51 protein-coding genes (1 of these 51 running past the window's edge) are annotated in these 57,671 nt (G+C 57.9%); 18 read left to right on the top strand and 33 right to left on the bottom strand.

Annotated elements, in window-relative coordinates:
* The 3 genes from iscS to trmJ all read right to left on the bottom strand — a co-directional run.
* On the bottom strand, window positions 1-34 hold the beginning of the coding sequence (iscS, locus tag EDF75_RS24395) for a cysteine desulfurase (RefSeq protein WP_045856338.1). The gene continues 1,181 nt to the left of window position 1, outside the view; only the first 34 of its 1,215 coding nucleotides appear in the window; its start codon is at window positions 32-34; the stop codon falls past the left edge of the window.
* 173 nt (window positions 35-207) lie between these two features.
* Window positions 208-699, bottom strand: a complete 492-nt coding sequence (gene iscR, locus EDF75_RS24390) for a Fe-S cluster assembly transcriptional regulator IscR (protein ID WP_041146727.1) — start codon at window positions 697-699, stop codon at window positions 208-210.
* A gap of 249 nt (window positions 700-948) precedes the next feature.
* Complete coding sequence (gene trmJ / locus EDF75_RS24385; protein ID WP_133601171.1) at window positions 949-1,683, bottom strand: tRNA (cytosine(32)/uridine(32)-2'-O)-methyltransferase TrmJ; 735 nt, start codon at window positions 1,681-1,683, stop codon at window positions 949-951.
* A 120-nt stretch (window positions 1,684-1,803) separates the two neighbouring features.
* Between trmJ and suhB the strand changes: the two genes are divergently transcribed.
* On the top strand, window positions 1,804-2,607 hold the full coding sequence (gene suhB / locus EDF75_RS24380; RefSeq protein WP_045856343.1) for an inositol-1-monophosphatase: 804 nt from the start codon (window positions 1,804-1,806) through the stop codon (window positions 2,605-2,607).
* A gap of 43 nt (window positions 2,608-2,650) precedes the next feature.
* Here suhB and EDF75_RS24375 read toward each other — a convergent pair whose 3' ends face one another.
* Together EDF75_RS24375 and EDF75_RS24370 are read right to left on the bottom strand one after the other, a co-directional pair.
* Window positions 2,651-3,631 carry a nickel/cobalt transporter gene (locus EDF75_RS24375; RefSeq protein WP_133601170.1) on the bottom strand — a complete coding sequence of 327 codons (981 nt, stop codon included), beginning with the start codon at window positions 3,629-3,631 and terminating at the stop codon, window positions 2,651-2,653.
* Window positions 3,622-4,260, bottom strand: coding sequence for a DUF1007 family protein (locus tag EDF75_RS24370; protein ID WP_133601169.1), 639 nt, complete (start codon window positions 4,258-4,260; stop codon window positions 3,622-3,624). The genes EDF75_RS24375 and EDF75_RS24370 overlap by 10 nt, the downstream gene beginning before the upstream one ends.
* Before the next feature lie 124 nt (window positions 4,261-4,384).
* Between EDF75_RS24370 and csiE the strand changes: the two genes are divergently transcribed.
* Window positions 4,385-5,662, top strand: coding sequence for a stationary phase inducible protein CsiE (gene csiE, locus EDF75_RS24365; protein ID WP_133601168.1), 1,278 nt, complete (start codon window positions 4,385-4,387; stop codon window positions 5,660-5,662).
* Here the strand turns inward: csiE and EDF75_RS24360 are convergent.
* From EDF75_RS24360 to EDF75_RS24345, 4 genes are all read right to left on the bottom strand, one after another.
* Window positions 5,659-6,792, bottom strand: a complete 1,134-nt coding sequence (locus EDF75_RS24360; protein WP_133601167.1) for a 3-phenylpropionate MFS transporter — start codon at window positions 6,790-6,792, stop codon at window positions 5,659-5,661. The genes csiE and EDF75_RS24360 overlap by 4 nt on opposite strands.
* 87 nt (window positions 6,793-6,879) lie before the next feature.
* The gene (locus EDF75_RS24355) at window positions 6,880-7,707 is read right to left on the bottom strand and encodes an aldose 1-epimerase (protein ID WP_133601166.1); all 828 of its coding nucleotides are present in this window, start codon (window positions 7,705-7,707) and stop codon (window positions 6,880-6,882) included.
* Complete coding sequence (locus tag EDF75_RS24350; RefSeq protein ID WP_133601165.1) at window positions 7,707-9,143, bottom strand: sugar porter family MFS transporter; 1,437 nt, start codon at window positions 9,141-9,143, stop codon at window positions 7,707-7,709. The genes EDF75_RS24355 and EDF75_RS24350 overlap by 1 nt, the downstream gene beginning before the upstream one ends.
* Before the next feature lie 68 nt (window positions 9,144-9,211).
* Window positions 9,212-12,487, bottom strand: coding sequence for a DUF5107 domain-containing protein (locus EDF75_RS24345; protein WP_133601164.1), 3,276 nt, complete (start codon window positions 12,485-12,487; stop codon window positions 9,212-9,214).
* Between the two features lie 113 nt (window positions 12,488-12,600).
* Here EDF75_RS24345 and EDF75_RS24340 point away from each other — a divergent pair, with 113 nt between their 5' ends.
* A complete protein-coding gene (locus tag EDF75_RS24340; RefSeq protein WP_133601163.1) occupies window positions 12,601-13,794 on the top strand; it encodes an ROK family transcriptional regulator in 1,194 nt (397 codons plus the stop codon).
* Window positions 13,795-13,826: 32 nt separating this feature from the next.
* Window positions 13,827-14,294, top strand: a complete 468-nt coding sequence (locus EDF75_RS24335) for a DoxX family protein (protein ID WP_133601162.1) — start codon at window positions 13,827-13,829, stop codon at window positions 14,292-14,294.
* A 66-nt stretch (window positions 14,295-14,360) separates the two neighbouring features.
* On the opposite strand, the gene glyA is transcribed toward EDF75_RS24335, so the two are convergent.
* Window positions 14,361-15,614 carry a serine hydroxymethyltransferase gene (glyA, locus tag EDF75_RS24330; RefSeq protein ID WP_045856360.1) on the bottom strand — a complete coding sequence of 418 codons (1,254 nt, stop codon included), beginning with the start codon at window positions 15,612-15,614 and terminating at the stop codon, window positions 14,361-14,363.
* A gap of 322 nt (window positions 15,615-15,936) precedes the next feature.
* Here glyA and hmpA point away from each other — a divergent pair, with 322 nt between their 5' ends.
* Window positions 15,937-17,127, top strand: a complete 1,191-nt coding sequence (gene hmpA, locus EDF75_RS24325; protein WP_133601161.1) for an NO-inducible flavohemoprotein — start codon at window positions 15,937-15,939, stop codon at window positions 17,125-17,127.
* A gap of 37 nt (window positions 17,128-17,164) precedes the next feature.
* Here the strand turns inward: hmpA and glnB are convergent, their stop codons facing one another.
* From glnB to purL, 5 genes are all read right to left on the bottom strand, one after another.
* The gene (glnB, locus tag EDF75_RS24320) at window positions 17,165-17,503 is read right to left on the bottom strand and encodes a nitrogen regulatory protein P-II (RefSeq protein ID WP_041146740.1); all 339 of its coding nucleotides are present in this window, start codon (window positions 17,501-17,503) and stop codon (window positions 17,165-17,167) included.
* Between the two features lie 65 nt (window positions 17,504-17,568).
* On the bottom strand, window positions 17,569-18,906 hold the full coding sequence (gene glrR / locus EDF75_RS24315) for a two-component system response regulator GlrR (protein ID WP_133601160.1): 1,338 nt from the start codon (window positions 18,904-18,906) through the stop codon (window positions 17,569-17,571).
* Window positions 18,893-19,597: a two-component system QseEF-associated lipoprotein QseG gene (gene qseG / locus EDF75_RS24310; protein WP_166646239.1), complete on the bottom strand. Its 705-nt coding sequence runs from the start codon at window positions 19,595-19,597 to the stop codon at window positions 18,893-18,895. Before qseG ends, glrR begins: the two co-directional genes overlap by 14 nt.
* Window positions 19,598-19,614: 17 nt before the next feature.
* The gene (locus EDF75_RS24305; RefSeq protein WP_133601158.1) at window positions 19,615-21,051 is read right to left on the bottom strand and encodes a sensor histidine kinase; all 1,437 of its coding nucleotides are present in this window, start codon (window positions 21,049-21,051) and stop codon (window positions 19,615-19,617) included.
* A 662-nt stretch (window positions 21,052-21,713) separates the two neighbouring features.
* Window positions 21,714-25,601: a phosphoribosylformylglycinamidine synthase gene (gene purL / locus EDF75_RS24300; protein ID WP_133601157.1), complete on the bottom strand. Its 3,888-nt coding sequence runs from the start codon at window positions 25,599-25,601 to the stop codon at window positions 21,714-21,716.
* A gap of 174 nt (window positions 25,602-25,775) precedes the next feature.
* Here purL and mltF point away from each other — a divergent pair, with 174 nt between their 5' ends.
* Window positions 25,776-27,392, top strand: coding sequence for a membrane-bound lytic murein transglycosylase MltF (mltF, locus tag EDF75_RS24295; protein ID WP_133601156.1), 1,617 nt, complete (start codon window positions 25,776-25,778; stop codon window positions 27,390-27,392).
* On the opposite strand, the gene tadA is transcribed toward mltF, so the two are convergent.
* The gene (gene tadA, locus EDF75_RS24290) at window positions 27,389-27,895 is read right to left on the bottom strand and encodes a tRNA adenosine(34) deaminase TadA (RefSeq protein ID WP_133601155.1); all 507 of its coding nucleotides are present in this window, start codon (window positions 27,893-27,895) and stop codon (window positions 27,389-27,391) included. The two genes, mltF and tadA, sit on opposite strands and share 4 nt — an antisense overlap.
* A 60-nt stretch (window positions 27,896-27,955) precedes the next feature.
* On the bottom strand, window positions 27,956-28,579 hold the full coding sequence (gene yfhb / locus EDF75_RS24285) for a phosphatidylglycerophosphatase C (protein ID WP_166646238.1): 624 nt from the start codon (window positions 28,577-28,579) through the stop codon (window positions 27,956-27,958).
* Between the two features lie 220 nt (window positions 28,580-28,799).
* On the opposite strand from yfhb, the gene EDF75_RS24280 reads away from it, so the two are divergent.
* Both EDF75_RS24280 and EDF75_RS24275 read left to right on the top strand, forming a co-directional pair.
* A complete protein-coding gene (locus EDF75_RS24280) occupies window positions 28,800-29,648 on the top strand; it encodes a MurR/RpiR family transcriptional regulator (protein WP_133601153.1) in 849 nt (282 codons plus the stop codon).
* 56 nt (window positions 29,649-29,704) lie between these two features.
* Window positions 29,705-29,965 (top strand): YfhL family 4Fe-4S dicluster ferredoxin, encoded by a 261-nt coding sequence (locus EDF75_RS24275; protein ID WP_045856379.1) that lies wholly within the window; start codon window positions 29,705-29,707, stop codon window positions 29,963-29,965.
* On the opposite strand, the gene acpS is transcribed toward EDF75_RS24275, so the two are convergent.
* From acpS to rpoE, 11 genes are all read right to left on the bottom strand, one after another.
* Window positions 29,962-30,342: a holo-ACP synthase gene (gene acpS, locus EDF75_RS24270; RefSeq protein WP_133601152.1), complete on the bottom strand. Its 381-nt coding sequence runs from the start codon at window positions 30,340-30,342 to the stop codon at window positions 29,962-29,964. The genes EDF75_RS24275 and acpS overlap by 4 nt on opposite strands.
* Window positions 30,342-31,073: a pyridoxine 5'-phosphate synthase gene (pdxJ, locus tag EDF75_RS24265; RefSeq protein ID WP_045856382.1), complete on the bottom strand. Its 732-nt coding sequence runs from the start codon at window positions 31,071-31,073 to the stop codon at window positions 30,342-30,344. The genes acpS and pdxJ overlap by 1 nt, the downstream gene beginning before the upstream one ends.
* A gap of 8 nt (window positions 31,074-31,081) precedes the next feature.
* On the bottom strand, window positions 31,082-31,822 hold the full coding sequence (gene recO, locus EDF75_RS24260; protein ID WP_041147718.1) for a DNA repair protein RecO: 741 nt from the start codon (window positions 31,820-31,822) through the stop codon (window positions 31,082-31,084).
* Window positions 31,823-31,953: 131 nt separating this feature from the next.
* Window positions 31,954-32,859: a GTPase Era gene (gene era / locus EDF75_RS24255; protein ID WP_095100195.1), complete on the bottom strand. Its 906-nt coding sequence runs from the start codon at window positions 32,857-32,859 to the stop codon at window positions 31,954-31,956.
* On the bottom strand, window positions 32,856-33,536 hold the full coding sequence (gene rnc / locus EDF75_RS24250; RefSeq protein ID WP_041146753.1) for a ribonuclease III: 681 nt from the start codon (window positions 33,534-33,536) through the stop codon (window positions 32,856-32,858). Before rnc ends, era begins: the two co-directional genes overlap by 4 nt.
* Window positions 33,537-33,830: 294 nt before the next feature.
* Window positions 33,831-34,805, bottom strand: coding sequence for a signal peptidase I (gene lepB / locus EDF75_RS24245; protein WP_045856384.1), 975 nt, complete (start codon window positions 34,803-34,805; stop codon window positions 33,831-33,833).
* Between the two features lie 16 nt (window positions 34,806-34,821).
* Window positions 34,822-36,621: a translation elongation factor 4 gene (gene lepA / locus EDF75_RS24240; protein ID WP_045856386.1), complete on the bottom strand. Its 1,800-nt coding sequence runs from the start codon at window positions 36,619-36,621 to the stop codon at window positions 34,822-34,824.
* A gap of 186 nt (window positions 36,622-36,807) precedes the next feature.
* Window positions 36,808-37,287, bottom strand: coding sequence for a SoxR-reducing system protein RseC (gene rseC / locus EDF75_RS24235; RefSeq protein WP_133601151.1), 480 nt, complete (start codon window positions 37,285-37,287; stop codon window positions 36,808-36,810).
* Window positions 37,284-38,240: a sigma-E factor regulatory protein RseB gene (rseB, locus tag EDF75_RS24230; RefSeq protein ID WP_133601150.1), complete on the bottom strand. Its 957-nt coding sequence runs from the start codon at window positions 38,238-38,240 to the stop codon at window positions 37,284-37,286. Before rseB ends, rseC begins: the two co-directional genes overlap by 4 nt.
* Window positions 38,240-38,890: an anti-sigma-E factor RseA gene (rseA, locus tag EDF75_RS24225; protein WP_041146759.1), complete on the bottom strand. Its 651-nt coding sequence runs from the start codon at window positions 38,888-38,890 to the stop codon at window positions 38,240-38,242. Before rseA ends, rseB begins: the two co-directional genes overlap by 1 nt.
* A 31-nt stretch (window positions 38,891-38,921) precedes the next feature.
* Entirely contained in the window at window positions 38,922-39,497 is a 576-nt protein-coding gene (rpoE, locus tag EDF75_RS24220; protein ID WP_041146760.1) for an RNA polymerase sigma factor RpoE, read from the bottom strand.
* 419 nt (window positions 39,498-39,916) lie between these two features.
* Here rpoE and nadB point away from each other — a divergent pair, with 419 nt between their 5' ends.
* On the top strand, window positions 39,917-41,536 hold the full coding sequence (nadB, locus tag EDF75_RS24215; RefSeq protein WP_133601149.1) for an L-aspartate oxidase: 1,620 nt from the start codon (window positions 39,917-39,919) through the stop codon (window positions 41,534-41,536).
* On the opposite strand, the gene trmN is transcribed toward nadB, so the two are convergent.
* A complete protein-coding gene (trmN, locus tag EDF75_RS24210; protein ID WP_123551844.1) occupies window positions 41,521-42,258 on the bottom strand; it encodes a tRNA(1)(Val) (adenine(37)-N(6))-methyltransferase TrmN in 738 nt (245 codons plus the stop codon). The genes nadB and trmN overlap by 16 nt on opposite strands.
* A 130-nt stretch (window positions 42,259-42,388) precedes the next feature.
* On the opposite strand from trmN, the gene srmB reads away from it, so the two are divergent.
* Entirely contained in the window at window positions 42,389-43,714 is a 1,326-nt protein-coding gene (gene srmB, locus EDF75_RS24205; protein WP_133601148.1) for an ATP-dependent RNA helicase SrmB, read from the top strand.
* A 118-nt stretch (window positions 43,715-43,832) separates the two neighbouring features.
* The gene (locus EDF75_RS24200) at window positions 43,833-44,552 is read left to right on the top strand and encodes a GntR family transcriptional regulator (RefSeq protein ID WP_133601147.1); all 720 of its coding nucleotides are present in this window, start codon (window positions 43,833-43,835) and stop codon (window positions 44,550-44,552) included.
* Here the strand turns inward: EDF75_RS24200 and EDF75_RS24195 are convergent, their stop codons facing one another.
* Window positions 44,553-45,752, bottom strand: a complete 1,200-nt coding sequence (locus tag EDF75_RS24195; RefSeq protein ID WP_133601146.1) for an enolase C-terminal domain-like protein — start codon at window positions 45,750-45,752, stop codon at window positions 44,553-44,555.
* 273 nt (window positions 45,753-46,025) lie between these two features.
* Here EDF75_RS24195 and EDF75_RS24190 point away from each other — a divergent pair, with 273 nt between their 5' ends.
* Complete coding sequence (locus tag EDF75_RS24190) at window positions 46,026-47,390, top strand: PTS transporter subunit EIIC (RefSeq protein ID WP_133601145.1); 1,365 nt, start codon at window positions 46,026-46,028, stop codon at window positions 47,388-47,390.
* Window positions 47,391-47,444: 54 nt separating this feature from the next.
* Here the strand turns inward: EDF75_RS24190 and grcA are convergent, their stop codons facing one another.
* Entirely contained in the window at window positions 47,445-47,828 is a 384-nt protein-coding gene (gene grcA / locus EDF75_RS24185; RefSeq protein WP_076947771.1) for an autonomous glycyl radical cofactor GrcA, read from the bottom strand.
* 316 nt (window positions 47,829-48,144) lie between these two features.
* On the opposite strand from grcA, the gene ung reads away from it, so the two are divergent.
* Complete coding sequence (gene ung / locus EDF75_RS24180; RefSeq protein WP_041146768.1) at window positions 48,145-48,834, top strand: uracil-DNA glycosylase; 690 nt, start codon at window positions 48,145-48,147, stop codon at window positions 48,832-48,834.
* An 81-nt stretch (window positions 48,835-48,915) separates the two neighbouring features.
* Here the strand turns inward: ung and EDF75_RS24175 are convergent, their stop codons facing one another.
* Window positions 48,916-49,986, bottom strand: a complete 1,071-nt coding sequence (locus tag EDF75_RS24175; protein ID WP_133601144.1) for a tRNA/rRNA methyltransferase — start codon at window positions 49,984-49,986, stop codon at window positions 48,916-48,918.
* A gap of 203 nt (window positions 49,987-50,189) precedes the next feature.
* On the opposite strand from EDF75_RS24175, the gene trxC reads away from it, so the two are divergent.
* The 5 genes from trxC (at window position 50,190) to EDF75_RS24150 (ending at window position 55,911) form a co-directional block, all read left to right on the top strand.
* Window positions 50,190-50,615, top strand: a complete 426-nt coding sequence (gene trxC / locus EDF75_RS24170; protein WP_041146770.1) for a thioredoxin TrxC — start codon at window positions 50,190-50,192, stop codon at window positions 50,613-50,615.
* A 69-nt stretch (window positions 50,616-50,684) separates the two neighbouring features.
* On the top strand, window positions 50,685-51,383 hold the full coding sequence (tapT, locus tag EDF75_RS24165; RefSeq protein ID WP_133601143.1) for a tRNA-uridine aminocarboxypropyltransferase: 699 nt from the start codon (window positions 50,685-50,687) through the stop codon (window positions 51,381-51,383).
* 35 nt (window positions 51,384-51,418) lie between these two features.
* Entirely contained in the window at window positions 51,419-54,076 is a 2,658-nt protein-coding gene (locus EDF75_RS24160) for a bifunctional acetate--CoA ligase family protein/GNAT family N-acetyltransferase (protein WP_133601142.1), read from the top strand.
* 114 nt (window positions 54,077-54,190) lie between these two features.
* Entirely contained in the window at window positions 54,191-55,546 is a 1,356-nt protein-coding gene (gene pssA / locus EDF75_RS24155; RefSeq protein ID WP_133601215.1) for a CDP-diacylglycerol--serine O-phosphatidyltransferase, read from the top strand.
* A gap of 41 nt (window positions 55,547-55,587) precedes the next feature.
* Window positions 55,588-55,911 carry a YfiM family lipoprotein gene (locus tag EDF75_RS24150; RefSeq protein ID WP_133601141.1) on the top strand — a complete coding sequence of 108 codons (324 nt, stop codon included), beginning with the start codon at window positions 55,588-55,590 and terminating at the stop codon, window positions 55,909-55,911.
* A 3-nt stretch (window positions 55,912-55,914) separates the two neighbouring features.
* Here the strand turns inward: EDF75_RS24150 and EDF75_RS24145 are convergent, their stop codons facing one another.
* The gene (locus EDF75_RS24145) at window positions 55,915-57,213 is read right to left on the bottom strand and encodes an MFS transporter (RefSeq protein ID WP_045856417.1); all 1,299 of its coding nucleotides are present in this window, start codon (window positions 57,211-57,213) and stop codon (window positions 55,915-55,917) included.
* Between the last annotated feature and the right edge of the window lie 458 nt (window positions 57,214-57,671).

The following is a 57,671-nucleotide window of genomic DNA, read 5'->3' as shown; positions in this document are numbered from 1 at the left end:
TTGCGGAGTAATCGAGATAAATCGGTAATTTCATTGCTCTTTAACTCCGTACATCACTCAATGCAAGGAACCAGGCGGCCGGCTTGATGTACGACCGGGTATACGGGATGTCGCAACATCCCGGCCTGATTCGAAAATCTTTTATAATTGTTACCCTGAACGTTTCACCCTACGGCGAACGGGCCGCAAGCTGAAACAGAACGAGTACTACGCACGCAGTTTGACGTCGATAGCGTCCTGAGTGCGGGTATTACGCTGGGATTCATGGCTGTGCTGACGGCCTGAAACATCGAGGATTTCCTGGTTGTTCACCAGTTCGCCCAGCGTGATGTTGTTCAGGAAGCTGGTCAGGCGCTCGCTCAGGTCGCGCCACAGCGCGTGGGTCAGGCATTTATCGCCGCCCTGGCAGCCGCCTTTACCCTGACAACGGGTGGCGTCAACGGACTCATCAACCGCGCTGATAACTTCGCCAACGGCGATGCTACCGGCTTCTTTACCTAATAAATAACCGCCGCCTGGACCGCGAACGCTCGATACCAGACCATTTTTACGCAGGCGGGAAAACAGCTGTTCCAGATAGGAAAGCGAAATCCCCTGACGCTCAGAAATATCAGCTAACGGAACCGGGCCCGATTCAGAGTTGAGCGCGACGTCCAGCATCGCGGTCACAGCATAACGCCCTTTAGATGTCAGTCTCATGTCTTACTTAACCTCAAACTCGCCCCTGCCCGGGCTTTTTATTAATATGGGTATTGCATAGCAGGGCCAAGTCTGACATTCCCGAGTAATTTGGTCAACTATTTACTTGACTGTTTTAGTCAGGTATTTGGCTATCTGTGCCCTTGCGTCCTGACGCCCATATTCCCGGCCGTACTGCGGCTCTCAGGGCGACCGGTTCAACGACTCAGCGCGCCCTCTGCGGCCTTGATGCGCCGCAAAGAGGCCGGTTTACTCTTTGTTCTTGTGCTGCTGCTCAATCGACGCCAGCATTCCGCGCAGGATATTCAGCTCCTGGCTTTCCGGGCGCGCGCGGGTAAAGAGACGGCGCAGCTTGTTCATCACCTGCCCAGGATGACTGGCGCGAATAAAGCCGGTCGCCAGCAGCGTCTGCTCGAGATGGCCGTAAAAGCGCTCTAAATCATCCACCAGCGGATACGGCGCCTCTTCCTGCTGTTCGACCTGCGGCTGCTCCTGAGTCGCCAGCCACGCCATCCGCACCTCATAAGCGATGACCTGCACCGCCATCGCCAGGTTCAGCGAGCTATACTCCGGATTGGCGGCAATCGCGACGTGGTAATGGCATTTCTGCAGCTCGTCGTTGGTCAAACCGACGCGCTCCCGGCCAAAGACCAGCGCCACCGGGGCGTGCTGGCCTTCTGAAACGCTCTTCAGGCCGCACTCGCGCGGGTCGAGCATTGGCCACGGCAAAGTACGCGAACGGGCGCTGGTACCGACCACCAGGCTGCATCCGGCCAGGGCTTCATCCAGCGTATCGACGATATGCGCATTGCCGATAACGTCGCTGGCGCCGGCCGCCAGGGCGATAGCCTGAGAGTCAGGCTTAACCAGCGGATTAACCAGCCACAGGTTTGTCAGGCCCATGGTTTTCATTGCCCGGGCCACGGAGCCCATATTGCCAGTGTGTGAAGTTTCTACCAGTACGATTCGAATATTTTGCAGCATTAGTGTTCTTCGGCTAAAGATTATTCACGCATGCTATCATAAAACGAAGACATAAGCAGATTTCACTGTTACTATGTGCGCCGTTTTTTCCCGTTCTTTAACATCCAGTGAGAGAGACCGATGCATCCGATGCTGAATATCGCCGTGCGCGCAGCGCGCAAGGCGGGTAATTTAATTGCCAAGCACTACGAAACGCCAGACTCCGTAGAAACCAGCCAGAAAGGCAGCAATGATTTTGTGACTAACGTCGATAAGGCAGCCGAAGCGCTGATTATTGAAACGATTCGCAAATCTTACCCGCAGCACACTATTATCACCGAAGAAAGCGGTGAGCACGCAGGTGAAGATCAGGATGTTCAATGGGTTATCGATCCACTGGATGGCACCACCAACTTCGTAAAACGTCTGCCGCACTTCTCCGTATCCATCGCCGTACGCATTAAAGGCCGTACCGAAGTCGCCGTGGTTTACGATCCAATGCGCAACGAACTCTTCACCGCAACCCGCGGCCAGGGCGCTCAGCTGAACGGCTATCGTCTGCGCGGCAGCAGCGCTCGCGATCTGGATGGTACGATTATCGCCACCGGTTTCCCGTTCAAAGCGAAACAGCACGCCACCACCTACATGAATATTCTGGGCAAAATGTTTACCGAATGCGCTGACTTCCGCCGCACCGGTTCCGCAGCCCTGGATCTGGCCTACGTTGCCGCCGGCCGCGTTGATGGATACTTCGAGATCGCGCTGAAGCCGTGGGATTTCGCTGCTGGCGAGCTGATTGCTCGTGAAGCGGGCGCTATCGTTTGCGACTTCACCGGTGGCCATAACCACCTGTACAGCGGCAATATCGTTGCCGGCAACCCGCGCGTTGTTAAAGCCATGCTGGCCAACATGCGCGAAGAGCTGAGCGAAGCGCTGAAGCGTTAATCTCTCTCACCTCACCCCGGCCCGCCCGGGGTGAGAGTATCGCTCAAAACGGCCGCAGTCCGCCGCCGCCCGGCACCGCACTGCTCCACATCACCACCGCCGCCGCCACTAAAACGACGCCGCCGGACAGCGCCAAAGTCGACCAGCCAATCTGCTGCCAAAGAGGCGGCGTTTTATTCGCGCTAAGCTTAACGGCCAGCTGACGAAAGCCGTGCACCAGCAGCGCCAGCCCGCTGATAGTCAGCGAGGTTCCCGCCGCCATTGCCAGCGCCGCCGCCATCCCCCAGCCAAATACGCCAATCACCTTACTAAACAGCAGGACCATGATCGCCCCTGAGCAGGGACGCATGCCCATCGACAAAACGATGGCCAGCCGCGCGCGCCAGTCGTCGCCGCTTTGCAGCTGTTCCGGCGCCGGCATATGCAGATGCCCGCAGCCGCAGTGCGCATGATGAACGTGATGGGGCGTAAAGGCGGTAAACGTTGGCCGACGCAGCTGCCCGCGCAGCTTTTTCAGCGCCCGCCAGCACAGTAGCAGGCCCAGCGCGCCGACCAGCAGATAGCTCCCCTTCTCCAGCCAGAAGCTGCTTAGGTGAAGCTGCCTTGCGGGCAGCTGCAGCAGGGTCAGCACCACCACCACCAGCACAATCGCCACCGCGCCCTGCAGGAGAGAGGCGGCCAGCGTCAGCGCAATGCTCGAGCGGAGCTTCGCGGGATGCGTCGCCAGCCAGGTGGTAATCACAATCTTGCCGTGCCCCGGCCCCAGGGCGTGCAGGACGCCGTAGATAAAGCTAAACGCCAGCAGCGAAAGCCCGGCCGCTCGCGGATTTTCCGCCACCGCTTTCAGCAGGCCGCTGAGTTCAAAATTGAGCGCCCGCTGCCAGATAGCGCTTTGCAGCATCACTTCCGGCCAGGCCTGCCAGAGCCAGACGCCGGCGCCCGCTGCCAGCGCTAAAAACAGCGCCAGCGGCCACAGCTGGCGCAGGCGGGAAGCCCGGGAGGGGGTTGAGAATACTACTGACATGTCAGCGTCACCTTCTGAGCAAAATAGGTTCCGAGCGCCATATCTTCCGGCGGCGCGTCGGCTTTATCGAGAGACTGCGCAAAAGCCGTCATTTTATCATTCGGCTTTGGCGTCACCACCGTCACCTTGCATCCCGCACGCAGCGCCGCAGGCAGGGTGACGTCGCCCGGCTTGTCATAGAACATATCGACGTAATAGGTCGGGTCGAAGGTCGAAAGCGTCAGGGTTTGTCCCGCCAGGGGCAGCGGTTTAGCCAGCGGCAGAGTAAAGGTCAGCACCGCCTGGTGTCCGTCGCGCTCCAGACCGTAGCCGTCGGGGCGATTATCAAACTTCACGTGCTGGCCGTTATGCCAAAGCTCGCTGAAGTAGTGCTGCCCAAGGACGTTCGCCATCACCTCCGCCGCCAGCTTTTTCCATACTTCATCTCCCGGCTTTGCGCTGCCGGCATCGTAAAGCAGGTCTGAGGAGGTGATCTCATCCATCGTCCAGCGCATTTTGAAACCGGTGAGCTGTCCGTTATCGGCGACCACCTCCGTCCGCAGGCTGATAAAGCTATGCGGATGCGCCAGCACGCTAAATGATAAAACCATGAAAAATGCCGCACCGGTGCATTGTTTCACTCTCTTCATCCGTTCCTCACGTGAAAAATTCTGTGAACTTATCCAGCAATCCTGACGTAAAGACGCCAGCCTGCCCTGCTCTCTGTTCATCCATTGGCTATTCTTAGCGAAAACCCTAACTGGAACTTATCAGATGATGACCGTGATTGAACCACCATCTGCGCTTTCCAGTCCACAGCGCCGTAACCAGGTCCTGCTGATGTTTTATCTGCCCGGGCAGCCGGTCACCCCCGAGCGGCTTAGCGCGATCAACCTTGTTGACGAGGCGACGGCCCGGCAGGATATCGCGGAGACGGAACGTGACATTCAGCGTTACCACCGCTTGACCCTCGCGTCGCAGGTGGACGGCAGCTATCGGATTGAAGGCGCTGCAATCGATCAACGCCTGTGCCTGCTGCACGGCTTACGCCGGGCGCTGCGCCTGTGTCCGCATTTTATCCGCCACCATTTTACCCCGGCATTAAAAACGCAGCTTAAACTGCAGGGCGTTGCGCGCACCTTATATGACGACACCAATCTGCAGGCGCTGGTCAACCGCTGCGCCCGGACGCTTAACCGCCAGTTTGACTGTCGGGATATTCACTTCCTGCGCCTCTATCTGCAGTACTGCCTGCTTCAGCATCATCTCGGGCAGACGCCGACCTTTACCGAAGATCAGCAGCGCTGGACCCAGGAGGCGGCGGAGTCGATACTTGCCGCTGAGATTATCCGCCACTGGCAGCGTCGGGTCGCTACCGCGCCGCACGCGGGCGAGCAGCTGTTTCTGACCCTGCTATTCATGCTGCTCAAAACGCCCGATCCTATCCGCGATGGCCACCAGCAGGACCGCCGCCTGCACCTGGCTATCTCCGGGCTGATCCACCGTTTCCAGGATCTATCCGGCCGGCCGTTTAGCGACGATCGGGGGCTGAGCGATCAGCTCTATATTCATCTCTCCCAGGCGCTAAACCGCAGCGTGTTCGCGATCGGTATCGATAATGCGCTGCCGGAGGAGATGAGCCGCCTCTATCCGCGCCTGATGCGCACCACAAAAATGGCGCTGGAGGAGTTTGAGAGCGCCTACCGGGTTCGCTTTAATCAGGAGGAAGTGGGGCTGATTGCGGTGATTTTTGGCGCATGGCTGATGCAGAAAAGCGAGCTGCACGAGAAGCAGGTGGTGCTGCTGACCCACGACAATCCCGACCTCGAGCAGGCGCTTGAGCTGCAGCTGCGCGAGCTGACCCTGCTGCCGCTCAATATCAAATATCAGAACGTTCACGCCTTTCAAAAGGAGGGCGCACCGAAGGGCGTGGCGCTGGTGGTGACCCCTTATGCTACGGCGCTGCCGCTGTTTTCACCGCCGCTGTTTCACGCTGAGGAGATGTTCAGCGATCACCAGCGGCAGCATATTTGTCAAATGCTCGAGGACTAGGATACCGCCTTCGGCCTCAGCACCAGCGCCGGCAGGGCAACCAGCGCCATCACCCAGAACACGCCCTGGTGCAGGTGCTGGTAGAGGAAGCCGGCAAATACCGTCATTACCGCAATGCTGCCCCCCATCGCCACCGCGGAGTAAACCGCCTGCAGACGAATCACCTCCCCGCCCTGACGCGCCGAAATATAGCGCATCGCCGCCAGGTGACATACCGTAAAGGTGCCGCAGTGCAGGATCTGCGCGACGATGAGCCACGGCAGCTCGGTGGTCCAGCCCATCAGCGTCCAGCGAACCAGCCCGCAAACGGCGGAGAGCAGCAGCAGATCCCGCGCGCTAAAGCGGCTAAAGGCTTTTTTGCTCAGCGCAAAGATAACCACCTCCGCGACCACCCCCAGCGACCACAGATAGCCGATCGCCGAAGCGGAATAGCCCGCCTCCTGCCAGTAAATCGCGCTGAAGCCATAGTAGGCGGCATGGGCGCCCTGCAGCAGGCAGACGCAGGCGAGGAAGCGCCAGCTTTGGCGCACCAGCTTCAGCCATGCCGGGAGCCCGGCCGCCTGCTGGTGGCGAACTTCCCCCTGCGGCATCACCGAGGGTGTAAGCAGCATGCCCAGCAGCATGGAGGCGATGCCGAGGCTTAGCAGCACCAGGATCGCCCGATAATCAAACAGGCTGACCAGCTTGCCGGTCAGCGCGGAGCCGATCACAAACGCCACCGATCCCCACAGACGCACGCGCCCGTAGTCCATGGTTATCTGCTTTTGCCAGGTATTCGCCAGCGCATCGGTCAGCGGTACCAGCGGAGAGAAAAACAGATTGAAGCCGACCATCACCACCATCAGCCAGGCGACGCGGCTATCGGCCCAAAAGCCAAGGACAAACAGCAGGGCCAGCAGCGCCAGCACCCGCAGGGCGGAAATGAGCCGGGAGGGATCGCTTACCCGCGGCGCAATCAGCAGGCTGCCGAGAAAACGCGCCACCAGCCCGGCGCCGAGCAGCATACCGATCGTTTCCGGCGTCAGCCCCGCGCCTGCCAGCCAGACGCTCCAGAACGGCAGAAAGATGCCGTAGCTAAAGAAGTAGGTAAAGTAACTAAGCGCCAGCCAGCGCGTGGAGTGCAAGACCATGATTTCCTCCCGAATGGAGGCGACAGTCTGGCGACAAACCCCGGCGGGCGCAAGCCGGGGATTTAGGTATAACCCGCTGAATCAGGCCTATTTAACCGCAATTTTCAGCGACCATGAAACCCTATCCTCCGGGCCTAATACCACCAGACCAGGCTGCCCGTCCACGTTGTGCGCGTTTACAGGATGGCTTTGTGGCTCAAGGCAGACAAACGGTTCACCCGACATACGGAACAGCATAAGCCATGGAGTTTGCGATGAAATTGTGACGGACATCACTTCTCGTTGGATGACGGCCGTGCCGTTCCAGCCGGAATAGCAGACGTTCAGCCAGCGATCCTCTCCACAGGCAGGCTGCGTGAAATCGCCGCCCTCCGGCAGCTCACCGCGCCAGCTAAGCGGCAAGTGCAACTCGCCCTCTGGCCAGTGGCCGCTCGCCAAAAACTGCATCCGGCTTAGCCTGTCGAAGGCAAAAAAGGGGTGAAAGCCGCCGCCGTAAAGCATCGGCTCGTCGCCGCAGTGGGTAACGGTCAGGGAGGCGAGAAGCGCCCCCTGCCGTAGCTCGTAGCGGATCTGTGCGCGATAGTCGAATCCGCAGGAGTGGCGGCTATGCAGCTCCAGTACGCAGCGTTCTGCGCAGCGTTCGATGACCTCCCACTCGCTCAACCAGCCGTCGCCGTGGAGAAAAAAACGCGCGTCAGCCTGATGATTAGGCAGGATGATTTCGCGCCCCCGAAAGGAGAAGCGGTTGCCGGCCACCCGGTTTGCCAGCGGCACCATCGGGAACAGGCCGCCGGCAGGATTTTCATGCAACACCGGGGTTTGATGCCGACGGGAGAACAGACTTTGCACCTTACCGCCCTGCGGATCGACGCGCATCTGTAGATGCGCGTTTTCCAGAATGAAGCCGTCCGCCATTAGCGCGTCTGCTCCTGTTTCAACGCCTGCCTGCCGGCATGACGCTGCGCCAGCTGCTCTTCCAGCGCTTCCAGCGTAACGCCTTTAGTTTCCGGAACGTTGCGCAGAATGTACAGATACCCCGCCGCGCATATAACCCCGTACAGCAGGAAGCTGCCCGACGCGCCCAGCCCGGCATTCAGCAGCGGGAAGGTATAGGTTAACAGGAAGCAGGCCACCCACAGCGCCAGCGTACCCAGCGACATCGCCAGCCCGCGCACGCGGTTAGGGAAAATTTCCGATAACAGAACCCAGGTCACCGGCGCCAGCGTCAGCGCGTAAATAGCGATCGCCGCCAGCACCAGAATCAGTACCGGTAATCCCAGGATCCCCAGACCGTAGGCCGCAGCGATCAGCGCATAGATGATGGTCAGCCCGGCGGCGCCGAGCAGCATCAGCCTGCGGCGACCAATCCTGTCGACCAGCGGAAGCGCGGCGATGGTAAAGATCAGGTTGATAAGCCCGGTCGCCACGATCGATTTCAGCGTGCTGTTAATGTCAAATCCGGCGGAGGCGAAAATCTCCTGCGCGTAGTTGAAAATAACGTTAATACCGCACCACTGCTGGAACATTGCCAGCACCATACCCATCACAATGATCGGGCGAACTTTGGGCTGCCACAGCGCGGACCAGGAGACTTTTTGCGTGTCTTTGCTGAGGGTTTGCTCGATATCCCTGATGGTTTCATCGGCGTAGCGCTGATTGCCGATGCGCATTAGCATCCGGTGCGCACGCTGGCTTTTCCCCACGCGGACCAGCCAGCGCGGCGACTCGGGAACGAAAAACATCAGGACCAGGAACGCCAGCGCGGGCACGACGCCGGAACCAAACATCCAGCGCCAGCCAACCTGTCCGTTCCAGCTGGCGCTGATCTCTGCCAGCGTAGCGCTACTGGCCACCGGCTTCGCGATCGCCAGGTTAACCAGCTGCGCCGCCAGAACGCCAATAACGATAGTCAGCTGATTCACCGCCACAAAGCGTCCGCGCTGCGCGGCGGGACTTATCTCGGCGATATACATTGGGCTTAGCGCAGAAGCCAGCCCGATCCCCAGGCCGCCAACGATACGCCACGCCACGAACAGATCGAAGCTGCCGGCGAGCGCCGTGCCCCAGGCCGAGAGCGTAAACAGCGCCGCGGCGATGATGAGCGGAATTTTGCGGCCAAACTTATCCGCGCACCATCCGGAAGCCAGCGCTCCGAAAACGCAGCCAACTAGCGCTGAACTCATCGCCCAGCCGGACTGCGCCGGGTCGGTAATGGAAAAATAGGCTTCATAAAACGGCTTCGCGCCGCCGATCACCACCCAGTCATAGCCAAACAGTAAACCACCGCAGGCGGCAACCAGACAGATCGTCCAGACGTAGCCCATTTTCAGTTGTGTCTGCGCGTTATTCATAAGGATTCCTCTTTCAGGGAAACGCAGGGAACAGTAGGGTTGGCGGGCGCGAGCCCGCCGGTTGAGGTTCAGGAAAAAATGCCGCTTTGCAGGGCGTGGTCGATCAGATGCGCCTTATCATGGGCGGGGTTGACGGCCAGCAGCTGCTGAATCGCTCGCCGGTAGTCAGCCACATTCCCCAGACCCAGATATCCCAGCGCCTCAATAAACAGGCAGTGCTGCCGATGCTGCGCTGCCGCCGGGACGTCAAGCACCACCAGGTCAGGCAGCGAGACGGCGAAGAAATCAGCGTCCGGGACGTCGTCACGATGGCGTCGGGCCCAGTCGATGAAATTGTGGAAATGGCGGTCCGCCTGCTGCACGTCGCCGCTCTTGCGCAGCGCCATTCCCTGCCAGAAGAGATAGTCGGCGGGCTGATCGTTGTAGTAGCGACCGGCATCCAGCGACGATCCCCCCAGGCTCGCGCGCTGGTAACAGGCTGCGGCGCGCTGGGTCTCTCCCGCTTGTGCGGCGCAGTGGGCCAGCAAATACCAGATATCGTTATCCGTCTGCCCCGGAAGCCTTCCCTCCCCGAGGTTTAGGGGATAGCGCAGCGCCTCCTCCAGCCGCTGGGTCGCCGCAGAGTACGCCCGGCCCTCAATCGCCTGTAAGGCAACGTGCAGCTGGTTAAGCAGATATTGCCCCGTCACCTTGCCCTCCCCGCCCTCCCAGGGATGGAATTTTCGCGTACGGAGAATATCTGCGGCCTCGGCATAGCGCCCGCTGCTGTTCCACAGGCTGAGCAACTCGGCGGTGAGATCGTCCCGCTTCAGCACCACGGCGCGATGCGCCTGCAGATCGCGTAATCGATCGCCAACCGGCGCCCCGGTCAGCTTGTTGAGATAGTCGAGCTCGAAGCGAAAGCGCGCATTCTGCGGTTCAATGTCCACCGCTCGCTGCAGGCTGGCCAGCGCCTGGGGAAGATCCTGCCGCTTATTCCACGCGTAGACGCCAAGCAGGCGATGGGCCGGCGCGTAGTCTGGGTCTTTTGCCAGCACGTCACGCCAGCAGCTTACGGCATCCTCGTAGCGGCGCTTGCTATACCAGAAGCAGCCCAGCAGATAGCGGGCAAACGCGCTCTCTTCCAGCCGTTGCAGCATCCAGACTTCATCCAGCGTGTTGGGGAAGCGAACCCGCAGGGCGTGACAGCGCTGCGCCGAGGCGATGAACTGCTGGCGCTCGTCTGCATCTTCGCATAGCGCGGCGCGCCACAGCATCGGCAGCGCCTCCTGAGAATCCAGTAGCGCCAGCAGCGCCTGTGCAGACGACGGCTGTCCGATAGAGAGCAGCCATCCCGCCAGCAGGCTGGCATTGGCGCCTCTGCGGCCGGTGACGCGCAGCAGGTTTTCCCGGGATTCGCGATCCTGGCCAATCATCCAGCGCACGCAGTGCAGCGGGTAGCTCAGCGGATACTGCCCGAGGCATCGGTCGATATAATCCTGCGCCTCATCGCCGCGCCCTAATTTCGCCAGCGCCAGCGCCTTCAGGCCCATCGCGAGGTGGTTGGTGGCATTGAATTGCAGGCTGATGTCGACTTTTTCCAGCGCATCGGCAACCTCGCCGCGCTTCATCGCCAGCCGGGCCAGCGACCAGTAGGCCGCATCGCGGCTGCCGCCGCTCCATGAGGCTTTGTAATAGCTATCCCAGGCGCTGGCTTCATCCCCCTGCCTTTCCAGGGCGCTGGCGAGAAGCATGCTGGCCTCGCCGTCGCGCGGATTTTTATTCAGCCGATGGGCGCGCCGCAGCGCGGCGCGGGCGCACTGCTCCGCCAGCGGCCAGTCGGCGCCGTTGAGCGCCAGGGTGCCAAGAGCGACGTTATTTCGGTAATCCTCGGGATCAATCGCAATGGCCCGACGGTAGTAGTCTCCGGCGTAGCGGCTGGCGTGGTTATACTGCTCAAGATGCTGGCCAATGAAATAGAGCTCATCGCCATTGTCGATCTCGTCCGGCAGCGCCGGAGCGGTTGCTGGCTCCGGTAGCGGGGTCTGCTGGGCGAGATGCTCCTGATAATGCAGCAGCGGCTCGCCCTCGGCGCTTTTCGCCCGCAGGGTCAAGCGCGAAGCGCCATTCTCGGGTAGCGCGTGCTGCCAGCTTTCACCCGGCAGCAGGGTTAGCTGGGTTTCATAGAGCGGCTGATTATCCGCGCTCAGCTCCAGCACGATATTTTCCAGCGGTGCAATCGCATAGACTCCCAGCCGCAGCTGCTCATCTTCACGAACCAGCTTTAGCGCCAGGCGGGTATTCGCATTTTGCACCATTCCCAGCTCGCTATACGGCAGGAAGTTTTGGACAAAAATTTTCTCTTCATAGGGCGCAAGCCAGGTGAAATCGGGCTGGTTATCGGTAAAGACGCCGGTCATCAGCTCGATATAGGGACCATTAGCGTCGGTCAGATTGCGATCCCAGGCCTGGCCGAAATCACCATAGCCCCAGCTCCACTGCTTTTTACCCGGCGAGATATGGTGATCGGCGACGTGCAGCAGTCCGCCTCGTTCGTCGTGATGGTAGGCACCGACAAAATCATATGCTGATTTCTCTGCCATGTAGGAGGTCGGCACCGGGACATTCTTATAGCGGGAGATATCCACGCCCGCGCTGTAGTCCACTTTATAGTAGGTGCCGGTGGCGATGGGGAAGGCAGAAACGTCGCGCTTGCCGTGATCGAACACGGCGGTAACGTCAGGTGGGAACACGCTCTGGTGGGCATCTCCGCCCTTCACGGCCGGGTTGGCCCACCATAAGAAGTGGCGCGGCGTGGCGTTGCCGTTAAAGACCTTGCCGGTAATTTCAATCAGCGCGCGGTCGGGGTAAAGGGTAAAACCGGCCATGACCTGCAGCCCGCGCATGGGCTCGGCTTCGCCCATCCATACGGTTTGCACGCCGCCCTCCCCCTGCTGGATGGTAAAATCAACGGGCATAAAGGTTGTCGGACGATGGTGCTGCGGCCAGTTAAACTCGATCCCGCCGGATATCCACGGCCCGAGCAGGCCGACCAGCGCCGGTTTCACCACTTCGTTGTAGTAGACAAAATCACGCTGCTTAACTTTATCGTAGGCGCGATGGATGCGGCCGCCGAGCTCCGGCAGCAGCATGACGCGAATGAAATCATTCTCCATCCACACCGCCCGATAGTCGCGCATCTCCCGCTCGCCGGTTAAGGTATCAACCACGCCATAGGGGTACACGCTGCCGGAGGAACCCTGATAGACCCGCTTTTCGAGGAACATCGGGTTAGGATCCTCCGCTCCCGTCGTCCAAGTCGGGAGTGTAATCGTTTCCTGCCAGACCTTAACCGAACCGTGCATAGCGCTCTCCACTAAAATTAATTAAGTAAAAACCTGATGGAGGCGAGTTTATAATCTTGATTAGCGGTTAAAATGCGCAATGCTCACGCAATATAGTTAAGGGAGTTAAGTGTATGCAGCTAACCGGATTCAACAACGTTCGGGTCAGGCAGGCCAACAAATCAATCTTTCTGGCCTGTTTGTGGCGGGAAAAGCAGCTCAGCAAATCGCAGCTCGCTCAGCTCAGCGGGCTTTCCATTCCGGCGGTGAGCAACATACTCGACGAGCTGCTCGGCGAAGGCCTCATCAGCCATTCTGCAGAAAAAATGAGCAATCGGGGCGTCAATAGCGGTAGCTTTCAGATCCCGCTGCACGGTGCCTGGACGCTATGTATGAATATCACCCCCACCAGCATTGAGTACCAGCTCGCCGACGCTCGCCTGCTGGCCGTCGACGCGCACCAGCATATTCGTATCGATGCGCCGACGCCTCAGGCTTTACTGGTAGCGATTATCGACTGCTGGCGCCGCGTCCACCGCCGCTATCCGCAGCATAAAATCAACGTCGCGCTGGGTGTTCACGGGCAGGTAGATCCGGTAACCGGCGTTTCGCAAACCATGCCGCAGGCGCGCTGGAAAACACCTGTCGAACTCAAATATTTACTTGAGGAGGAGCTCGGCGTTCAGGTCAGGGTCGATAATGACTGCGCCATGCTGGCGCTGGCCGAAAAATGGCAGAACAGCGCTGCGCCGCAGGATTTTTGCGTGATCAACGTCGATTACGGTATTGGTTCATCGTTTGTTATTAACGATCAGATCTACCGCGGAAGCCTCTACGGCAGCGGCCAGATTGGCCATACGATCGTCAATCCTGACGGCACTGCCTGCGACTGCGGACGCTATGGCTGTCTGGAAACCATCGCCTCGCTCAGCGCGCTGAAAAAGCAGGCTCGGGTGTGGCTAAAAACCCAGCCGGAGGTGCAGCCCTCCCCCGAAAAACTCACCACCGAGTCGCTTATTGCGGCCTGGGAACGGGGCGACGTGCATATCCGCGCCTGGGTTGAACGCTCCGCCAACGCCATTGGCCTGAGCCTGTATAATTTCCTCAATCTGCTCAATATTAATCAGATATGGCTCTATGGCCGCAGCTGCGCTTTTGGCGAGCAGTGGCTCAACACCATTGTTAAACAAACCAGCTTCAACCCCTTTGACCACGGCGACGCTCCGCGCGCGCATGCTACCCAAATTAGCTTCGGTCGGCTCACCCGCCCGCAGCAGCTGCTGGGTATTGGCTATCTGTACGTGGAGGAGGCGCTGGAGAAAATTTAGACGCCGGTCTCAATTCGTGGCGGGGAGCAAAATTGTGTATTACGTTTAAAGAACACGTCTTTCATAAGGTGCTGGTTATGAACGCATTACGTTATTTTGATTTTGGTTCCTCGCGCCACGTACTGCTCCTGATTGCACGAATTGCCGTCGTGCTGCTGTTTATCATCTTTGGCTACCCAAAGCTGATGGGGTTTAGCGGCACCGTGCAGTATATGGCGTCATCCGGCGCGCCGCTGCCGACGCTGGCGGCCATTATCGCTATCGTGATGGAGGTTCCGGCGGCGATCCTGATTATTCTCGGCTTCTTCACGCGTCCGCTGGCGGTTATTTTTATTTTTTATACGCTGGGTACGGCGGTTATTGGCCACCACTACTGGGATATGTCCGGCGATGCGATAATGCCAAATATGATTAACTTCTATAAAAACGTCAGCATTGCCGGCGCCTTCCTGCTGCTGGCGATAGTCGGCCCGGGCGCCATCTCCCTCGACCGCCGTTAGTCATCGGGCAACGGACGTAAAAAAGGCCGCATTCGCGGCCTTTTATTCGCTTTCAACAGCTAAGCGTTATGCGTAAACCGGGAAGCGGGCGCAGATATCCAGAACTTTACCTTTAACGCGCTCGGTTACCGCTTCGTCATTGATATTGTCCAGAATGTCACACATCCAGCCGGCCAGCTCTTTCACTTCCGCTTCTTTGAAACCGCGGCGAGTCACGGCCGGAGAACCGATACGGATACCGGAAGTTACAAACGGGCTCTTCGGATCGTTCGGCACGCTGTTTTTGTTCACGGTGATGTTGGCGCGGCCCAGGGCGGCGTCAGCTTCTTTACCGGTCAGGTTCTTATCAACCAGATCCAGCAGGAACAGGTGGTTTTCAGTACCGCCGGAGACCACTTTGTAGCCGCGGTTCAGGAACACTTCCACCATCGCTTTAGCATTCTTAGCGACCTGCTGCTGGTAGACCTTGAACTCAGGCTCCATCGCTTCTTTCAGCGCCACGGCTTTTGCAGCGATAACGTGCATCAGCGGGCCGCCCTGGGCGCTTGGGAAGACGGCAGAGTTCAGCTTTTTGTACAGCTCTTCGCTACCGCCTTTCGCCAGGATCAGGCCGCCGCGCGGACCCGCCAGGGTTTTATGGGTCGTGGTGGTCACAACGTGAGCGTGCGGAACCGGGTTCGGATAGACGTCAGCGGCGATCAGGCCGGCGACGTGGGCCATATCAACGAACAGGTAAGCGCCGATGCTGTCGGCGATTTCACGCATTTTTGCCCAGTCAACGACGCCGGAATAGGCAGAGAAGCCGCCGATGATCATCTTCGGCTTGTGGGTCTGCGCCTGCTTCGCCATGTCTTCGTAGTCAATTTTACCGGACTCATCAATACCGTAAGGGATGATGTTGTACAGTTTGCCGGAGAAGTTAACCGGGGAGCCGTGAGTCAGGTGGCCGCCCTGCGCGAGGTTCATACCGAGAACGGTATCACCTGGCTGCAGCAGAGCGGTGTAAACCGCGAAGTTAGCCTGAGAACCGGAGTGCGGCTGCACGTTGGCGTAGTCGGCGCCAAACAGCTCTTTTGCGCGATCGATAGCCAGCTGCTCGACGACATCCACGTATTCGCAGCCGCCGTAGTAGCGCTTGCCCGGATAGCCTTCGGCATATTTGTTGGTCAGCTGAGAACCCTGAGCCTGCATCACGCGCGGGCTGGTGTAGTTCTCGGAGGCGATCAGTTCGATGTGCTCTTCCTGACGTACTTTTTCCTGCTCCATAGCCTGCCACAGTTCGGCATCATAATCGGCAATGTTCATTTCACGCTTTAACATCCGCATCTCCTGCTCAGCTAACAATAAATTACAGCTCTAAATGGGGGCCTTTTTGGGCGACGGCCCACAGTATAACTGAATCGTTCGGTGATAACAGGTCTTGACAAACGATTTTACGCAAACGTTTGGCTCCGCATGACACAAGGCTTTGAGCAATAACGCCTCTACGATTATCAACGGATTTCTTTTCAGGTTTGTGATGCAAATTCTTCAGGTTGTAACTGTTTTAATGCGGAGTGTTAAAGAACCATTTACATTGCAGGGTTATTTATATAAGATGCATTTAAAATGCATCATTAAGATAACACTAAAGGAAGCTGCTATGCTCGACGCTCAAACCATCGCTACGGTCAAAGCCACCATTCCCCTGCTGGTCGAAACGGGTCCTAAGCTGACCGCCCACTTCTACGATCGCATGTTTGCTCATAACCCCGAACTCAAAGAAATCTTCAATATGAGCAACCAGCGCAACGGCGATCAGCGTGAAGCGCTGTTTAACGCTATTGCTGCCTACGCGAGCAATATCGATAACCTGGCGGCCCTGCTGCCGGCGGTAGAGAAAATCGCGCAGAAGCATACCAGCTTCCAGATCCGTCCGGAGCAGTACAATATCGTCGGCGGCCACCTGCTGGCGACGCTGGATGAAATGTTCAGCCCGGGCCAGGAAGTCCTTGATGCGTGGGGCAAAGCCTACGGCGTGCTGGCTAACGTCTTTATCAATCGCGAAGCCGAAATCTATCAGGATAGCGCCAGCAAGACCGGCGGCTGGGAAGGAACCCGCGCCTTCCGCATCGTGAAGAAAACCCCGCGCAGCGCGCTGATCACCAGCTTCGAAATGGAGCCGGTGGACGGCCAGCCGGTTGCCGACTATCAGCCGGGCCAGTACCTGGCCGTCTGGCTGAAGCCAGAAGGGTTTGAATATCAGGAGATTCGCCAGTACTCCCTGACGCGTAAGGCGGATGGCAAAGGCTATCGTATCGCCGTGAAGCGCGAGAGCGGCGGCCAGGTATCTAACTGGCTGCACAATGCGTCAAGCGAAGGGGACGTTGTCCACCTGGCAGCGCCGGCGGGTGACTTCTTCCTTACCGTTGATGCCCAAACCCCGGTAACGCTGCTCTCCGGCGGCGTCGGCCAGACGCCAATGCTGGCAATGCTGGATTCGCTGGCAAAAGCGCGCCATCCGGCGCAGGTTAACTGGTTCCACGCGGCGGAAAACGGCGAGGTTCACGCCTTTGCCGATGAAGTCAGCGCGCTGGGCGCGGCCCTGCCTAAGTTTGCGTCTCACGTCTGGTATCGCAGCCCAGGCGAAGAGGACCGTCAGGCGGCGCGTTTTAATAGCGAAGGTTTGATGGATTTGACCGCTCAGGCCGAGAGCCTGCGCGACCCGCAGATGCAGTTCTACCTCTGCGGCCCGGTGGCCTTTATGCAGCATGCTGCAAAGCAGCTGGTGGCGCTTGGGGTCAATAGCGAGCGCATTCATTACGAATGCTTTGGCCCGCACAAGGTGCTGTAACTGATGCCCCTCTCCCCGCCGGGGAGAGGGTTAAAACTTAAATCGCTTCGTCGTCTTCTTCGCCGGTACGGATACGGATCACGCGCGCCACGTCAAAGACAAAGATTTTGCCATCGCCGATTTTACCGGTCTGCGCCGTGCGGATAATGGTATCGACGCAGGTATCGACGATATCATCCGTGACCACGATTTCGATTTTCACTTTTGGCAGAAAATCCACCATATACTCCGCACCGCGGTACAGCTCGGTATGGCCCTTCTGACGGCCAAAACCCTTCACTTCCGTTACCGTCATCCCGGTGATGCCGACTTCCGCCAGCGCTTCACGCACGTCATCCAGCTTGAAAGGTTTAATAATCGCATCAATCTTTTTCATGGTGTTCCTGTCTTAGTCGCGTAACCGGTTGCTTACCGTATCATAACTTGCGCTATGCCGCGGAGCTACTCTTTAAAGTCGTTGGCGTCGAGCTCGTGGCGCGACAGCAGTTTATAAAATTCGGTGCGGTTGCGTCCGGCCATTCTGGCCGCGTGCGTCACGTTGCCTTTGGTTATTTGCAGCAGCTTGCGCAGGTAGTTCAGCTCAAACTGGTTACGCGCCTCAACGAAGGTCGGCAGCGCGGTATTTTCGCCTTCCAGCGCCTGCTCCACCAGCGCGTCGCTGATCACCGGCGATGAGGTCAGCGCCACGCACTGCTCAATCACGTTCACCAGCTGACGCACGTTGCCCGGCCATTTGGCGGCCATCAGCCGCTTCATCGCATCGGTCGAGAAGGCGCGGACAAACGGCTTGTGCCGGTCGGCCGACTGCCGCAGCAGATGGTTGGCAAGAAGCGGAATATCCTCGGTGCGATCGGCTAGAGGCGGGATCTTCAGGTTCACCACGTTCAGGCGATAAAACAGATCTTCGCGGAACTCGCTGCGGGCCATCGCCTTAGGCAGGTCGCGGTGGGTGGCGGAGACGATCCGCACGTCGATGTCGATGTCGCGGTTGCTGCCCAGCGGGCGGACCTTTCGCTCCTGCAGCACGCGCAGCAGTTTTACCTGCAGGGCCACCGGCATATCGCCGATCTCATCGAGGAACAGCGTGCCTCCTTCGGCAGCCTGGAACAGCCCTTCCCGATTGCTGACCGCGCCGGTAAAGGCGCCGCGGGCGTGGCCAAACAGCTCCGACTCCAGCAGCTGTTCCGGCAGGGCGCCGCAGTTAATGGCGACAAACGGCTTAGCGTGGCGCGGGCTGGCGTTATGAATCGCCTGGGCGACGATCTCTTTGCCGGTGCCGCTCTGGCCGTTAATCAGCACGCTGACGTCCGACTGCGCCACCATGCCCGCCTGCTCCAGCAGACGCTGCATCAGCGGGCTACGGGTCACAATCGCCTGACGCCAGCGCTCGTCCGTCGTCGGCGCGCTGTGCTCCAGCGCGTCATCAATGGCTTTGTACAGCGCGTCTTTGTCTACCGGCTTAGTCAGGAAGCTGAACACCCCCTGCTGGGTCGCGGCCACCGCCTCCGGAATCGATCCGTGGGCAGTGAGAATAATCACCGGCATTCCCGGCTGCACCTTCTGGATTTCGGCAAACAGCTGCAGACCGTCCATTTCATCCATGCGCAAATCGCTGACCACCAGGTCGACCTTATCGCGCCCCAGCACGCGCAGCGCCTCCGGGCCGCTTTCGGCAGTGGTCACGCTGTATCCTTCGCTGACAAGGCGCATCCCCAGCAGCTTCAGCAGCCCTGGATCATCGTCCACCAGCAGCAGGCGCGCGGGTTTACGGCTCGTCATGCGTGGCCTCCGGGATTTTTTCGCCGCCGTGCCCGACGTCAGAATTAAAATTCCCTCCCGGCTTGCGGGTGGAGAGCTGACGCTCGATATCGGTGAGGTTTTCCAGCTTACGCGTGGTGAGCTCCAGCTCGCCGCGCAGCTGCTGCTCCTGCTGGCGCAGCGCGTCGAGTTCGGCATCGCTGGTCTGCTGTAGCTTCGCGTAGCGGGAGCGTTCGTCCACCAGCTGCAGCTGTCGGCTCTGGCCGTCGCGCCAGAGCTGGTAAAGCGGGCGCACCTGGACGGCTATTTGCGAGCTAAAGGTGTCCAGGCGAGAAACCAGCTCGCGCCGCTCGTCGGGGGTAATTTTGGCGTCCGCCAGCAAAATGCCGCGCTTAAACGCATCCTGCCAGCGGTCGTCATCATGCTGCCGGGCTTCCGCCCGCGCCTGCGCCGGAGAAAGGCGATCGGCGCAATCAATTCCGCGCAGCCAGTAGAGCGGATTTTTGTCGCTGATATCCCCGCTCAGGGACCAGATATCCGCGCACTCAACCGAGAGGAAATCCGCCACCTGGTGCTGCGGCAGCTCGGGCTGCGCTTTGTCGCCTGCCGCGTGCGGTGATAAAGCCGTGGAACATCCGGCCAGCGCCAGGCAGGAAATGCCGGTCAGCACCCAGACCCTGACGGGACGAACCCATGCGAAAAAGTGGGACATAGTCACCCATTGTTGATTCATGTGTTGATTTTTCCCGGCTCGGCGGCGGGAAGCGTGATGCGAAAACAGATAAGCCCGGGTAGATCGTCGACCAGGCTTAGCTCGCCCTGCATTTGTCGAACGCAGTCCCGCGCAATGCTTAGCCCGAGGCCGCTGCCTTTTACCGCCCCTTTACGCTGGTGACTTCCCTGATAAAAGGGCTCAAAAATCATTTTTCTTTCCACTGGCGGTATCGGCTCGCCGCTGTTGCTTACGTCGATGCGCACCTGCTCGCCGTGCCGGTAGCTATGAATATGAATGTTACCGGATTCAGCACCATAGTGCACCGCATTGGAGTAGAGATTATCCAGCACGCTCGCCAGCAAATCCGGCTCCGCCTGGCAGAATCGGGCCTCCAGGCTGAGATCCGTGCGCATCAGTTTAGCTCTTGCCGGCAGGCTGTGGGCAGAAACAACGCTTTCGACCAGCTCCGCGAGGTTAACGGTCTCGCGCGCCACCGGGCCGTCGGCCTGTTTGCGGTTGTAATCAAGCAGCTGTTCAATCAGCTTTTGCAGGTTGCGGCTGCTGGCGTCGAGGATCTCGACAATCTCCTGCTGCTCGGCGGTCAAAGGCCCGGCAACGCGGTCGGCAAGCAGCTCCGTACCTTCGCGCATGCTGGCTAAGGGCGTTTTCAGCTCATGGGAGAGATGGCGCAAAAACTGATGCCGCTGCGACTCCAGCCAGGCCAGGCGCTCGCTCAGCCAGATAATGCGTTCGCCGACCGAGCGCAGCTCGCGTGGCCCGGTGAACAGCGCCGCGTTATCCAGCGACTTCCCCTCCCCCAGCCGGTTAATCATCTTCTCAATCCCTTTTACCGGACCGATGATCATGCGGGTAAACAGCAGCACCAGCGCCAGGCTCAGCAGGAACAGCACCAGCGCCTGCCAGCCGAAGAACTGCCCGCGTTCGGCGATCTCCTGCTGCAGCTGCTGCCCGCGCGAATAAACGACCGTTCGGGTGGCCTGCACCATCACGCTGTTGGCCGTAGCGAAGGCTTCCAGGCTCTCTGCCGACTTCGCGTCGGGGCTGCTGTTTTTGCACCTCAGCTGCGCCAGGTCGCTCAAATCCTGGCTCAGGGCCTGCCAAATTTTCTCATCCGGCAGCACGCCGGCGTGCGCGTCCAGCATTTCGCTGTAGCGCTGGCGCTGATTTTGATAAACCTTCGCCAGCGTCGGATCGTCCAGCACGCAGTACTGGCGGTAGCTGCGCTCCATTTCCAGCGAAGCGTTAACCATCGCCTCGCTGCGCCGGGCGTCAACCAGGGTGGTGCGGTTGATGTGCGCGGCCTGGGCGCTGAGAGCGTTCAGGCTCTGCCACGCCTGCCAGGCCAGAACCAGCAGCGGTAGCAGGATCAGCACAAAGGAGAGCGTCACCAGCTGGCGCAACGATCGGGGGAAAAGGGAGAGTCGCTTCAAGTATATAGCCTCAAACATTCGCTTAAGACGATGCTAACCGAGGACGCCGCAGAGTAACAGGTGCAATCAGCAGATCTGCCGCACGAAGGGAGACGGGCCGGGGCATTTCCCGTCAACGGCGCGGATCATTATCCCCGCGCGCCGACGGCTTGCCATACCGCAGACATAATAAAGCCAAGCATTTGCCTGGCTTTATTAAGAAATAAGGCGGTGCCTAACTCGACGTTTCGCCCGATGGCTGATAAAGCAGAGCTATTATCAGGAGTTGGACGGCAGGCACCTTGTTGTGCGTCATTCGAAGTTTATGTAGCGCGTCCCGAAGGGGCTGACATAAGAAGGTGAATGAGCCACTGCATATTATTATGCACGTTCTATGCCACATTACAAAACATTTTATTAACACAATGAAATATAAATGGTTTTCTATATTTCACACCCTCGACGGTGAGGTCTATTTTTTAGCCACAGTGTCGCCATTTAGCAACACTTAAACACTGACTTAGTAACCACCTTTAAAATCAAATGGTTAAATGTCTCCTTTTGGAGACACCCCTCCCCGGCGTTTGTCGGTAAATCCCGACACCCTGCAGCGATAGCCATCACAAACAAAAAGGCCCCCCGCTTTCGCGGGAGGCCTTTTAGAGCATCAGCCAGGGCTCGGTTTAGCCCAGCTGCTTACGCGCGTTGCGGAAAATACGCATCCACGGGCTGTCCTCGCCCCAGTTTTCCGGGTGCCAGGAGTTTGCCACGCTGCGGAAGACGCGCTCAGGGTGCGGCATCATGATGGTGGCGCGGCCGCTTTCGCTGGTAACGGCGGTAATCCCGTTCGGCGAACCGTTCGGGTTCGCCGGGTAGCTTTCGGTCACTTTACCGAAGTTATCAACGAAACGCAGCGCGACCAGGCCTTTGCTCTCAAGCTGCGCCAGATGCGCGCCGTCGCGAACCTCCACCTGCCCTTCACCGTGAGACACGGCGATAGGCATCATTGAGCCGACCATTCCCTGCAGCAGCAGAGACGGGCTTTGTGTCACTTCAACCAGGCTGAAGCGCGCCTCAAAGCGGTCAGAATAGTTACGTACGAAACGCGGCCACAGGTCGCTTCCCGGGATCAGCTCCCGCAGGTTGGACATCATCTGACAGCCGTTACACACGCCCAGCGCCAGGGTCTGCGGACGATGGAAGAAGGTCGCAAACTCATCGCGCACGCGGTCGTTGAACAGAATCGATTTCGCCCAGCCTTCGCCCGCCCCCAGCACGTCGCCGTAGGAGAAGCCGCCGCAGGCCACCAGCGCCTGGAAGTCGGCAAGGCCGGTACGGCCCGCAAGCAGGTCGCTCATATGCACGTCAACGGCATCAAAGCCCGCGCGATGGAAGGCCGCGGCCATCTCAACGTGCGAGTTAACGCCCTGCTCGCGCAGTACCGCCACCTTCGGACGCGCGCCGGTCGCAATGTACGGCGCGGCAATATCTTCGTTGATATCGAAAGAGAGCTTAACGTTGAGGCCAGGATCGCTATCGTTGCTTTTCGCGGCGTGCTCGCTATCGGCACACTCGGGGTTATCGCGCAGACGCTGCATCTGCCAGGTGGTTTCTGCCCACCACATACGCAGCGTAGAACGGCTTTCGCTGAATACCGGGCTGCCGTCGGCGGTGATGACGAAGCGATCGCTCGCCGTTGCCTGACCCAGGTAGTGGGTGCAATCCGCCAGACCGTGGGAGGCCAGCAGCGCTTCAACCGCCTCGCGATCCGCGGCGCGAACCTGAATAACCGCCCCGAGCTCTTCGTTGAACAGCGCCGCCAGGCTATCGTCGCCCAGCGCAGCGATATCCACATCCACGCCGCAGTGGCCGGTGAAGGCCATCTCGGCCAGCGTCACCAGCAGGCCGCCGTCGGAACGGTCGTGGTATGCCAGCAGCTTGCGTTCAGCCACCAGCGCCTGCATTGCGTCCCAGAAGCCTTTCAGCTGCGCGACGTCGCGAACGTCCGCCGGGGTATCGCCCAGCTGGCGATAAACCTGCGCCAGCGCGGTCGCGCCCAGCGCGTTGCGGCCGTTGCCTAAATCAATCAGCAGCAGGGCGTTGTCTTCGGTCAAGAGCTGCGGCGTCACGGTGCGACGCACGTCTTCCACGCGGGCAAAGGCGGTGATCACCAGCGACAGCGGAGAGGTCATCTCGCGCTGCTCGCTGCCTTCCTGCCAGCGGGTTTTCATCGACATTGAATCTTTGCCGACCGGGATAGTCAGGCCCAGAGCCGGGCACAGCTCTTCGCCAACCGCTTTCACCGCTTCGTACAGACCGGCATCTTCGCCCGGGTGTCCGGCCGCTGCCATCCAGTTTGCCGAAAGCTTCACGCGATTCAGCGCACCAATTTGCGTTGCCGCCACGTTGGTCAGCGCTTCCCCGACCGCCAGGCGGGCGGAGGCCGCGAAATCGAGTAATGCCACCGGCGAACGTTCGCCAAGGGCCATTGCTTCGCCGTAGTAGCTATCGAGGCTGGCGGTGGTAACCGCGCAGTTCGCCACCGGGATCTGCCATGGGCCAACCATCTGATCGCGCGCCACCATGCCGGTAACGGTGCGGTCGCCGATGGTGACGAGGAAGGTTTTTTCCGCCACAGCCGGCAGGTGCAGAACGCGATTTACCGCGTCGGCAACGGTTATTCCCTGGCGATTCAGCGCTTCGCCTTTGGCCTTCAGGGTCTGCACGTCGCGGGTCATTTTCGGCGTTTTGCCCAGCAGCACGTCCAGCGGCAGATCGATCGGCTGGTCGTTGAAATGGCTGTCGCTCATATTCAGATGCAGCTCTTCGGTGGCGTCACCAATCACGGCGTAAGGCGCGCGCTCGCGGCGGCACAGCTCGTCGAACAGCGGCAGCTGGTCCGGCGCCACTGCCAATACGTAGCGTTCCTGGGATTCGTTACACCAGATTTCCAGCGGGCTCATGCCCGGCTCGTCGCTGAGGATATCGCGCAGCTGGAATTTACCGCCGCGGCCGCCGTCGCTCACCAGCTCCGGCATGGCGTTCGAAAGGCCGCCCGCGCCGACGTCATGGATAAACAGAATCGGGTTGCCGTCGCCCAGCTGCCAGCAGCGGTCAATGACCTCCTGACAGCGGCGCTCCATTTCCGGGTTGTCGCGCTGGACGGAGGCGAAATCGAGGTCCGCATCAGACTGGCCGGATGCCATAGACGAGGCCGCACCGCCGCCGAGGCCAATGTTCATCGCCGGGCCGCCGAGCACGATAAGCTTCGCCCCAACGATAATTTCGCCTTTCTGGACATGATCGGCGCGAATGTTGCCGATGCCGCCAGCCAGCATGATCGGCTTGTGGTAGCCGCGCAGCTCTTCGCCGTTGTGGCTGGTAACCTTTTCTTCATAGGTACGGAAGTAGCCGTTCAGCGCCGGACGACCAAATTCGTTGTTAAACGCCGCGCCGCCCAGCGGACCGTCGGTCATGATATCCAGCGCGGTCACGATGCGGTCCGGTTTGCCAAAGTCCTCTTCCCACGGCTGCTCAAAGCCCGGGATGCGCAGGTTAGAGACCGAGAACCCGACCAGGCCCGCTTTGGGTTTTGCCCCGCGTCCGGTTGCGCCTTCATCGCGAATCTCACCGCCGGAACCGGTCGCTGCGCCCGGCCACGGAGAAATCGCCGTCGGGTGGTTGTGCGTTTCTACCTTCATCAGGATATGCGCCGCTTCCTGATGGTAGTCATAAACCCCGTCCTGATGGCTGGCGAAGAAGCGCCCGACCTCTGAACCTTCCATGACCGCGGCGTTGTCTTTGTAAGCGGACAGAACGTAGTCCGGGGTCTTCTCAAAGGTATTTTTGATCATCTTAAACAGCGACTTCGGCTGCTGCTCGCCGTCGATGACCCAGTCGGCGTTAAAAATCTTGTGGCGGCAGTGCTCGGAGTTAGCCTGCGCGAACATATAGAGTTCGATATCGTTCGGGTTACGGCCCAGCGTTTTGAAAGCATCCTGCAGATAGTCGATTTCGTCGTCCGCCAGCGCCAGCCCCAGACGGAGGTTGGCGTCAATTAGCGCCTGACGGCCCTGGCCCAGCAGATCGACGCTGGTGACCGGCTTAGGCTGATGCTGAGCGAACAGCTTCGCGCCCTCTTCCAGCGCGTCGAATACGCTTTCCATCATTCGGTCGTGCAGCTCGTCTGCAACGACGGCCCACTGCTCTGCGCTCAGCGTGCCGGCTTCAACGTAGTAGGCTACGCCGCGCTCAAGGCGCACAACCTGTGCCAGGCCGCAGTTATGGGCGATATCGGTAGCTTTAGAAGACCAAGGGGAGATGGTGCCAGGGCGGGGGGTGACGAGCAGTAATTTACCGGTTGGGGTATGGCTACTTAAGCTTGGGCCATACTTGAGCAGTCGTGCCAGCCTCTCGCGATCCTCGCCGCCGAGCGGGGCGTTCAGGTCGGCAAAATGAACATACTCTGCATATATTGTGCTTACCGGGATGTTGGCCGCCTGGAAACGTGCCAGCAGTTTATTGATACGAAATGCCGACAGTGCAGGTGAACCACGCAAAATTTCCATCATAAGTCTCTCGTCTTCGAAGCTTTCAATATGAGCCAGGGGGGAAACGGGCGCTATTATAGTGAATCCTGCGCCCTGACGAAACCGTTTGCGTGGAAATAAAATCATTCGCCGCGTTTATCATTAAATGTGACCTCTATCGCGAATAAGTTGCCAACTGGCGCATTCTTAAGCAAAATGCCGCTCATTCACCGACAACCTTTTACTTTTTCCGGTCATAGTCTGCTGAGGAACACAGAGCTGCAGAAGATTAACTATCTGAAAAAACTAAAGATTAATTATCTGCTCATCGGCATTGTTACCTTATTGCTGGCGGCTGCCCTGTGGCCGTCGATCCCGTGGTCGGGAAAACCAGAGAACCGCGTGGCGGGAATTATGTCGCGCGGGGAGTTGCGCATCAGCACCATCAATTCGCCGATGACCTTTGCGACCATCAATGACAAAACCTACGGCCTTGATTACGAGCTGGCGCAGCAGTTCGCCGACTACCTCGGCGTAAAGCTGAAGATCACCGTTCGGCAGAATATCAGCCAGCTGTTTGACGATCTGGACAACGGTAAGGCCGACATGCTCGGCGCCGGGCTGGTCTATAACTCCGAGCGGGTGAAGAACTATCAGCCGGGACCGAGCTACTACTCCGTATCGCAGCAGCTGGTCTACCGGGTCGGCAGCCCCCGCCCGCGCACCCTTGCTACTCTCAATGCCGACCAGCTGGCTATCGCGCCGGGCCACGTCGCCATTAACGACCTGCAGAGCCTGAAGGAGAGCAAGTACCCCGATCTCGGCTGGCGCGTCGATGAAAAGCGCGGCACCACGGCGCTAATGCAGGCGGTGATCGATGGCGATCTGAGCTACACCATCGCCGATTCCGTGGCAGTCAGCCTGTTTCAGCGCGTTCATCCTGAGCTGGCGGTCGCGCTGGATATCAGCGATGAGCAGCCGGTGACCTGGTTTAGCGTGAAGGGCGAAGACAACTCGCTCTCGGCGGCGATGCTCGATTTCTTCAACAACATTAATGAAGACGGCACCCTGGCGCGGCTGGAAGAGAAGTATCTCGGGCACGGCAACGATTTCGATTATGTCGATACGCGCACCTTCCTGCGGGCGGTAGAGAATGTCCTGCCGGACCTGCAGCCGATGTTTGAAAAGTACGCCCGCCAGATCGACTGGCGCCTGCTGGCGGCGATTGCCTGGCAGGAGTCGCACTGGGATCCGCAGGCCACCTCACCGACCGGGGTTCGCGGGATGATGATGCTCACCAGAAACACCGCTCAGAGCCTGGGATTAACCGACCGCACCGATGCCGAGCAGAGCGTCAACGGCGGCATGCGCTATCTGCAGGATATGATGAACAAGGTTCCGGATTCGGTCCCCAAAGATGAGCGGATCTGGTTTGCGCTGGCGGCGTACAATATGGGCTACGCGCATATTCTCGACGCCATCGCCCTGACGAAAAAACAGCAAGGGAATCCTAACAGCTGGGCGGACGTAAAGCAGCGCCTGCCGCTGCTCAGCCAAAAATCCTACTATAGCAGGCTGAAATACGGCTACGCGCGGGGCCATGAAGCCTACGCTTACGTCGAGAACATCCGCAAATACCACATTAGCCTGGTCGGCTATCTGTCCGAGAAGGAGAGGAAGGACCAGCAGGCGCTGGCGATGGCCGGTGACTATCCGGCGGTTATGCCGGATGAGGTAGATAAAAAGGAAGAGCAGGCGCTACCGTTTTTCAAATTCCGCACCGAAGCGCTGGTCGATAACGCCAGGTTCAAAATCCCCGGGCTGAGCCACTAGCCCTCGCCCGCCTGATGCGCCTTTTTCAGCGCCTTTTTCTCTTCCCGCCGCCAGCGGAAAAAATCGCTCAGCATGGCCGAACATGACTCGGCGAGAACGCCTTCAGCGATCTCAACCCGATGGTTCATCCCCGGATGGTGCAGCACGTCGATAAGCGATCCGGCGGCGCCGGTTTTCGCATCCCGGGCGCCAAATACCAGCCGCGAGATGCGGCTATGCACCATCGCCCCGGCGCACATCACGCAGGGCTCGAGGGTCACGTACAGCGTAGCGTCAATCAGGCGGTAGTTTTGCAGCACCAGCCCGCCCTGGCGGATGGCCATGATCTCGGCGTGCGCGGTCGGATCGTGACGGCCAATCGGACGATTCCAGCCCTCGCCGATGACCTGGTTATTGTGTACCAGCACGGCGCCCACCGGCACCTCGCCCTCTTCCCAGGCGCGTTTAGCCAGCGTCAAAGCGTGACGCATCCAGTATTCATCATTGCGTTCATGGTCAGACAAAGCGGGACTCCTGTGCAAAAGCGGGGCGCATTATACATGCCGGCCGCGCATTAGACACTATCACTCTAGCTGATGCAGATCGCCCTGCGGCGTCACCCGCCAGCGGTGCTGGCAAAAGCAGAGCAGCGGATTATCCTGCTCGCTGTCGCTGTAGCCGCTATACAGCCGCAGCGGCGCGCCAATTTGTTGCTCCAGCTGCACCACTTTTTCATGCCCCAGGCAGCGCAGAGTCAGGACCCAGCCGCCGTAGCGGCGCGCCATTCTGCTGGCGATGAGGTTCACTCTCGGTAGCCAGGGCGTATCAAAATAGACCTGCTCCACCAGCGACTGCGGTGAACCGGTAATCAGCCAGACGTCGGCATCGGTGCTGGTCAAATAGCCCGTTAGCCGGGCATGCACCACCGGGAACGCCGTCACGTGCTGGCGAAACCAGCGGACAAAGTTCGCCTCAAGACGCTTGAGCTTCGCCTCGCTGCGCCCGCAGGTGGAGGCCCACAGCAGCAGGCTCATCGGCCAGCGCGCCGCCCTGCCGTTGACCAGCAGTCCGCCGAGGATAACCGGCAGCAAAAGCAGTACCGGCAGCAGATTCAAAGGCTGATGACGCAGAACGTAGCGTATGAAGCTGCCAAACATATCCTGCTGATGCAGGGTTCCATCAAGATCAAAAAAGACCACCCGACGCATAGCGCTATTCAAACTCAACCTCTTCTTTTCGTCATTCCGGCTGCCCGCTAGCTTACCAGCCTTGCACCCTTAATATTAAAAACATCTGCGAGCGTTGAATTTAGGTTAAGGTCGTTCCTCAAGAAATCTCAGCGCCAGAATTTTTAATTCGCCATAATCCTCTTATAATCGAATACAAAATTCTTTCAGCAGAGGGTGAAGGCTGTCCTCAGGAAAACCTATGAACTGTTTAATCCGCATTCGCCAGCGCTATCCGTCGCTGGCGGCAAGCGATAAAAAGCTGGCTGATTTTATCCTCGCCGAGCCGGACCAGACCCGACACCTGAGCTCGCAGCAGCTGGCGGGTGAAGCGGGCGTCAGCCAGTCGAGCGTGGTGAAATTCGCCCAGAAGATGGGCTTCAAAGGTTTCCCGGCCCTGAAGCTGGCGCTGAGCGAAGTGCTGGCCAGCGCGCCCGACCCGCAGTCGGTACCGGTGCATAACCAGATCCTCGGCGACGATCCGCTGCGTCTGGTGGGCGAAAAGCTGATTAAGGATAACGTGGCGGCGATGCACGCCTCGCTGGACGTGAACAGCGAAGAGAAGCTGCTGGAGGCCGTTGCGCTGCTGCGCACCGCCCGTCGGGTCATTATTACCGGCATCGGCGCCTCGGGCCTGGTGGCGCGCAACTTCAGCTGGAAGCTGATGAAGATTGGCGTCAACGCCGTCGCCGAGCAGGATATGCATGCCCTGCTGGCCACCGTCCAGGCGATGTCGCCGGACGATCTGCTGCTCGCTATCTCCTACTCCGGCGAGCGGCGGGAAATCAACATGGCGGCGGCAGAAGCCCTGCGCGTTGGCTGTCGGATCCTGGCGATCACCGGCTTCAGCCCCAACGCGCTGCAGCAGCAGGCCTCCCAGTGCCTGTACACCATTGCCGAAGAGCAGGCGACGCGCAGCGCGGCGATCTCCTCGACCAGCGCGCAGATGATGCTGACGGACCTGCTGTTTATGGCGCTGGTCCAGCAGGATCTTGAGCATGCGCCGGACCGTATTCGCCACAGCGAGGCGCTGGTGAAAAAGCTGGTGTGAGCAGAAAATGGGCGTATAATGCCCGCCCTGTTTGTGTTGTTTCTGAGAATTACCTGATGGCGCTGTTAATTACCAAAAAATGCATCAACTGCGATATGTGCGAACCGGAATGTCCGAACGAGGCCATTTCGATGGGTGATAGCATTTATGAAATTAACAGCGATCGCTGCACGGAGTGCGTGGGTCATTACGAAACGCCCACCTGTCAAAAAGTGTGCCCGATCCCCAATACGATCCTCAAAGATCCGGCGCACCTCGAGAACGAAGAGCAGCTGTGGGATAAGTTTGTGCTGATGCACCACGCGGATAAAATCTAGCTTTCGATAATGACCGTTGCGCAGGCGTAATGGCGCTCATCGGCCAGCGTGACGTGAACCGCGCTGACCCCCAGGCGCTGTGCCAGATTCTTCGCCTCGCCCCACAGGCGCAGCTTCGGTTTACCCAGCTCGTCGTTATAAACCTCAAACTGGTTAAAAGCCAAACCGTTACGAATTCCGGTACCTAGCGCTTTTGCCGCCGCCTCTTTCACCGCAAAGCGCTTGGCCAGAAAACGCACCGGCTGCTGGTGCTGCTCCCAGATTGCCCACTCGCTATCGCTTAAAACGCGTCGGGCAAGGCGATCGCCGCTACGGGCGATCACCGCTTCAATGCGGGCAATTTCAACGATATCCGTGCCCAGCCCGAGAATAGCCATTAAGGACGGGCTTCCTGCATCAGGCGCTTCATTTCAGCAACCGCTTCCTTCAGGCCGCTCATCACCGCGCGACCGATAATAGCGTGGCCAATATTCAGCTCATGCATTTCCGGCAGTCGGGCGATGGCCTTGACGTTGTGGTAGGTCAGACCGTGTCCGGCATTGACCTTCAGGCCAAGGCTGGCGGCGTAGGTGGCCGCTTTGGCAATGCGCTCGAGCTCTTTGGCCTGCTGCGCGTCGCTTTCGGCATCCGCGTAGCAGCCGGTATGAATTTCGATATAGGGCGCGCCCACTTCCGCCGCCGCCTTAATTTGCGCAAAATCGGCATCAATGAACAGCGAAACCAGAATGCCGGCATCGGCAAGACGCTGGCAGGCGTCGCGCATTTTTTCGCGCTGGCCGGCCACGTCCAGGCCGCCTTCGGTGGTCACTTCCTGACGCTTTTCCGGCACCAGGCAGCAGAAATGCGGTTTGGTTTCGCAGGCGATCGCCAGCATCTCTTCGGTCACCGCCATTTCGAGGTTCATGCGGGTATCCAGCGTCTGGCGCAGGACGCGCACGTCGCGGTCGGTGATATGGCGGCGGTCTTCACGCAGATGCACGGTGATACCGTCGGCGCCGGCCTGCTCGGCGATAAACGCGGCCTGTACCGGGTCCGGGTATGCGGTGCCGCGAGCGTTACGTAGCGTAGCGATATGGTCAATGTTGACCCCTAACAGTAATTCAGCCATGACAATCCTCATTGTTCATTATTTGTTTTATCTGCTCGCGCCGCTCTGGCGGGAATAAACTGGCGAAACAGCTCCCGGCTCTTTAGCGGTTTGCCGCCAAGATACGGCTTCAGGGCGATACGGGTAAAGCGTTTGGCAGCACGTAAGGCATCGCTATCCGGGAATTCACGGTTAGCCAGCGCCTTCAAATGGTGCCCGGTAAAGCTGTTGTTATCAATAACCAGGCTGGCGATAAAGCCTTTTTCTTCGCGGTAGCGATAGGTCATGGTATCGGAGACCGCTTCGCCGCTGCCGGCGCAGTGCAGGAAATCGACGCCGTAGCCCAGATGCCCGAGCAGGGCCAGCTCGAAGCGGCGTAAAGCCGGCTCCGGCGTACCGCTCGCGCCGGCGAGCGCCTGGAGGCAGTGCAGGTAGTCGAAAAAGAGTTCAGAGAAGCGGGTTTCGTGCTCGAGCACCCGGGAGAGCAGCTCGTTAACGTAGAGGCCGCTGTAGAGCGTTATCCCGCTGAGCGGTAGCGCCAGCGAAACGGCCTCGGCGCTGCGCAGCGTTTTGACTTCGCCTCGGCCGCCAAAGCGGAGCAGTAAGGGGGTAAAAGGTTGGAGAGCGCCTTTGAGGCTGGAGCGTTTGGAACGCGCGCCTTTGGCAACGAGGCGCACGCGGCCCGACTCTTCCGTGAAGACGTCCAGCATCAGGCTGGTTTCGCTCCACGGGCGGCTATGCAGGACGAAAGCGCGCTGCCAGCCTTCCATCATACTCGTCGTCTTTCAGGTTGCCGGCGCGCCGGCTGCGTCCAGTCACCCCGGTTGCTTACGCCAGTAAGCTCCCGGAGACTCGCGGTCTTGCCGCCTGCCTGCACCTCGAAAGCCATGGTGTAGCAAACTCAGAGATCGTCAACGTAACCGAGGCTGCGCAGCGCGCGCTCGTCGTCGGCCCAGCCGGATTTGACCTTCACCCACAGTTCGAGGTGAACTGGCGCTTCGAACATATCCTGCATGTCTTTACGCGCTTCAATACCGATGGTTTTGATTTTGGCGCCTTTGTTGCCAATAACCATCTTCTTCTGACCTTCGCGCTCAACCAGGATCAGGCCGTTAATATCATAACCGCCGCGTTCGTTGGTCTGGAAACGCTCGATCTCTACCGTTACGGAGTATGGCAGCTCGGCCCCGAGGAAGCGCATCAGCTTCTCACGGATGATTTCAGAAGCCATAAAGCGCTGGGAGCGATCGGTAATGTAATCTTCCGGGAAGTGATGAATCGCTTCCGGCAGATGCTTGCGCACGATCCCGGCGATGGTATCGACGTTAGTTCCGGTTTCCGCGGAAATCGGCACGATATCGAGGAAGTTCATCTGGCTTGCCAGGAACTGCAGGTGCGGCAGCAGATCGGCCTTCTCCTGCACGTTATCGACTTTGTTCACCGCAAGAATAACCGGCGCTCTGGCGTCGCGCAGCTTGCCCAGCACCATTTCGTCGTCCGCGGTCCAGCGGGTACCTTCAACAACGAAGATCACCAGCTCAACGTCGCCAATCGAGCTGCTCGCCGCTTTGTTCATCAGGCGGTTGATCGCCCGCTTCTCTTCCATATGCAGGCCCGGGGTATCAACGTAGATTGCCTGATACGGCCCTTCGGTATGGATGCCGACGATGCGGTGACGGGTGGTCTGCGCTTTACGAGAAGTAATCGAGATCTTCTGCCCAAGCAGCTTGTTCAACAGCGTGGATTTACCCACGTTCGGGCGGCCAACGATGGCAACAAACCCGCAATAACTTTTTTCTTCGCTCATTCCAGCTCCAGCTTTTTCAGCGCCTGTTCGGCGGCAGCCTGCTCCGCCTTGCGACGGCTGGAACCCGTGCCGACCACCGGTTCACTCAGGCCGCTAACCTGGCAGTGGATAGTAAATTCCTGATCGTGTGCTTCCCCGCGCACCTGAACGACCAAATACGATGGCAGCGGCAGGTGGCGACCCTGCAGATACTCCTGCAGGCGGGTCTTCGGATCTTTTTGCTTATCGCCCGGGCTAATTTCGTCCAGACGAGTTTGGTACCAGGAGAGGATCAGACGTTCGATATTCTGAATATCGCTGTCGAGGAAGACCCCGCCAATTAACGCTTCGACGGTATCTGCCAGAATCGATTCACGACGGAAGCCACCGCTTTTCAATTCACCCGGCCCCAGACGCAGGCACTCACCCAGCTCGAACTCGCGAGCGATTTCCGCCAGCGTGTTGCCTCGTACCAGCGTCGCGCGCATGCGGCTCATATCGCCTTCGTCAACCCGAGGGAAACGATGGTAGAGCGCATTCGCGATCACAAAACTCAAAATAGAGTCACCTAAGAATTCCAGGCGCTCATTGTGTTTGCTGCTGGCACTGCGGTGAGTTAATGCCTGTTGCAACAGCTCCTGATGATTAAAAGTGTAGCCCAGCTTCCGTTGAAGCCGATTAATTACGATGGGGTTCATGCGTTACCAATAGATGAATGCGTCAAAAATGCAGCACACGAAACCGACCTGAGCATTCTCGCCAACTTCACGTTGCATGCGCGCTTGCTTGTCGCCTTTCTGCAACCCAAATTATTGAGAGAATAAACAACCAACGCGGTTTCGTGTGCAGTGTCACTCTTACGAGAGACAACCAAAACTTCGGGGGGATATTCTATACGCAACGACAGGGGATGTCGTTAGTTTGGATGGATTTAAATATTAAATAATTCACGCTGCCGATATTGCAGCGGCAGCGTGAATCGGGCAGGGAAATTAGTGGATGCTGCCGATGCGCGATAAACGCACGCCGGTTGGCCACTCGCCTTCCTGTTTTTCGAAGCTCATCCAGATAGCCGTGGCTTTACCCACCAGGTTGGCTTCCGGCACAAAGCCCCAGTAGCGGCTATCCGCGCTATTATCGCGGTTGTCGCCCATCATGAAATAGTGGCCCGGCGGCACAATCCAGGTCGCCAGCGGCAGACCGGACTGATGGTAGTACATCCCCACCTGATCCTGGGCAATCGGCACGGTCAGAATGCGGTGGGTAACGTCACCCAGCGTCTCTTTGCGTTCGGTCAGACGGATGCCGTCCGCCTTGCTCTCGCCCTTCGGCAGCTGCCAGAATCCGCTGGTCGCTTCACCGCCGTTGCTGCGAGAGAAGGTCTGGACGAAATCGCTAGGCTCAACGTTAGAGTAAGTGACCGGCAGCGCGTTGCCGCACGCCTGTCCGGAACTGCATCCCGGCTGGATAGTGACCTGCTTGGTCAGCGGATCGTAGGTGACTTTATCACCCGGTAAACCCACCGCGCGCTTGATGTAGTCGAGGCGCGGATCTTCCGGGTATTTAAACACCACGATATCACCACGCTTCGGATGCCCGGTTTCGATCAGCGTTTTCTGATAGATAGGATCTTTAATCCCGTAAGCAAACTTCTCGACCAGAATAAAATCGCCGATCAGCAGCGTCGGCATCATTGAGCCTGACGGGATCTGGAAGGGTTCGTAAATAAACGAACGCACCACCAGCACGATCGCCAGCACCGGAAATACCGAGGCCCCGGTTTCCAGCCAGCCCGGTTTCGGGCCGACCTTCTTCAGCGTTGTTTTATCCAGGCCTTCAGCGGTCGCTTCCTGGGCTGCGGCCTGACCTGCGCGACGCTTCGGTGCGAAGATAAACTTATCCAGACACCATAAAAGCCCCGTTACCAGGGTTGCGATCACCAGGATCAGGGCAAACATGTTCGCCATGCCAACTCCTTAATGGTTATTTTCCGTCTTTACCCACGTGCAGAATGGCGAGGAACGCTTCCTGCGGCAGCTCAACGTTGCCCACTTGCTTCATGCGCTTCTTACCGTCTTTCTGCTTCTGCAGCAGCTTCTTCTTACGGCTCACGTCGCCGCCATAGCATTTCGCGAGGACGTTTTTACGCAGCTGCTTAACGGTAGCACGGGCGATAATGTGGTTGCCGATTGCCGCCTGAATCGCGATATCGAACTGCTGACGCGGGATCAGCTCTTTCATCTTCTCTACCAGCTCGCGGCCGCGGTACGGAGCGTTATCGTTGTGGGTAATCAGCGCCAGCGCATCAACGCGCTCGCTGTTGATCAGCACATCGACGCGCACCATGTTGGATGCCTGGAAGCGCTTGAAGTTGTAGTCCAGCGACGCGTAGCCACGAGACGTTGACTTCAGCCGGTCGAAGAAGTCGAGGACCACTTCCGCCATCGGGATCTCATAGGTCAGCGCAACCTGTTTGCCGTGGTAAACCATGTTGGTCTGCACGCCGCGCTTCTCGATGCAAAGGGTGATGACGTTGCCGAGGAACTCCTGCGGCAGCAGCATATGGCACTCGGCAATAGGCTCGCGCAGCTCGTAAATGTTGTTCAGCGGCGGCAGCTTGGACGGGCTGTCGACGTAGATAACCTCTTTCGCGGTCGTCTCGACTTCATAGACCACCGTTGGCGCCGTGGTAATCAGGTCCAGATCGTATTCGCGCTCAAGACGCTCCTGGATGATCTCCATGTGCAGCAGGCCAAGGAAGCCGCAGCGGAAGCCAAAGCCCAGCGCCGTCGAGCTTTCTGGTTCATAGAACAGAGAGGCGTCGTTGAGGCTCAGTTTGCCCAGCGCATCGCGGAAGCTTTCGTAATCGTCAGAGCTAACCGGGAACAGGCCTGCGTACACCTGCGGTTTGACCTTTTTGAAACCAGGCAGCGCTTTGTCAGCCGGGTTACGGGAAGTGGTCAGGGTATCGCCCACCGGCGCGCCGAGGATGTCTTTAATCGCGCACACCAGCCAGCCAACTTCGCCGCACTTCAGCTCGGTACGATCGACCTGCTTCGGCGTAAAGATACCGAGGCGATCGGCGTTATAAACCTGTCCGGTACTGATGACCTTAATCTTGTCGCCCTTGCGCATGGTGCCGTTTTTAATACGCACCAGCGAGACAACGCCGAGGTAGTTGTCGAACCAGGAGTCGATGATCAGCGCCTGCAGCGGGGCGTCCGGGTCACCTTCCGGCGGCGGAATGTCGCGCACCAGTCGTTCCAGCACGTCCGGGACGCCTACGCCGGTCTTCGCCGAGCAGCGCACCGCGTCGGTGGCGTCGATACCGACGATATCTTCAATTTCTTCCGCTACGCGTTCCGGATCGGCCGCAGGCAGGTCGATTTTGTTGAGGACCGGCACAACTTCCAGGTCCATTTCCATCGCGGTATAGCAGTTAGCCAGCGTCTGGGCTTCAACCCCTTGACCGGCATCGACAACCAGCAGCGCGCCTTCACAGGCGGCCAGAGAGCGCGAAACTTCATAGGAGAAGTCGACGTGTCCCGGAGTGTCGATAAAGTTCAGCTGGTAGGTCTCACCGTTGGTGGCCTTATAATCCAGGGTGACGCTCTGCGCCTTAATGGTAATGCCGCGCTCACGCTCAAGATCCATGGAATCCAGTACCTGGGCTTCCATTTCACGATCGGAAAGGCCACCGCAAATCTGGATGATACGGTCAGACAACGTAGACTTACCGTGGTCGATGTGGGCGATGATTGAAAAGTTACGTATATTCTTCATATTTAGAGTTAATTATGCCTTACGCGTATCATGAGGCCACTGTTCTGTGCCTGACGTTTTTTAATCCGAAAACGCCGCATTCTACACTACATCCTTGAAACCAGGAAATGCTCTTACAGCTAGCATAGCCGGAGTAAATGGCGGGATCTTACGGGAGCGGTAAATAAAAAATAAAGGCCAGTGGAATCACTGACCTGCTTCTGAAGAGGGTGTTTCAATACGCACTAGATCGGGCGCTAAACCCACGCTAATGATGATCGGCTGCCACGACTGACGAGCGGCCAGGCCGGGGGAGAGCCCGCGCGCGACCAGGAACCCGCCAACGCCGCCAAGTATCGCGCCGCAGAGGGAGGCAAAATCATTAGAGAACAGCACCTGGAAGAGAGATGCCATCACAAACAGCCCGACCAGCGGCGCCATATACACTAACAATGCGGAGCCTAACAGGCTGCTTTCCGCGATGCCGAGCTCCACTTTTTGCCCGGCGCTCAGCGGCTGTGCGCTGGGCACGCTGATAGTGTGGCTGGTCTGCGGCCCCAGCTTATTCAGCACCCGGCTACCGCAGCCGGCGCGCGAGGCGCAGCTGCTGCAGGACGCTTTGACATCGCAGTGTACCTGCGCCATCCCGTTGTGCCAGGAAACGACGGTCGCCCACTCTTTAATCATTGTACGGCCTTGAATTTGATGCTGTCGGCAATGCGCTTAGCCGTTTGCGGCGGCAGTTCGCCCACCACGGTTATCTCCGCGCTGTCGCGTACCGTGGTACTCACGGTACGACGCCCGGTGCGTAGCAGCTGATCGCTGCTGTTCCCCGTTGCGCGATTAATGTTGATCGAGAAGCTAAACAGCCCGTCCGAATAGAGGCGAGATTCAACCGGCCCGTCGAAGGTTGGCAGACGGCGCTGGCTGCTGGATATCTCGGAGACGCCCTGCGGTAGCCAGGCTGGCGCCCAGTTGAAGTTAGCTTTATCGCCGCCTTCCGGCACCGACAGCTGCGGAGGCAAATTAGCCTTCGCCAGGGTCTCCATGCTGCTGCTGACCTTATCGCCAACGCTAAAGGACACAACCCGGAACTGCTCCAGGGTTTCGCCATCGCGATCGAGCAAATCAACCCGCATCGGCAGCCGGGTTTCCGCATCGAGCCAGACGATATAGCTATAGCGCGTTCCGTCTCTCGCCACCACGCGGATCACTTCGCACAGGCGATCGGCAATACGCGTACGTCCCACGGAGATGAAGTCGTAGTAGGACGCCAGGCGTTTGAAATCGGTATAAGCCAGTGAAGGCAGGGAATCAACGATGTAGTCACCGTTCAGGGTGAACGGATCGAGCCCAGGCTCGAAGTAGCTGATTTCGTTACCGCGCAGCACAACCTCACGACGGGGACCATCGAGCTGCAAAAGCTGAGCGAGAGGTTGATTGTTCAGCCGCGCGTGACGATAACGCAGCGACTCAACGCCCTGTTTGTTGATACTGACAAAGGACAGCTCATAATTGAGGGACTGGCTAGCCAGGTTCATTTGCTGCAACAACGCCCCGGAAGAGGTATCAGCCGAGGCGTTGACAGAGAAGAACAGGCTGCCTGCCATGAGCGACATGGCACACCAAAGTTGCTTCATTACTGCGATTGCGTTCCTAAAGTTTGATAACCCGGTACCTGAACGGCGGCCTGCTGAGTCTGGGCTTGACCAAACTGAAGCTGTTCGGCATGCAGGCGACGCTGTAATTCATAGTCCTGCAGCATGGCGTTAATACGACGACGCTGCTCCTGGACCTGCACCTGTTGACCGGTTCCTGCGGAAGCATCTGCCGGTACGCCCAGGCTCACCGGACTCGCTTTACCCATCATCGGCATGGTATTAAACACCGGTGCTTCAGGCTGCTGAGATGATTCGGTTTGCCCATTATACTGCTGGACGCCGACGATAACAGCAAGAGATACGCACGCGGCGACGCCCATCTGCGTAAGCGAGCTGGCCCACGGGCGCACTTTCTGCCAGAAAGGCATCTGACGCCACTGGTGCGGTGCCGGCTGAGATTCGGGAATAAGCGGCACCGTCTGGCGAACGGGCTCATTTTCGATGGCGGCCATCACGCGAGCTGAGATATCAAAGTGGAGCATCTCGGCGGTGTCGCCTCGCAGCGAATCGCGGATGAGATGGTAGCTCTCCCAGGTCTTTTGCATTTCAGAAGAACCGCTCAGCTCATTAAGCAGTTCGTTATCCAGCGTTTCACCATCCATTAAGGCCGAAAGTTTTTCTTTCTGCATGCCTGATACCCTTTTCAGTATTCCGCTATCGTCAACGCCTGATTAGCGGTTGAACTTTATTATCAATAGCTTCTCGTGCCCGGAATATACGCGAACGTACCGTCCCTACCGGACAATCCATGATAGCGGCTATCTCTTCATAGCTTAAGCCATCAAGCTCCCGCAACGTAATTGCCATGCGTAAATCTTCCGGGAGCGATTCAATGGTACGAAAAACTATTTGTCTCAGTTCTTCTGACAACATTAAGTTCTCAGGGTTCGAAATTTCTTTCAGCGCCCCGCCGCTTTCAAAGTTTTCAGCCTCATTGGCATCAACATCGCTGGACGGCGGGCGACGACCCTGAGCAACCAGATAATTCTTCGCCGTGTTTACGGCGATACGATATAACCAGGTATAAAAAGCACTATCTCCCCGGAAAGAATCCAGCGCACGCCATGCTTTTACGAACGACTCCTGAACAACGTCCGGGATATCGCCCTGCGGCACGTAGCGGGAGACCAGGCTCGCGACCTTATGCTGATAGCGCACCACCAGCAGGTTAAACGCTTTCTGATCTCCTTTCTGGACCCGTTCGACGAGGACCTGATCCGTTAACTGCTCGCTCATCCGAGGTAATGTCTCCCCAAACCTAATTCCCATGAGTCTTCAAAGCACTACCCAATCACTGCATTATGAGCAAGCAACCGTTGGAGTACCTGAAAACAATAAAGTTCCGTTACGCCTTTGATTTTTGTCTGGCAACGGCGGACGATTTGTTATCTCTCATTATATGTCCCGTTACTCAGCGCAGGTAAGATGATGAGGAAAAAGCGTAAGGTCCGCGAGAAGGGTAACGTAACACGGTTTATATTTCACTATAAAATCTGAAGCTAACGATCTGCTTCGCAAATATTTTCTTTCATTTCTCCCCCGCCGCTTTAGCGCAGTATGTTTAGTTGCTGCAACCAACGGTAAAAAAAATGTACGATTCGTCACGACCTGGTGCTATTGTGGCTCAATTGTGTTTAGTAAATTAAACAAAGGCCATGAATACAACTCCTGAGTTCTCCTGTGATGTATTGATTATTGGCAGCGGCGCTGCCGGTTTGTCGCTTGCCTTGCGTTTAGCGGAGCACAGTTCGGTCACCGTACTGAGCAAAGGCCCGATCAGCGAAGGCTCCACCCTTTATGCGCAGGGCGGCATTGCCGCCGTCTTTGATGAAACGGACAGCATCGAATCTCACGTGGAGGATACTCTGATCGCCGGAGCGGGCCTGTGCGATCGTCACGCCGTCTCCTTCGTGGCGAGCAACGCCAAACCCTGCGTGCAGTGGCTTATCGATCAGGGCGTGCTGTTCGACACCCAGGTCCAGGCCAACGGCGAGGAGAGCTATCACCTGACGCGTGAAGGCGGCCACAGCCATCGCCGCATTCTCCACGCCGCCGATGCCACCGGTAAAGCGGTGGAAACCACCCTGGTCAGCCAGGCGCTTTCACACCCCAATATCCGCGTGCTCGAACGCAGCAATGCTGTCGATCTGATTATTTCTGACAAGATTGGCCTTCCCGGCGATCGTCGGGTCGTCGGGGCGTGGATCTGGAACCGTAATAAAGAAAAGGTTGAGACCTGGGGAGCAAAAGCCGTTGTTCTGGCAACCGGCGGGGCGGCCAAGGTGTATCAATACACCACCAACCCGGACGTCTCCTCCGGCGACGGCATTGCGATGGCCTGGCGTGCGGGCTGTCGCGTCGCCAACCTGGAGTTCAATCAGTTCCACCCTACCGCGCTGTACCATCCGCAGGCGCGCAATTTCCTGCTGACCGAAGCGCTGCGCGGCGAAGGCGCCCATCTGAAGCGTCCGGACGGTTCACGCTTTATGCCCGATTTTGACGCCCGCGGCGAGCTGGCTCCGCGCGACGTCGTCGCCCGCGCCATCGATCATGAGATGAAGCGTCTCGGCGTTGACTGCATGTATCTGGATATCAGCCATAAGCCCGAAGCCTTTATTCGTCAGCACTTCCCGATGATCTACGAGAAGCTACTCGGTCTCGGTATCGACCTGACGAAAGAGCCGGTGCCGATCGTGCCGGCGGCGCATTACACCTGCGGCGGGGTGATGGTAGACGATAACGGGCGGACCGATGTCGAGGGGCTGTATGCTATCGGCGAAGTCAGCTACACCGGACTCCACGGCGCCAACCGCATGGCCTCCAACTCGCTGCTCGAATGCCTGGTCTACGGCTGGTCGGCCGCCGAAGATATTCGGCGCATCATGCCGCAGGCTCAGGCGGTTACCAACCTACCGGCCTGGGACGAGAGCCAGGTTGAAATCCCCGATGAGCTGGTCGTTATCCAGCATAACTGGCACGAGCTGCGCCTGCTGATGTGGGACTACGTCGGGATTGTACGCACAACCCGTCGCCTGGAGCGCGCCCTGCGGCGCATAACCATGCTGCAGCAGGAGCTCGACGAATACTATGCCCGCTTCCGCGTCTCCAACAACCTGCTGGAGCTGCGTAACCTGGTGCAGGTTGCCGAGCTGATTGTCCGCTGCGCGATGCTGCGCAAAGAGAGCCGCGGCCTGCACTATACGCTGGACTACCCGGATCTGCTGCCGGAGAGCGGGCCGTCGGTTCTCGTGCCGGACGCTCACATAAAGAGATAAAAATCCTGGGTCAGCGCGGTAAACCCCTCGGAGTATTGCTGCTCTGGCCCACGGATAATCAGCCTGTCGCTGAAGCACTCCCCCGCCGTCGGCGAGAAGGCAAGGAGCACCCGATGAGGCGCACGCATTTCCGTTTCCGCCACGTCGGTGCGTAAACGCAGATGCCACCCCATCGTTTGCGCGCGCCGGGCAAACGCGTCGCCAATATCCACCGGCAGCACCACGCAGAAAAATCCCTCCTCTGTGATACACTCAGCGGCACAGCTTAATAGCGTCACGTGATCGAGCGTGGTCGTATATCGCGCCTGTTCGCGCTGGGATGTTGCGCAGGGCACGCCTTCGGCAAAAAAAGGCGGATTGCTGACAATCAGCTCATAGCGTCGGGTTTGCGGCGGCTGCCACTGCTGAATATCGGCTTGATGCACCTGGATGCGGGCGGGCCATGGAGAAGCAACGGCGTTTTCCCGCGCCTGTTCTGCCGCCTCTTCATCCAGTTCAACCGCATCCAGCGCCACCTGCTCCCCGGTGCGCTGAGCCAGCATCAGGGCCAGCAGGCCGCTGCCGGTACCGATATCCAGCACGTGCTTAACCTGAGCAATCGGCGCCCACGCGCCGAGCAGAATACCGTCGGTACCCACTTTCATTGCGCAGCGGTCGTGAGCGACAAAGAATTGTTTAAACGTAAAACCATTGCGCGGCAGCGCAAACTTCGACTGAGACATCCTGACAACCTTGCGGGCAAAAACTCCTGAGCTTGAGGCTATGCACAATACCGGAGAACAGATAGCCTTACAAACAGATGAACATTGCGCGCGTAACGTCTATAATCGTCGGTCCACTCAGAGGTAGATAATGACTGTAACGACTTTTTCCGAACTTGAACTCGACGAAAACCTGCTGGAAGCCCTCCAGGAAAAAGGTTTCACACGCCCGACAGCCATTCAGGCCGCCGCTATTCCGCCTGCGCTCGATGGCCGTGATATTCTCGGTTCAGCCCCGACCGGCACCGGTAAAACAGCGGCGTATCTGCTGCCAGCGTTGCAGCACCTGCTTGATTTCCCGCGCAAGAAGTCAGGGCCTCCGCGTATTCTGATCCTGACGCCAACCCGCGAGCTGGCGATGCAGGTTGCTGACCATGCGCGCGAGCTGGCGGCGCACACGCATCTCGATATCGCCACCATCACCGGCGGCGTTGCGTACATGAACCACGCGGAAGTGTTCAGCGAAAACCAGGATATCGTGGTCGCCACCACCGGCCGCCTGCTGCAGTATATTAAAGAAGAGAACTTCGACTGCCGCGCCGTAGAAACGCTGATCCTCGATGAAGCGGATCGGATGCTGGATTTGGGCTTCGCTCAGGATATCGAACATATTGCCGGCGAAACCCGCTGGCGTAAGCAGACCATGCTGTTCTCCGCGACCCTCGAAGGCGATGCCATCAAAGATTTTGCCGAGCGTCTGCTGGAAGAGCCGGTGGAGGTGTCCGCATCCCCTTCCACCCGCGAGCGGAAGAAAATCCATCAGTGGTACTACCGCGCCGATGACGTTAAGCATAAAACCGCTCTGCTGATAAACCTGCTGCAACAGCCGGACGCCACCCGCTCTATCGTCTTTGTGCGCAAGCGCGAGCGCGTTCATGAGCTGGCATCCTGGCTGCGTGAAGCCGGTATCAACACCTGCTGGCTGGAAGGTGAAATGGTTCAGGCCAAGCGTAACGAAGCGATTAAGCGCATGACCGATGGCCGCATGAACGTGCTGATTGCTACCGACGTTGCCGCGCGCGGGATCGATATCCCGGACGTGAGCCACGTCTTCAACTTCGACATGCCGCGCACCGCGGATACCTACCTGCACCGTATCGGTCGAACCGGTCGTGCCGGGAAGAAAGGCGTTGCTATTTCTCTGGTTGAAGCCCATGACCACCTGCTGCTGGGCAAAATCGGTCGCTACATTGACGAGCCGCTGAAGGCTCGCATTATCGACGGACTGCGCCCTTCAACCCGCGCGCCGAGCGAGAAGCAAACCGGCAAGCCTTCCAAGAAGGTGCTGGCCAAGCGCGCAGAGAAGAAAAAAGAGGAACAAGAAAAGCCGCGCGTGAAGAAACGTCACCGCGATGCTAAAAATGTCGGCAAGCGTCGTAAGCCGAGCGGCAGCGATACGCCGCAGCAGTCGAGCTAAGAAGTAAAAAGAGCGCCGGGATATCCCGGCGTTTCTGCATTTACGCCCGCGGTGACAGCGCCGCGGGGAGTGGTATCGGGCGCGCTCCCTTGAGCCGGTGAGTCAGGAATTCATCATTATGAAAAAAAAAGATTTCGTCACCCAGGATCTGCTCAGCAAAATCTACCAGCACAATGACCCCGGCCCCCGCAAGCTCCCGCCTGAACGCCGGCTGGCGGAGGAGTATGGCGTCTCGCGGTTTACTATCCGCCAGGCGCTGGAAAAACTCGCCGACATCGGCGTCATACGCATCGTGCAGGGCTCGGGGATCTGGATAAACGAGCGGATGAGCAACAATCCGCTGGTCTATAACTCCATCACCGAAAAGCGCTTCGATCGGATGCGCTATCGGACAATCAGCCTGCATAAAAAGCGCCCCGACCGCGAGGAGCAGCAGATTTTTGGCATTACGGATGAGGATTTTATCTGGCAATTTTGCCGCCTGCGCTTCGTCGATAACGTGGCGCTGCAGATTGAGATTTCGCGTATGCCGGCCGCCGCCTTTGCCGATCTTAGCCGGGAGGTTATCGAGAAATCCCTGCAGCAGTATGTGCTGGCCAAGGGCTATCAAATTTCGCATTTACTCACCACCTATCAGGCGGTGAGCGTCAGCCGGGAACAGGCCGCCCTGCTGGGTTGTAAAAAGGGTATCCCGGCCATGCATATTAACAATCGGGGGATCCTCGACGGCGGGCAGGTGTATGAAATCAGCGATATCATCGATATCAACTACTCCTGTACCTACGTTATTCCGCATAACCGCGACAACTTAACCTTCCGCCAGGCCCCCTCGGACTAGCTATGGCGTATGGATCGTGCCATCAGGCAGGCGGCTCTGCGTCCATTCGTGCGGACGATAGACCACCGGATATGCCTGCGCCAGCTGCTGATTAAAACCGACGCCAATCCCCGCCGCCGTAGGGGGATAGATAAACCCGTTTTTGACAACAGGCGCGCCGGGGAATACCGCATCGGTCGCGTCAGAACGCGGTATAAACTCCTGGATTGCGGCATTGCTGAGGTGGATATTCAGGTGGGTATTGACCGCAACCCCAATCGGCGTCATATCGCCTGGCCCGTGCCACGCCACGCGCACGCCGAAGGCCTGACAGAGAACCGCCAGCTTCAGGGCCGGCGTAATCCCGCCTATCTGGGAAATATGGCAGCGGATAAAATCGATCTGCCGGTTAACAATCAGGTCATGCCATTCAGCCGGATTATTAAACAGCTCCCCCATCGCGAGCGGAATTGCGCTTTGCTGGCGGATCTGCGCCAGCCATGCGCTCTGCTGCGGTGCTAAAATATCCTCAATAAACCACGGCTGGTAGGGCTCGAGCTGCTTCGCCAGCTGCAGCGCCTGCTGCGGGAAGAGCCGTTCGTGGACGTCATGGAGGATATGAAAACGGTGTCCGTAGCGCGCTCGCAGCAGCCCGAACATCTCCACCGTATTCCTGATGTACTCATCCTGATCGTAATAGGCGCCCGGCGTCGGGTTCTCCGGCGTGTGCATCGCCTGCGCAGTGCCGCCGTAAAAACCGAGCTGGCAGCGGATGTGGCGATAGCCCTCCTCCAGCAGACGCTCAACGGCGATAAACAGCGCTTCCGGCGTCTCGCCGCTGGCGTGGGTGTAAGCCGGGATAGCGTCACGCGATTTGCCACCAAAGAGCTGATACAGCGGCATTCCCGCCAGCTGGGCTTTGATATCCCATAGCGCCATATCAACGCCGGCGATCGCGTTATTCATTACCGGCCCGTTTCGCCAGTAGGCATTGACGTTCATCATCTGCCAGAGGTCTTCGATATTGTTGGCATCACGGCCAAGCAGCAGCGGCTTAAGGTATTCATCAACCATCGTTTTGACCGCCAGCGGACGCTGCTGGAAAGTCGCGCAGCCGTGGCCCACGGTGCCTTTGTCGGTGGTAACGCGTACCGTGACCAGGTTATGACGATCGGGGCGGGTGATAAAACACTCAATATCAGTAATTAGCGTAGCGTTCACGGCAAGGCTCCCTGCGGCAAAAATAAAAGATGATGCCAATTATCTTCGCCCTATTTATTAGACAAGGTAAACCTTTTTATTTAATAAAATTTTGGTCTGAAAAACGGATTTAATTTCATTAAAAACCGGACCAATTTAGACATAAACCGCTCTAAATTACCTCAATCACGGTAATTTGTGACTGAAATCATATTTTATTGGTTTGTTTTTATAGTTTGGCTTATTTACCATTTCACGACGCAAACAGCACCACACATTAATCCAGGAGCCGGTATGGAGACGCAAGATGCAATCAGCAGAATTATTTTTCTGATTGGCGGAAAAGAAAATATTAATAACGTCTGGCACTGTATGACCCGATTACGCTTTGATTTAGTTGATGATAACAAAGTAGAAAAAGAAGAGATTAAGAAACTACCCGGCGTGCTCGGCGCGCAGCTGCAGAGCGATCAGTTTCAAATCATCATCGGGCCGAAGGTCAATAGCTGGTATGAACGCCTGCTCGCGGCATTAGGTCCCGTCGGCGGCGAGGCTGCGGAAAAACCCCACCAGCGCAAGGGGCTGGTATCGCTGTTTATGGATACCGTGTCGGGCGTTTTTGGCCCAATCGTGCCGGCCATTGCCGGAGCCGGGATGATAAAAGGCCTGCTGGCCGGACTGATCGCGCTGAAAGCGGTACCGCAAAATAGCGATACCGTGATGATCATCGACCTTATCGCCAGCGGCGTATTCTATTTCCTGCCCTTTTTCCTTGCCGTCTCGGCGGCAAAGATTTTTAAGACCAACGAGTATCTGGCCGTCGCCGTTGCCGCCTGCCTGATGTACCCGACGCTGATTGACGCCGCGAAGGCGCTGGCGGCCCATCACGATGGAGCGGCTTCCGCGCTGTGGCTGCTAAACGCTGTCCCGATCCCCGTATTCAACTACGCCTCCAGCGTAATCCCGGTTATTTTTTCCGTGCTGGCGCTGAAATATATCCACTCCTGGGTCGATCGCATTATGCCCGAGGTGCTGAAAACCGTTTTCACGCCGACGCTGGCGCTGTTTATCGGCGCCCTGGCGGCGCTGGTGATTATTGGTCCGGTTGGCATTTGGCTTGGCAAAGCGCTGGCGTGGTTTATTGAAGGTCTGTTCGGCATCTCCGCGAGTTTTGCCGGACTGGTGGTGGGGGCAATCCGTCCGGTCGCGATCCTCACCGGGATGCATCACGCCATGACGCCCATTGCCCTGCAAAACTTCAGCGATCGCGGTTACGACATGCTAATGCCGATGATGTTTATGGCCAACATGTCGATAGCGGGCGCGACCTTTGCTATCTGGCGCGTGAGTAAAGACCGCCAGCAGCGCACGGTGACGCTGTCTGCGGCAATTTCCGCGCTGCTTGGGATCACCGAGCCCGCGCTGTTTGGCGTCTTAACGCGCTATAAAAAAGCGTTCGTCGCGGCCACCGTTGCCAGCTCGCTGGCCTCGGCCTTTATCGCTTTCTTCGGCGTACGGCTGTATGGCTACATTCTGTCGAGCATTTTTAGCCTGCCGGCTTACATCGGCCCCTACTTTATCTTTGCGCTGTCGGGCGTGGCAATCGCCATCGTATTGTCGTTCACCCTCACCACGCTGCTGGTAAGGCAGGAACGCTAGCCTGAGATAATAAAAAACCCCCGGCTCGATTGAACCGGGGGTTTTTGCTAACGCTTACAGACTTTCAGTGAAAGTACGCGCGATGACGTCGCGCTGCTGCTCTGGCGTCAGAGAGTTAAAACGTACCGCATAGCCGGATACGCGGATGGTCAGCTGCGGGTATTTCTCCGGATGTTCAACCGCATCCATCAGCGTTTCACGGCGCAGGACGTTAACGTTCAGGTGCTGGCCGCCTTCAACGCGCACTTCCGGTTTAACGTCGAGCGGGATCTCACGGTATTCGATTTCGCCGAGCTTATTCACCGCAACCACGTCATCTTCCGCAAAACCGCCTTTTGCACACAGGCAGCGCGCTTCACCCTTTTCGCTATCCAGCAGCCAGAAAGAATTCAGCAGGTCGTCATTTGCAGCTTTAGTAATTTGGATACCTGTAATCATGTGATGCCTCCCTTGGGCAATATTTATTCGTTCTGTTGGCCCGTTCATGGCCAATTGGTAAAACCATTGTTGTATGAGTGTATATATATCAGCCGAACACCCGGTATTCATTGACCCAAATCAACAAAAACCACTAATTAAAAGTGGGTATGAAGGGATATTATTGCTTTACATCAAGTTACGCCATAGCCAATGCCAAATAATTTTGTAAATTTTCAACTATTTTTGCAGACAAAACGTCAGCAAAGCGGCAGCGATTTTGTTATGCAGAAAGAAGCAGTTAAGCTATAGCGATACCACTTTGCAGGAGAGCATGATGACCACCCCACTGACCTGGCACGACGTGCTGGCGGAAGAGAAGCAACAGCCCTATTTTGTGAATACCCTGAAAACCGTCGCCGAAGAGCGCCAGTCGGGCATTACAATTTACCCGCCGCAAAAAGATATTTTCAACGCCTTTCGCTATACCGAGATCGGGGATGTAAAAGTGGTTATCCTCGGGCAGGATCCCTATCACGGGCCGGGACAGGCGCACGGCCTGGCCTTTTCCGTACTGCCGGGGATCCAAACTCCGCCGTCGCTGTTGAATATGTATAAAGAGCTGGAGGGAACCATCCCTGGCTTCAGCCGTCCCGCGCATGGTTATCTTGAGAGCTGGGCGCGCCAGGGCGTGCTGCTGCTCAATACGGTATTAACGGTACGCGCGGGGCAGGCGCATTCTCATGCCAGCCTTGGCTGGGAAACCTTTACCGATAAGGTTATTTCGCTGATCAACGAGCATCGGGAAGGGGTGGTGTTTTTGCTGTGGGGCGCGCACGCGCAGAAGAAAGGTGCCATCATCGACCGCCAGCGCCACTGCGTACTGAAGGCGCCGCATCCATCTCCGCTCTCCGCCCATCGCGGTTTTTTCGGCAGCAACCATTTTGTCCAGGCCAACCAGTGGCTGGCCGAACGCGGCGAAGCGCCGATTGACTGGATGCCGACCCTACCAGCCGCCGAAGAGTAGCCGGATCCCACGCCCGTTACGCGAAGCGTAAAAACAAAAATGCCAGCATTACGCTGGCATTTTTTTCAGGCAGATCGGGCATCAGGCCTTGTTCTGGCGCCACCATTCGGCCAGCAGAACGCCGGTCGCGACGGAGACGTTCAGGCTTTCGACGTTGCCGGTGCCTTCGATAGCCACGTTCAGATCCGCGCTGGAGATCGCCGCATCGGACAGACCATCGCGCTCCTGGCCTAACGCCAGCACCATTTTCTTCGGCAGCTCGGCTTTGTAGAGCGGCGTTCCGTTGTGGCTGGAGGTAGAAACAATCGCATAGCCCGCCGCGCGGAACTGCTCCAGCGTGTCGAGGAAGCTATCGCCGGTAATCGGCTCTACGTGCTCGGCGCCGCCCTCTGCGGTACGAATGGCCGCACCGGATTCCAGCATGCCGGCATCCTGAACCACCACGCCCTTCACGCCGAAGTGGGCGCAGCTGCGCATGATGGCGCCAAGATTGTGCGGGTTACCGACGTCTTCAAGCGCCAGGACGCAATCTTCTGCATCGGCCTTAGCGACCCACTGCGCAACGGAAGTCCCGTTACGTTTCTTAATCAGGAAGCAAACCCCGCCGTGGTGCTCGGTGCCGGATGCTTTCGCCAGTTCGGCTTCGTCAACCACGTGATAGGCTTTACGGTTGGCCGCCATCCAGCGCAGGGCTTCTTTGAAGCGCGGGGTGACGCTCTGCACGAACCAGGCGCGAACGATAGCGTCCGGACGGCTCTGGAAAAGCGCCTGGCAGGCATTTTCGCCATACACGCGGGTCTCTTCCGCACGCTGACGGCGCAGCACTTCCGGATCGATAAAGCTTTTACCGCTGATCCCGCCGTGATCCGGCTTGGTTACGGCGTCATCATTCGGTGCACGTGAAACGGTACGCCACGGGGAGCCTCCATCGCGATCGAAATCATCGCGTTTACGATCGTCACGTTTGCGGTCGTCGCCGCGGCTGTTTCTTTCATCGCGGGCAGGGCGGCTACGGCCGTCAACACGAGATTTTCCTGGGCGCCCTCCCCCTTTCCCGGTACGCGGGTTATGGGTGCGTCTGTCAGAATCATCATCACTGCGGACATACATCACTTTGACCTTGCCGCTTTTATTTTTCAGTTCGTCGCTCATCAATTTTCTCCACCTGCGCTGCGCGAAGCGCGCAGATTACCCGATGTATCACCGCTTCGCCATTATTTCGTTTAAAAGATAGGGTCTATCGTATTCATCGAACAAAACGCATTGTTGTTTAACGGTACCTAATCGATAATATGTAACATTACAGATACAAATCGGCCACGTGCCGCGCTGCAACCCATAACCAGAGGTTAGTTATGAATACCGTTTGTGCCAGTTGTCAGGCTCTGAACCGCATCCCCGACGATCGTAGCGCCGATGGCGCTAAGTGCGGGCGCTGCGGCCACGATCTTTTTGACGGCGACGTCATCAACGCGACCGGGGCAATGCTGGATAAACTGCTGAAGGACGATCTGCCGGTTGTTGTCGATTTCTGGGCCCCGTGGTGCGGACCCTGCCGTAATTTCGCCCCGATCTTTGAAGACGTTGCGGAGGAACGCAGCGGCCAAATGCGCTTCGTGAAGGTCAATACTGAAGCTGAACGTGAGCTGAGCGCGCGTTTTCGCATTCGCAGCATTCCGACCATTATGATGTTTAAAAACGGCGAAGTCATTGACATGCTGAACGGGGCGGTACCTAAGGCGCCGTTCGACAGCTGGCTTAACGAGGCCAACCAGCAGTAAACCTGACGGGGCGCGCTTGTGCCCCGTTTTCTCCTCTGCGACAATAGCGTTTTCTTTTAGCGACCCCCCATGATTGATAACGCCGTTCTTCGCCTGCGTGCCGAACGCCTCGCGCGCGCGACCCGACCTTTTCTTGCTCGCGGTAATCGAGTCCACCGCTGCCAGCGCTGTTTGCTGCCGTTGAAGCAGTGCCTGTGCGCAACCCTCGCTCCCGCGGCGGCGGCCAGCCGTTTTTGCCTGGTGATGTTCGATACTGAGCCGATGAAGCCAAGCAATACCGGGCGCCTTATCGCGGATATCCTGCCGGACACCGAGGCATTTCAGTGGTCACGAACCGAGCCGCCGCAGGCGCTGCTCGATCTGGTCGCCGATCCTGACTACCAGCCAATGGTCGTTTTCCCGGCGTCGTATGCCGGAACGGAGCGCGAGGTGCTGAGCTCGCCGCCTGCGGGTAAGCCGCTGCTATTTATCATGCTCGACGGCACCTGGACCGAAGCGCGAAAAATGTTCCGTAAAAGCCCCTGGCTTGACGCGCTGCCGGTCATTTCCGTCGATCTTTCGCGTGTTTCGACCTATCGCCTGAGAGAGGCCCACGCCGAGGGACAGTATTGTACGGCGGAAGTGGCCATTGCCCTGCTGGATCTCGCCGGAGACACAAGCGCCGCGGGCGCGCTCGGCGATCACTTTAGCCTGTTCAGAAGCCGCTACCTGGCAGGAAAGACGCAGCATAAGGGCAGTATCACAGCACAAGAGGCGGAAAGCGTTTAAAATCATCCGGTCACTGGGGATCAAAGGAGACCGGTATGAGCCAACGAGGCCTGGAAGCACTATTGCGGCCAAAATCGATCGCCGTCATTGGCGCGTCAATGAAACCACAGCGTGCCGGTTATCTGATGATGCGCAACCTGCTGGCCGGCGGCTTTAACGGCCCGGTCCTGCCGGTCACTCCGGCATGGAAAGCCGTTCAGGGCGTGCTGGCCTGGCCGACTATCGATAGCCTGCCGTTTACTCCCGATCTTGCCGTACTCTGCACCAACGCCCGGCGAAACCTTGAGCTGCTTGAGGCGCTGGGGCAAAAGGGCTGCAAGACCTGCATTATCCTCTCCTCGCCGCCGGAGCAGTATCCGGCGCTGCTCGAGCGTGCCGCCCGCTATCAGATGCGGCTGCTGGGCCCAAACAGTCTCGGGCTGCTGGCGCCCTGGCAAGGGCTGAATGCCAGCTTTTCGCCGGTGCCGATTCGCCGGGGCAAGCTGGCGTTTATCTCCCAGTCCGCCGCGGTGTCGAATACCATTCTTGACTGGGCGCAGCAGCGCGAGATGGGCTTCTCATACTTTATTGCGCTGGGCGACAGCCTGGATATTGACGTTGACGATCTGCTCGACTTCCTCGCCCGCGATAGCAAAACCAGCGCCATTCTGCTCTATCTCGAACACCTCAGCGACGCCCGCCGCTTTGTTTCTGCGGCCCGGAGCGCATCGCGCAATAAGCCGATTCTGGTGATTAAAAGCGGGCGCAGCCCGGCGGCGCAAAAGCTGCTGCACGTCAACTCAGGTATGGACCCGGCCTGGGACGCCGCGATTCAGCGCGCGGGCCTGCTGCGGGTGCAGGATACCCATGAGCTCTTCTCCGCCGTCGAGACGCTGAGCCATATGCGCCCGCTGCGCGGCGAGAAATTAATGATAGTCAGCAACGGCGCGGCCCCTGCGGCGCTGGCGCTGGACGAACTTTGGCTGCGCAACGGCAAGCTCGCGTCGCTAAGCGATGAGACCGGCGACAGGCTGCGGCAGGCGCTGCCGGGAAGTATCGACATCGCTAACCCGCTGGATCTGCGCGACGATGCCAGCAGCGAGCACTATCTCAAGGCGCTCAACGTGCTGCTGGATAGCCAGGATTATGATGCCCTGCTGGTCATTCACTCTCCGAGCGCGGCCGCGCCGGGAACCGAAAGCGCGCTGGCGCTGATTGACGCCTTAAAACACCATCCGCGCGGCAGGTACGTTACGGTGCTGACGAACTGGTGCGGCGAATATTCGTCTCAGGAAGCCCGACGCCTGTTCAGCGATGCGGGTCTGCCAACCTACCGTACGCCGGAAGGCACCATCACCGCCTTTATGCATATGGTGGAGTACCGACGTAACCAGAAGCAGCTGCGGGAAACGCCGGTGCTTTCGGATACGGTGACGGCCAACACTGCAGAAGCCCATACGCTGCTGCAGCGGGCCATCACCGAAGGCGCAAGTACCTTAGATACCCACGAAGTCAGCCCGGTGCTGCGCGCCTATGGTATCCATACCCTGCCGACGTGGATTGCCGCCGACAGCGCCGAGGCGGTGCACATCGCCGAACAAATTGGCTACCCGGTCGCGCTGAAGCTGCGTTCCCCGGATATCCCGCACAAGTCAGAAGTTCAGGGCGTAATGCTCTATCTGCGTACCGCCGCCGAAGTACAGCAGGCGGCGGATGCTATTTTTGACCGGGTCAAAATGACCTGGCCGCAGGCGCGCATTCATGGCCTGCTGGTACAGAGCATGGCGAATCGCGCCGGAGCGCAGGAGCTGAGGGTAGTCGTTGAACAGGATCCGGTTTTCGGCCCGCTGATTATGCTGGGTGAAGGCGGCGTCGAATGGCGTGCGGAGGATCAGGCCGCCGTCGCCCTGCCGCCGCTCAATATGAATCTGGCCCGCTATCTGGTGATCCAGGCGATCAAAAGCAAAAAGATCCGTGGCCGTAGCGCCCTGCGCCCGCTGGATATCTCCGGCTTAAGCCAGCTGCTGGTTCAGGTGTCGAACCTTATCGTCGACTGCCCGGAGATCCAGCGTCTGGATATTCATCCTCTGCTGGCGTCCGGCAACGAGTTTACCGCCCTCGACGTGACGCTAGGCCTTGCCCCGTTCACCGGCGATAGCGAAAGCCGGCTGGCGATACGCCCTTATCCCCAGCAGCAGGAGGAGTGGGTGGTGTTGAAAAATGGTGAACGCTGCCTGTTCCGCCCAATTTTGCCCGAAGATGAACCGCAGCTGCTGGCCTTTATCGCTCAGGTGACCAAAGAAGATCTCTATTACCGCTACTTCAGCGAGATCAATGAATTTACTCACGATGATTTAGCCAATATGACGCAGATCGACTACGATCGAGAAATGGCCTTTGTTGCGGTACGCGCGAGCGCAGAGGGAGATGAGATCCTCGGCGTTACGCGCGCGATTTCCGATCCCGACAACATTGATGCGGAATTCGCCGTCCTGGTCCGCTCTGACCTGAAGGGTTTAGGTTTAGGCCGCCGGCTGATGGAAAAGCTAATTACCTATACGCAAAGCCACGGCCTGCAGCGGTTAAACGGGATCACAATGCCCAATAACAGGGGCATGATTGCGCTTGCCAGGAAGCTTGGCTTTAAGGTGGATATTCAGCTGGAAGACGGGATTGTCAGCTTGTCTCTGCAATTTCCAGCGCAACAATCATAAACTGACGACCGCAATTGTTGACCACTTTAGTGGGTAGTAATGTTATTATTGCCCGCTTACGTCGTCTGCATGGTACAGAAGACCCTTCAATAAACAGAGAAGAAACGCACTGTGATGTTGTCAAAATTTAAGCGCAATAAACATCAACAACACCTTGCCCAACTCCCTAAGCTTTCTCAGTCAGTTGATGATATCGAGTTCTTTTACGCTCCCGCAGATTTTCGGCAAGCGTTACTGGCAAAGATAGCTCACGCCACCCAGCGTATTTGCATTATTGCGCTCTATCTGGAGCAAGATGATGGCGGCAAAGGAATTCTGCAGGCCCTCTATGACGCCAAACGCCAGCGTCCAGAATTAGATGTTCGTATCCTGGTTGACTGGCACCGCGCCCAGCGCGGGCGCATTGGCGCTGCGGTAGCCAACACCAACGCCGACTGGTACTGCCGCATGGCGCAGGAAAATCCTGGCGTTGATATCCCGGTTTACGGCGTGCCGGTGAATACCCGCGAAGCCCTCGGCGTACTGCATTTTAAAGGTTTCATCGTTGATGACTGCGTGCTCTACAGCGGCGCCAGCCTGAACGATGTTTATCTTCATCAGCACGATAAGTATCGCTATGACCGCTATCAGTGCATTCGCAACGGCAAAATGGCCGACGTGATGTTCGACTGGGTCGAGCATAATCTGGTCGAAGGCCGCGGCGTCAATCGCCTCGACAGACCCGATCGCCCAAAAAGCCCGGAAATTAAAAATGATATCCGTCAGTATCGCCAGGAACTTCGGGATAGCGGCTATCATTATGTCGGCGATGCGGAAAACGATCGTCTGTCGGTAACGCCGCTGGTCGGCCTCGGTAAATCAAGCCTGCTCAACAAAACCATCTTCCATCTGATGCCCTGCGCGGAACGGAAGCTGACTATCTGTACGCCGTACTTTAACCTTCCGGCTCTGCTGGTGCGTAATATCATCCAGCTGCTGCGCAGCGGAAAGACGGTAGAAATTATCGTCGGCGATAAGACGGCGAACGACTTTTATATTCCTGAAGATCAGCCGTTTAAGATTATCGGCGCGCTCCCCTATCTGTATGAGATCAACCTGCGTCGCTTCCTGAGCCGGCTGCAGTACTATGTCAACACCGATCAGCTGATTGTCCGTTTGTGGAAGGATGACGATAACAGCTATCACCTGAAAGGCATGTGGGTTGATGACGAATGGATGCTGCTGACCGGCAATAATCTTAATCCGCGCGCCTGGCGCCTCGATCTGGAAAACGCCATTCTTATCCACGATCCGCAGCACCAGCTTGGCGCGATGCGTGAAAAAGAGCTGCATCTGATTCGCCAGCATACGACGGTGGTTAAGCACTATCGCGACCTGCAAAGCATCGCCGAGTATCCGGTAAAAGTGCGTAAGCTGATTCGCCGCCTGAGGCGCATCCGTATCGACCGGCTTATCAGCCGTATTCTCTGAATTCCAGCCCCGCTTCGCCGGGGCTTTTTTATGGGATCGTTATGCGTAAAGTCATCATCATCGCTCCTCTGCTGCTGAGCGGCTGTAGCCATATGGCCAATGATTCATGGCGCGGCCAGGATAAGGCCCAGCACTTTCTCGCCTCAGCCATGCTCTCCGCAGCGGGTAACGAATACGCGCAGCACCAGGGTTACAACCGCGATCGCAGCGCCGCCATCGGCTTTATGTTTTCGGTAAGCCTGGGCGCATCGAAGGAGCTGTGGGATAGCCGCCCGGCGGGGAGCGGCTGGAGCTGGAAAGATTTTGCCTGGGACGTGGCCGGCGCCACAACCGGTTACGCGGTGTGGCAGCTGGCGCATCAGTAATATCTACAGGCGTAATCCCTTGCCCTTACGGTGCAGCATCAGGGAGACGAAGAAAGCTAACGCTCCCATGACGGTGACATACCAGTAAAACGCGTGTTCTGCTCCGACTGATTTTAACAGCAATGCGACATATTCAGCCGAGCCGCCGAACAGCGCATTAGCGACCGCGTAGGATAACCCCACGCCCAGTGCACGTACCTGAGCCGGGAACATCTCCGCCTTCAAAATACCGCTGATCGAGGTATAGAAACTGACGATCAGTAAGGCGCACATAACCAGCGCGAATGCTGCATACGGTGACGTGACATTTTGCAATGCGCTCAGAATCGGTACCGTAAAGAGGGTCACGAGTACGCCGAAACAGAGCATTGAGGTTCGCCGGCCAATCCTGTCCGATAGCGCACCAAATAGCGGCTGAGCCAGCATATAGAAAAACAGGGCAGCGGTCATAATCATGCTGGCCGTACTGGCGCTCATCCCTGCCGTATTGACCAGGTATTTCTGCATGTAGGTCGTAAAGGTATAAAAGCTTAGCGAGCCGGCGGCGGTAAAGCCCAGCACCATCATGAATGCCCGGCGATTGCGCCACAATCCTTTAAAGGATCCTGCTTCTTTCAGCGCCCGGGTCTCCTGCTGCGAAGTTTCATCCAGCTGACGTCGGAGCCATAGCGCCACTACCGCCAGTACGGCTCCCAGCGCAAAAGGAATGCGCCATCCCCAGGCGTGCAGCTGTTCATCGCTGAGAACCTGCTGCAGCGCCACCACCACCAGGACCGCCAGCAGCTGCCCGCCGATAAGCGTTACGTACTGGAAGGATGCGTAGAAGCCTTTCTTCCCCTCAACGGCAACCTCACTCATGTAGGTTGCACTGGTCCCGTATTCACCGCCGACTGAGATCCCCTGGAAAAGACGGGCCAGCAGCAGGAGTACGGGGGCCCATGTGCCGATCGTCGCGTAGCCCGGCAGGCAGGCAATAACCAGCGAGCCCATGCACATCATGCACACCGAGATGAGCATCGAGGTTTTGCGGCCACGGCGATCGGCAATACGGCCAAACAGCCATCCGCCAATTGGGCGCATCAGAAAGCCGGCGGCGAATACGCCTGCGGTTTGTAGTAGCTGGGTGGTGGTGTTTCCTGAGGGGAAGAAGATATGCGCAAAATAGAGAGAGCAGAATGAGTAGACATAAAAATCAAACCATTCGACCAAATTCCCCGAGGATGCTCCAACAATCGCCCATATGCGACGGCGGGTATCAGCGTGTTTCAGCGATCCCCGTTCGTTAATACTGCTTTCTACCATTGTCATTCTGCTCCAGCAAAGACTGCAATCTGTCTCGTCGGGCGTACCACGTCACTTAGACAAATCAATTAGTAAAACAAATGTTATATAATTGTTATATTTTTATATGTGATTTATCTCACATTTATTTTCGTCATGCGGGTATTCGGAATGAACGATAAAGCAGGAGCGGGGATAGAGTGAAATATGGGGGTGAGGCGGCGACAGTAGGCTTTTATGTTGCAACTCATCAGCGGATGAGATCGCCCAGCGCCCGATCCGGGCGGCGTCCGGCCGCTTTTCCTTAAACCGCAGACAACAAAAAAACCCCATGCCTGCGCATGAGGTTTTTCTGTTTGTTTGATCCCTGGCCGTTGTATGCCGGGCCTCCTGCCCGCCACCCTCCGGGCAGCACGGCGTGCTGTGCAAATTCGTTCCCGACGAATTTGTCCTACTCAGGAGAGCGCTTACCGACAAAC

Origin of the sequence: Klebsiella sp. BIGb0149, assembly GCF_004362605.1 — a bacterium.
Taxonomy (GTDB): Bacteria; Pseudomonadota; Gammaproteobacteria; order Enterobacterales; family Enterobacteriaceae; genus Klebsiella; species Klebsiella terrigena.
This window is presented reverse-complemented; position numbering and strand designations above follow the sequence as displayed.

Excerpts from the sequence above, each read along its gene's own strand:
- iscR (WP_041146727.1), bottom strand. The coding sequence starts at position 699 with ATGAGACTGACATCTAAAGGGCGTTATGCTGTGACCGCGATGCTGGAC.
- trmJ (WP_133601171.1), bottom strand. The coding sequence starts at position 1,683 with ATGCTGCAAAATATTCGAATCGTACTGGTAGAAACTTCACACACTGGC.
- suhB (WP_045856343.1), top strand. The coding sequence starts at position 1,804 with ATGCATCCGATGCTGAATATCGCCGTGCGCGCAGCGCGCAAGGCGGGT.
- EDF75_RS24375 (WP_133601170.1), bottom strand. The coding sequence starts at position 3,631 with ATGTCAGTAGTATTCTCAACCCCCTCCCGGGCTTCCCGCCTGCGCCAG.
- EDF75_RS24370 (WP_133601169.1), bottom strand. The coding sequence starts at position 4,260 with ATGAAGAGAGTGAAACAATGCACCGGTGCGGCATTTTTCATGGTTTTA.
- csiE (WP_133601168.1), top strand. The coding sequence starts at position 4,385 with ATGATGACCGTGATTGAACCACCATCTGCGCTTTCCAGTCCACAGCGC.
- EDF75_RS24360 (WP_133601167.1), bottom strand. The coding sequence starts at position 6,792 with ATGGTCTTGCACTCCACGCGCTGGCTGGCGCTTAGTTACTTTACCTAC.
- EDF75_RS24355 (WP_133601166.1), bottom strand. The coding sequence starts at position 7,707 with ATGGCGGACGGCTTCATTCTGGAAAACGCGCATCTACAGATGCGCGTC.
- EDF75_RS24350 (WP_133601165.1), bottom strand. The coding sequence starts at position 9,143 with ATGAATAACGCGCAGACACAACTGAAAATGGGCTACGTCTGGACGATC.
- EDF75_RS24345 (WP_133601164.1), bottom strand. The coding sequence starts at position 12,487 with ATGCACGGTTCGGTTAAGGTCTGGCAGGAAACGATTACACTCCCGACT.
- EDF75_RS24340 (WP_133601163.1), top strand. The coding sequence starts at position 12,601 with ATGCAGCTAACCGGATTCAACAACGTTCGGGTCAGGCAGGCCAACAAA.
- glyA (WP_045856360.1), bottom strand. The coding sequence starts at position 15,614 with ATGTTAAAGCGTGAAATGAACATTGCCGATTATGATGCCGAACTGTGG.
- hmpA (WP_133601161.1), top strand. The coding sequence starts at position 15,937 with ATGCTCGACGCTCAAACCATCGCTACGGTCAAAGCCACCATTCCCCTG.
- glnB (WP_041146740.1), bottom strand. The coding sequence starts at position 17,503 with ATGAAAAAGATTGATGCGATTATTAAACCTTTCAAGCTGGATGACGTG.
- glrR (WP_133601160.1), bottom strand. The coding sequence starts at position 18,906 with ATGACGAGCCGTAAACCCGCGCGCCTGCTGCTGGTGGACGATGATCCA.
- qseG (WP_166646239.1), bottom strand. The coding sequence starts at position 19,597 with ATGTCCCACTTTTTCGCATGGGTTCGTCCCGTCAGGGTCTGGGTGCTG.
- purL (WP_133601157.1), bottom strand. The coding sequence starts at position 25,601 with ATGATGGAAATTTTGCGTGGTTCACCTGCACTGTCGGCATTTCGTATC.
- mltF (WP_133601156.1), top strand. The coding sequence starts at position 25,776 with ATGCCGCTCATTCACCGACAACCTTTTACTTTTTCCGGTCATAGTCTG.
- yfhb (WP_166646238.1), bottom strand. The coding sequence starts at position 28,579 with ATGCGTCGGGTGGTCTTTTTTGATCTTGATGGAACCCTGCATCAGCAG.
- EDF75_RS24280 (WP_133601153.1), top strand. The coding sequence starts at position 28,800 with ATGAACTGTTTAATCCGCATTCGCCAGCGCTATCCGTCGCTGGCGGCA.
- EDF75_RS24275 (WP_045856379.1), top strand. The coding sequence starts at position 29,705 with ATGGCGCTGTTAATTACCAAAAAATGCATCAACTGCGATATGTGCGAA.
- acpS (WP_133601152.1), bottom strand. The coding sequence starts at position 30,342 with ATGGCTATTCTCGGGCTGGGCACGGATATCGTTGAAATTGCCCGCATT.
- pdxJ (WP_045856382.1), bottom strand. The coding sequence starts at position 31,073 with ATGGCTGAATTACTGTTAGGGGTCAACATTGACCATATCGCTACGCTA.
- recO (WP_041147718.1), bottom strand. The coding sequence starts at position 31,822 with ATGGAAGGCTGGCAGCGCGCTTTCGTCCTGCATAGCCGCCCGTGGAGC.
- era (WP_095100195.1), bottom strand. The coding sequence starts at position 32,859 with ATGAGCGAAGAAAAAAGTTATTGCGGGTTTGTTGCCATCGTTGGCCGC.
- rnc (WP_041146753.1), bottom strand. The coding sequence starts at position 33,536 with ATGAACCCCATCGTAATTAATCGGCTTCAACGGAAGCTGGGCTACACT.
- lepB (WP_045856384.1), bottom strand. The coding sequence starts at position 34,805 with ATGGCGAACATGTTTGCCCTGATCCTGGTGATCGCAACCCTGGTAACG.
- lepA (WP_045856386.1), bottom strand. The coding sequence starts at position 36,621 with ATGAAGAATATACGTAACTTTTCAATCATCGCCCACATCGACCACGGT.
- rseC (WP_133601151.1), bottom strand. The coding sequence starts at position 37,287 with ATGATTAAAGAGTGGGCGACCGTCGTTTCCTGGCACAACGGGATGGCG.
- rseB (WP_133601150.1), bottom strand. The coding sequence starts at position 38,240 with ATGAAGCAACTTTGGTGTGCCATGTCGCTCATGGCAGGCAGCCTGTTC.
- rseA (WP_041146759.1), bottom strand. The coding sequence starts at position 38,890 with ATGCAGAAAGAAAAACTTTCGGCCTTAATGGATGGTGAAACGCTGGAT.
- rpoE (WP_041146760.1), bottom strand. The coding sequence starts at position 39,497 with ATGAGCGAGCAGTTAACGGATCAGGTCCTCGTCGAACGGGTCCAGAAA.
- nadB (WP_133601149.1), top strand. The coding sequence starts at position 39,917 with ATGAATACAACTCCTGAGTTCTCCTGTGATGTATTGATTATTGGCAGC.
- trmN (WP_123551844.1), bottom strand. The coding sequence starts at position 42,258 with ATGTCTCAGTCGAAGTTTGCGCTGCCGCGCAATGGTTTTACGTTTAAA.
- srmB (WP_133601148.1), top strand. The coding sequence starts at position 42,389 with ATGACTGTAACGACTTTTTCCGAACTTGAACTCGACGAAAACCTGCTG.
- EDF75_RS24200 (WP_133601147.1), top strand. The coding sequence starts at position 43,833 with ATGAAAAAAAAAGATTTCGTCACCCAGGATCTGCTCAGCAAAATCTAC.
- EDF75_RS24190 (WP_133601145.1), top strand. The coding sequence starts at position 46,026 with ATGGAGACGCAAGATGCAATCAGCAGAATTATTTTTCTGATTGGCGGA.
- grcA (WP_076947771.1), bottom strand. The coding sequence starts at position 47,828 with ATGATTACAGGTATCCAAATTACTAAAGCTGCAAATGACGACCTGCTG.
- ung (WP_041146768.1), top strand. The coding sequence starts at position 48,145 with ATGACCACCCCACTGACCTGGCACGACGTGCTGGCGGAAGAGAAGCAA.
- EDF75_RS24175 (WP_133601144.1), bottom strand. The coding sequence starts at position 49,986 with ATGAGCGACGAACTGAAAAATAAAAGCGGCAAGGTCAAAGTGATGTAT.
- trxC (WP_041146770.1), top strand. The coding sequence starts at position 50,190 with ATGAATACCGTTTGTGCCAGTTGTCAGGCTCTGAACCGCATCCCCGAC.
- tapT (WP_133601143.1), top strand. The coding sequence starts at position 50,685 with ATGATTGATAACGCCGTTCTTCGCCTGCGTGCCGAACGCCTCGCGCGC.
- EDF75_RS24160 (WP_133601142.1), top strand. The coding sequence starts at position 51,419 with ATGAGCCAACGAGGCCTGGAAGCACTATTGCGGCCAAAATCGATCGCC.
- pssA (WP_133601215.1), top strand. The coding sequence starts at position 54,191 with ATGTTGTCAAAATTTAAGCGCAATAAACATCAACAACACCTTGCCCAA.
- EDF75_RS24150 (WP_133601141.1), top strand. The coding sequence starts at position 55,588 with ATGCGTAAAGTCATCATCATCGCTCCTCTGCTGCTGAGCGGCTGTAGC.
- EDF75_RS24145 (WP_045856417.1), bottom strand. The coding sequence starts at position 57,213 with ATGGTAGAAAGCAGTATTAACGAACGGGGATCGCTGAAACACGCTGAT.